Below are 57,671 nucleotides of genomic sequence, written 5' to 3'. Positions count from 1 at the left end.
CCGAGCTGCCGTCGGAAAATTCGGGGACTGCGGTCAGCGGAACCCCGGACGGTTCGCGTATGGAAACACGCCCCGGTGAGTCCCCCGGCAGCCGAGAGATCCTGCGATCGCCGTGGACCGGCCTCACCAGACGCGGTCGCTGGCCGGTGAAGCCATATCTGCGCTGCGAGCCCGCAGGAGTGCTGCTCGAACTCAACTTCCTCGATGTGGTCACCGACCTGCAGACCATCGATATCGACGTCGCAGCCCGCACCGGCACACTCAAGCTCATCGTGCCCGACAGCTGGGGAGTCGACTCCACCGGGCTCGCTCGAAGCCCGATGGCCGTCATCACGTTCAAAGCCAATGAGTCCGCGCAGGAGGGGTACCCCACCATCCGGGTCCGCGGCAGCATCGGATCGGGAGTCTTCATCGCTCGGGGGCCGGGCTTCCGCCAACGACGCAGAATGACAAAGTGATTGATGTCCGCTGCCAGGGCTGATGCCCGGTCGGCCCTCAGCCGGCAGCCACCTGGCTGCGCAACTGGTGTTTGAGCAGTTTCCCCGAGGGGTTGCGGGGGAGCTCCTCGGTGATGATGACCTCCCGCGGAAGCTTGTAGCGGGCCAGCTTGTCGGACAGGAAGTCCCGCAGCTCCTCGACGTCGAAGGCCTCACCATCGGTGGTGGCGATGACGGCGACGACCTGCTCGCCCCACTGCGGATCAGGCTTGGCCACGACCGCGACATCGGCGACACGGTCATGGGCGATGACCGCCTCTTCGACCTCGAGGGAGAACACGTTCTCCCCGCCGACGATGATGACGTCCTTCGACCGGTCGACGATGTACAGGTAGCCGTCCTCGTCGAGGCGGGCGAGATCCCCGGTCTTGTACCACTCACCGTCGAAGGCCGCCTCGGTCGCCTGCGGATTGCCGAGGTACTCGCGCATCCGGGTGTCGCCGGCGAACCAGATCTCACCGGTGTCGCCCGGCCCCGCCTCGGCCCCGTCGGCTCTGACCACCCGCATCGCATTGCCGATCATCGCCGTCCTGCCCACGGAGCCGGCCTTGCGCAGCTGGTCCTCGGGGCCGAGCAGGCATCCGGTCGGACCCATCTCGGACATGCCGAACAGGTTGTAGAACTGGTTCGTGCCGTAGGTGTCGATGAGCATTCCCGCCGTCGACCGGTCGATCGGGGACCCTCCGTAGTTCCACCTGCGGATGGATGAGAAGTCATAGTCGGAGAAGTCGATGCCGAGCTTCTTCGCGGTCATGATCGGCGCGACATAGGCGACGGTGGGGCCGAAGAACGTCGTGATCCCCTCCTCGGCGATGATCTTCATCGAGTCCACCGGGTGGTAAGCCCGCTGCAGGACGACGGTGCCGCCGGTCTGGAGGGTCGGGACGAGGCTGATGTTCAGGGGTGCCGAATGCCAGATCGGCATGCAGATGAGGTAGCGGTCATCGGCTCGGTAGCCCATGTTGAGATTGATCAGCGTCGCCACCTGGGAGATGCTGCGGTGGGTGTGCACGCAGCCCTTCGGGGAGCTCGTCGTGCCCGAGGTGTAGAGGATCTGCGCGACCTGCTCATCGGTGAAGTCACCGGGCACGGCCTCCTCGGCGGCATCGAGTTGGGTGTCGAAGCTGCCCGGGGCGCTGGGCTCGGTCTCGAGCCAGGTGATGTCCGGGCCTCCGGCACGGGCTGTCTCGGCGAGTTCGGTGCTGACGATGCCGAGCTTCGCGCCCGAATGCTCGACCGTGTACTTGACCTCCGGGGCCTGGAACTTGTGATTGATCGGCACGACGGTGGCGCCGAGGTACCAGGCGCCGAACGCGGCGAAGACGAACCCGGGAACGTTGAACGTCATGATGCCAACGACGTCTCCGGGGCGGATTCCGTTGGCAGCGAGCACCTGAGCGGCCTTGAGCGCCCGGTGGCGCAGCTCGGTGTAGGTGAAGCGCTGATGCTCATAGGCCAGAGCCTCTTTGTCCGGATGACGCAGAACGGTGGTGTCGAGCATGGTTCCGAGCTTCATTGCTTCTCCCTGTGACGAGTGTCATACTTAAAACAATTGAACCACGATTCATTCCTTTGGGGAAGTGAGTGCTCGAGAGGGCGACACCGTCGGCGAACTTCGACGGTGTCGGTCGGTCTCGTCGAACCGAGGTGAGTATGGCCTATCGCGAAACGACGCGCACCCGCGCCAATGCGCAAGCGCGTCGGGCCGCTATCGAACGCGCCGCTCGGCATGTCATCGCCCGCGGGGGATTCGCCTCGGCGAGCGTGGCCGCTGTCGCCGGTGAGGCCGACTGCAGCGCCGGCTCGATCTACACGTACTTCACCAACCGCGAGGAGCTCCTGCGGCTCGTCTTCGCCCAGGCTGCCGGTCACGAACTGGCCGTCATCGAAGACACGGTGGCCGCGGCTTCCACCGTCGCCGAGGTCGCGGAGTCGACCGTCGAGGTCTTCGTCCGCCGCGCCGTCGCCGGGCGCCGGCTCGCCTACGCCCTGCTCCTCGAAGAGGTGCCTGAGCCGGTGCAGAGCGAACGACTTCGGCTGCGGCGAGGCTACGTCACCGCCATCGCCGCCGGACTCGAGCAGGCGCGCAGAGCCGAGACCGTTGCCGCGGCCATCCCCGCCGAGGTGGCTGCCCGGTCCATCGTCGGCAGCATCGGAGAGAACCTCGTCGACATTCTCGACCCGGCCTCCCCGAATCCCCGCCCCGAAGAGATCACGGCGCTCATCACCGCATTGACTGCCTTCACCCGATCCGCACTAGGAGAACCATGACCACCACCGCAGACCCCAGCCCAACCCGGGCCACCGCAGACCCCACCACGCCGCGGACGACGCATACTGTGTTCAACCAGGCGCCGCCTCGGCGAGACATCAACGAATTCACGCTCAACCGGGCCCTCGTCGATGCGCTCGCCCATTATGCGCCGAACGCTGCGACAGATGATCTCGAGCGCATCGGCGCGCTCGTCGGCAGCGCGGACTTCATCAACGATGCTCGCCTGGCCAACGTGCACGGACCCGCGCTGCACACCCACGACGACTGGGGCAACCGCATCGACGAGATCGAATTCCACCCCGCCTACCACCGGATCATCGGCGATGCCCTCGACGCGGAAGCCCACTCGTATGCGTGGACGCATCCCGGGCCGGGCGCCAACGTCGAACGAGCCGTGCGATTCATGCTCTTCTCCCAGATCGAACCCGGCCACGCCTGCCCGGTGTCGATGACGCATGCCGTCGTGCCGAGCCTGCGCGCCGATTCCGCCCTCGCCGAGTTCTGGGAACCGCGCGCGACAGCATCCGGCTACGACCCGCGCCGAATCGACCCGGCGACGAAATCCGCCGTGATCTTCGGGATGGCGATGACGGAGAAGCAGGGAGGATCGGACATCCGCGCGAACACCACCTATGCGGTGCCCTCCGGCGACCACCACCTCATCACAGGCCACAAATGGTTCTGCTCAGCCCCGCAATCCGACGCATTCCTCGTCATCGCCCAGTTGGATGAGGGCCCGAGCTGCTTCGTCGTGCCCCGCGTCCTGCCCGGGGGAGCGCTCAACACCGTGCGCATCCAAAGGCTCAAGGACAAGCTCGGCAACAAGTCCAATGCCTCGTCCGAAATCGAGTTCGACGCCACCGACGGATGGCTGCTCGGCGAGGCCGGCAAGGGCGTGCGCACGATCATCGAAATGGTGGCTCAGACCCGACTCGACTGCGTGCTCGGGTCGGCCGCGGGCATGCGCCAATGCGTCGCCGAGGCGGTCTGGCATGCTCGCGGACGCGCGGCCTTCGGTGCCACGCTCATCGACCAGCCGCTCATGCGCGCCGTCATCGCCGACCTCCAGCTCGAAGCCGAAGCGGCGACCTACACGGCGCTGCACCTGGCCGCCGCGTACGACGATGACAGCGCCGAGGCGGCTGACTTCCGCCGACTGGCGACGGCCGTCGGCAAATACTGGATCTGCAAACGCGGACCCGAACATGCCTATGAGTCTCTCGAGTGCCTCGGCGGCAACGGCTACACCGAGTCCTTCCCGCTGGCCCGCCGCTACCGGGAACAGCCGGTGATGGCGGTGTGGGAAGGCTCCGGCAACGTCATCGTCCTCGACGTGCTGCGCGCACTGGCCCGCGAACCGCGGAGCGCGAAGACCTTCCTCGGCTTCCTCGAAACCGGGCTCGGCAAGCACGCGGACTTCGATGCGGCCTATGAGTCGCTGGCCCGGTCGCTGCAGACCGCGGTGCAGGACCTTGAGAGCGGAGAGGCATCCGCCCAGGCGGCGCTGCAGGCGCGCGGCCGGGTGCTCGTGGAGAAGATGGCGCTGCTCATGCAGGCGGCGATCCTCTTCGAATCCGCTCCCGCCGAGGTGGCATCAAGCTTTGCGGCCGCCCGCCTCGGTGCCGAGCGGGGCCGCGAATACGGTGCTCTGCCGGACGGCGTCGACATCGACTTCCTTATCCAGCGGGCATAAGCACCGCAGGCTTCGTGTACGAGCGGTTCGGTCGGTCTCAGCTGCGACGGTGGGCGGAGACGCAGCGGCGACGATCGATGCGCATGACCCGACCCTGATAGCGGCGACGACGCTGAGTGCACTCCGAGGGACCGAGGAAGTTCGGTCGGGGAGTGCGGGTCACCGCATTCGGGGTGCGTCGGGTGTTGAACGTGTCCGACTCCGAGGTGCGATGCGCACCGAATTCGGACCGCTCGATGAAGGCTTTGAACTCTTCGACGAGCCGCTGCTGCATCTCGAAGACACTCTCCGTGTTTCCCGGATAGTCGAGGACGACTTCGACGGCCTCCCCGCAGACGACGACTCTGGCAATGACGATCCGATCGTCGTCCACGTCGTTCTCCAATGCGACACTCTCCCATTCGTCGTCGGCGAATATGCCGAGAACGACCGGAGTGACGACTCTATCCCTCAAGAACTTCTCCGTCAGTTCGGTGTGGTCCATGCCTCCCACCATAGGGGGTGTCCCGCGAAGAATCGGAAGCCGCCTCGGAGATTTGCGGGAATCGTCGGAAGAAGTGCGCGCCGCAGCCAAAGAATGCGGGTGCGACCGAGGCTGCAGTCGGGCCATCCTCCGAACGCCTAGACTGGGCCCATGCCCCGCAGTCCGCTTCCGCCTCGAGACGGCATCTCGGCGACCGCACTGCGCGCCCCGGGTGGGAAGGCCACCCACGCGAAGAATCACCTGCCCGTTCCCGACACGATCGGGCAGTGGCTCGAGACCGAATTCCCCGAGGCGGCCCCCGAATCCCGCCGCACCCTGCTGACCGATGGAGACATGCGCGACGAGGCGGGGCTGCCGGTGGGCTGGGACGACCCAGTCATCCCCGGCGGGTTCTACTTCTTCCACCGCCCGGTTCCGCCCGAAGAGCGAATCCCCTTCGAAGTCGGCACCGTCTTCGAGGACGAGGACCTCCTCGTCGTCGACAAACCCCACTTCCTCGCGAGCACCCCGAACGGACGCTTTGTCCGCGAGTGCGTCGTCACCCGCCTGCGCGTCGACCTCGACCAACCCGACCTCGTGGCCATCCACCGTCTTGACCGCATCACCGCCGGTCTCCTCGTCCTGTCCAAACGGCCGGAGACCCGCGGCCGCTACCAACGCCTGTTCCAAGATCGCACGGTGCGCAAGACCTACCGCGCCCTGGCCCCGGCACCGCCAGCGGAGTTGGAATTTCCTCTTGAGAGGAGATCCCGCCTGGTCAAGCCCGTCGGCGCCAGGCAGGTTCTCGAAACCGAGGGGGAGGCGAACGCACTCAGCCGCATCCGGCTGGTCCGAACCACGTGCTCACCGGACCTGCCTGCCCACGACCCGGAACCCCAACGGTCAACGGATAGTGCACGGCCGCCTCGGCGAGGGGAAGCGATCGCCGAGTACGAACTCGAGCCGTTCACGGGCAAGACCCACCAGCTGCGGGTGCACATGAACGCGCTCGGGCTGCCCATCCTCGGTGATCCGGTCTATCCGGTCGACCTCGCGCCGGACCCCTATGACTTCAGTTCACCGCTGCAGCTGCTGGCCGCGGAGCTCGCGTTCGCGGATCCGCTCACCGGGCGTCCACGTCATTTCACCACCGATCTCGAACTCGATCCCGCCGCATTCCGCTCCGAATCCGGCTGAACACGGTAGCCTGGTGCCATGAGTCCACATGCCCCCGGCTGCACTTCAGAGGCCATCGTCGCCCTTGTCCGGACCCGCATCACCAATGGCGAATACCCGGCCGGAAGCCCGGTCCGCGATGGTGCCCTGGCCAAGGAATTCAACGTTTCGCGCAACACCGCGCGCGAATCTCTGAGCCTGCTGCGCCACGCCGGACTGCTCACCCAGGAGCCCAACCGCGGATTCTTCGTCTCCACCTTCGGCATCGACGAGCTCAAAGACCTCTACCGTGCCCGCCGAGTCTTCGAGATCCGTGCCGTCCAGGAATCCCAGGACGCCACCGATGAGGCGATGGCCGCCGTCGAAGCCTCCGTCATCCGCGCCGAGACCGCGCCGAAGAACGAGACCTGGGCCGATGCACAAGAGCATTCGGCCTCGTTTCACCGCGCGATCGTCGGCCTGCTCGGATCCCCGCTGCTCGACGAGTTCTACCTCAACCTCATGGCCCGGCTGTCGACGACGTTCTCGCGCTCGCCGGAGCCGGGGAAGTACCACTCACACTGGGCCAACCCGCACCGCGATATCTTCGAGAAGATGAAGTCCGGAGACCGGCAGGGTGCCGAAGGGCTGCTGCGCATCCACCTCGACGACTCCGAAGCCTCGACGCTCGACCTCGCACGGTCCGTGGGCGAGGGGCGCTAGTGCATCAGCGCGCCTCGACGGTGATGCCGTACTGGGCGACCTCATCTGCCAGACGTCGCTTCGCTTCGGCCTCGGCCAGTTCCCACACTCGCATATTCTCGTTCGTGTCCCACCCTGTTGCTGTCGGAGTCGTCCAGCAGCTGGTGTCATGGCGCTCCCAGAAGTCATAGAGCGCCCGGAGGTCCAGAATCAGCTCATCTGAGAGATCGAGGTCAGACGGCTCGAGGCACAGTTCGTCATGCAGCACATCGCCCCACAGCGGCCAGCGGTGTCCGTGGTCGGGAAACATGCGGATCTCACGAGTCTTGATCATGACTCCAGGCTACAGAGGCGTTGGCCGGTGAGCGCGGACAACCGCTGCCGGTCGTGTAGTCAGTCTCACAGTGCTCGGTGTTTGCACCCGTGGCGGGCACCTGTCGGGCTCCGATACCATTGAGCCACCGTATCTTCGCGTCGAAAGGCTGTCTTCATGGGAAATCCTGAGCAGGAATCACAGGCCGCAAACGATCCGTTCTCCCTCACGGGACTCACCTACGACGATGTCCTCCTCCTGCCAGGCGACACCGATGTCATCCCCTCAGAAGCCTCCACCGCCACCCGGCTGACCAAGGAGATCGAGCTCAACATCCCGCTCGTCTCCGCGGCCATGGACACCGTGACCGAATCCCGTATGGCCATCGCCATGGCCCGCATCGGCGGACTGGGCATCATCCACCGCAACCTCTCGGCCGAGGATCAGGCCAAGCAGGTCGACTACGTCAAGCGCTCCGAATCGGGCATGATCAACGACCCGCTGACGATCACCGCGGACAAGACTCTGGAAGAGCTCGACGAGATCTGCGGCCGCTACCGCATCTCCGGCCTGCCCGTCGTCGATGAGAACAACGTGCTCGTCGGCATCGTGACCAACCGCGACCTGCGCTTCGTCACCCGCAGCGAATTCCCCACCCGCACCGTCGCCGAGACGATGACGAAGATGCCGCTGGTCACCGCACCCGTCGGCGTCTCCGCCGAGAAGGCCTTCGAACTGCTGGCCGAGCACAAGGTCGAGAAGCTGCCCTTGGTCGATGACGACAATGTCATCCAGGGCCTCATCACCGTCAAGGACTTCGTCAAGACCGAGGAATACCCGCTGGCCACGAAGGACGACGAAGGTCGCCTGCGCGTGGGTGCCGCCGTCGGGTTCTACGGCGACGCCTACGAGCGCGCCGGAATGCTCGCCGAGGCGGGAGTCGACGTTCTCGTCGTCGACACCGCGAACGGTCACGCCCGGGGTGTCACGGACATGATCAAGACGATCAAGTCCGATCCGGCCTTCGCAAACGTCCAGATCATCGGCGGAAATGTCGCCACGAAGGACGGCGCGCAGGCACTCATCGATGCCGGTGTCGACGCCGTCAAGGTCGGAGTCGGACCCGGCTCGATCTGCACCACCCGTGTCGTCGCCGGAGTCGGCGTCCCACAGGTCACCGCCATCCACATGGCAGCCCAGGCCGCTCGCGCCGCAGGTGTCCCGGTCATCGGCGACGGCGGACTCCAGTACTCCGGAGACATCGGCAAGGCTATGGTCGCCGGCGCCGACACCGTCATGCTCGGATCCCTGCTGGCCGGCTGCAACGAGTCGCCCGGCGAGCTCATCTTCATCAACGGCAAGCAGTACAAGGCTTACCGGGGCATGGGGTCGCTGGGCGCGATGGCTCCGCGCCACGGCAAGTCGTACTCGAAAGACCGCTACTTCCAGGCCGATATCGCCACCGACACCGACCTCATCCCCGAGGGCATCGAGGGCCGTGTCGCCTACCGCGGACTGCTCAAGCAGGTCGCCCACCAGCTCACCGGAGGCCTGCGCCAGACGATGTTCTACGTCGGTGCACGCACCATCGACGAGCTCAAGTCCAAGGGCAAGTTCGTCCGGCTGACCACTGCGGGCCTGAAGGAAAGCCACCCGCACGACATCCAGATGACCGTGGAGGCCCCGAACTACGTCGTGAAGTGACGTAGGCAGGCACCTCTGACGGAGGGGTCTCTGGTCGATGAGAAGCCGCAGCTTCCGCGTTTGCGCGGAGGCTGCGGCTTCTTGCGTGTGCGGTCGCGAGCGGCAAATCTAGGTCAGCATCGGATACTTTCCGGCGACAGGAGTATCCGATAGCGACCTATTTTTGGTGGGCAGCGGGTCGCGAGTCGAATCTCGGACGATCCGGGCGGGATTCTGTGCTGAGACTCCCCGCGAGGCGTCCGGAACTCAGGAGCTGCATCCGCCTCGAATGTCTCACAATGCTGGATGACACACCCCGATGTGACGAATGCCACTCGCTCATTATCCGGCCGATGCACCCGTAGTGCGGACGGGTTCCTTGCCGCGTGAATTCAGGGGAGGGTGCCCTCATGCGAGATGAGCAAGCGACGCCCGTAGTTGTCATCCCAGGTCACAGGCTCTTCGGAAACGCAGACAGTTAGGGTAGGTTTCCCTAATGCGAGCCGCGATCCGCTGTTCGTTCATCGAAGGAGGAAACCTCACAGTGACGACTTCTCTGCTCTCCGAGACCGAATCGGCACCCGCCGCAGCACCCCTTCATACCCCCGACAATCCCCGCACCGACGCCCTGCTCGGTGCCCACAGTGCAGACGAGTATTCAGCTCTCATGCACAGCGTCATCGACGCACTCGGCGAACGATTCCGCACCACGGCCAGGGCAGTCTCGGCGAAAGATCGATCGGGGCTGCAGGCCGCCGTCGACGCCGTCGACCTCGACACGGCCGGAGTCGGCAACGCCGAGGCGCTGCGCGAGGCCGACGCGCTCTATGCCGACAATGCCGTGTGGTTCCACCACCCCAACTACGTCGCCCACCTCAACTGCCCGGTCGCTGTGCCCGCCGTCGCCGCCGAAGCGATGCTCGCGGCCATCAACACCTCGGTCGACACCTACGACCAGTCCGAGGTCGCGACCCTCATGGAGCGGCGCCTCATCGACTGGACCTGCAGCCACCTCGGGTTCGCCAGCGGTGACGGAATCTTCACCTCCGGAGGTACCCAATCGAACCTCCACGCGCTGTTCCTCGCCCGCGAAAACGTCCTGGCCGGGCTGACCGCTCACGCCGACGCGTCCGACCGCGGCGAATCCGATGACGCCGAAACCCGCCGAGGCGGCTCCTCCCCGTCGACCCGCCTGGAACTGCTCTCCCGTCTGCGGATCCTCGCCACCGACCAGGCTCACTTCTCCGTCTCCCGTGCAGCCTTCCTCCTCGGACTCGACGCCGAGGCGGTCGTCACCGTCCCGACCGACGCGACCGGGCGCATGGACGCCGAAGCGCTCAATGCGAGCCTGCTGTCGATCGACGCGAACGACGCGATCCCGATGGCCGTCGTCGCCACCGCAGGCACCACCGACCTCGGCGTCATCGACCCCCTGAAGTCCATCGCCGAGGTGTGCGAATCGGCGAATGTGTGGCTGCACGTCGACGCCGCATACGGCGGCGGCCTGCTCTGGGCCCCGCGCCGAGCACACCTGCTCGAGGGGATCGGCAGGGCCGCCTCGGTGACCATCGATTTCCACAAGACGTTCTTCCAGCCGGTGTCGTCCTCGGCGCTGCTGGTCAGGGATGCGGCCCTGTTCGCGCCGACGATCCACCACCACGACTACCTCAATCCCGAAGCCGAAGCACAGGCCGACGATGCGGAACCGAATCAGGTCGACAAGTCTCTGCAGACCACCCGCCGCTTCGATGCGCTCAAGCTCTGGACGACGCTGCGTGCCCGCGGAGCAGACGAGATCGGGACGATGATCGACACCGTCTGCGACCTCGCGACCGAAGTCAGGCAGCTGCTCGAGACTCAAGCCGATTTCGAGGTGCTCGGCGACTCCGACCTGTCCACCGTGCTCTTCCGCTTCACCCCGTACACCGCGGACCAGCACACGGCCGACGAACTCGTCCCGCTCATCCGCCGCGTCCTCTTCCGCTCCGGCCGTGCCGCCGTCGCCCGCACGACGATCGACGGCAGACCCTGGCTCAAAGTCACCCTGCTCAACCCCGACACCAGCATCGATGACATCACCGCGGTCCTCGACCTCGTCCGCGCCACCGGGCACGGAATCCTCGCCGGACGGCACATCACCACCGAAGGAGGCGCAGCATGAGTGCACAGTCCCAGGACATCCACGACACCCACAGGATCTACGACATCCTCGGCGTCGGCATCGGGCCCTTCGGACTCGGACTCGCCGCACTTGCCGAACCGCTCGACGACGTCGACGCGGTGTTCGTCGACCAACGGCCCGAGTTCCGCTGGCACCCGGGCATGATGATCGAAGGCTCGACCATCCAGGTGCCGTTCCTCGCCGACCTCGTCACCATGGCCGACCCGACCTCGCCGTACTCGTTCCTCAACTTCCTCAAGGAGCGCCGGCGGCTCTACCCCTTCTACATCCGCGAATCCTTCTACCCCCTGCGGGCCGAGTTCGACGAATACTGCCGCTGGGTCGCCGCCCAGCTGGATTCGCTGCAGTGGAACCGCCGTGTCGTGTCCGTGACCAGGGAGGATGGTGTGTTCACCGCCCTCGCCGAGGTGACCGACGACTCCGGTGAGATCGTGACGACCGAAACCTACCGCGCCCGGCACCTCGTCCTCGGGGTGGGCACCCAGCCGGTGCTGCCGCCGGCCCTGCGGGGACTGGCGGAAGAGGACGATTCCGCATCGACCGGGCCCCTCATCCACACCGCCGAGTACCTCGACAACCGAGAGGCGCTGCTTCAATCGGGTGCCATCACGATCGTCGGCAGCGGACAGTCGGCCGCCGAGATCTACCGCGACCTCATCGACGACGCCGAAGACCGAGGCGTGCGCCTGGACTGGGTGACCCGCTCGCCGAGGTTCTTCCCCATGGAGTACACGAAGCTCACCCTCGAGATGACCTCCCCGGAATACACCGACCACTTCCGCGCCCTGCCCGATGAGCTGCGTGAACGCGTCGGTCGAGAGCAGCGCACCCTGTACAAGGGCATCTCGGCCGACCTCGTCGACGACATCCACGACACCCTCTACCGGCTCAGCCGCGGAGGACGCGAACTGCTCACGAACCTCATCTGCGAAGCCGAGCTCGAAACCGCTGAGATCGACCCGATGAGCGGAGAATACCTCCTCGGTTTCCGGAATACGGCACTGGACAAGACCTTCACCCGACGATCCCGTGCAGTGGTTGCGGCCACCGGATACAAATCGCAGGTGCCGGGCTTCCTGGCACCGCTCGGGGCAGAGGTGCGGCTGGACTCGCGGGGCCGCCTCGACGTCAGCCGCCACTACACGATCAACGACGAGGGCACCATCCACGTCGTAGGCGGCGAAGAGCACACCCACGGAGTCACCGCTCCCGACCTCGGGTTCGGGCCATGGCGGGCCTCGGTGGTGCTGGCTGCGGTCACCGGTCGAGAACCCTATCCGATCGAGAACCGCATCGCCTTCCAGACCTTCGGGGTCCCCGCGGACGAATCCGATGCCGTGCCCGCTGCCGCTTTCGCCTTCGACGACTCCAAGGAGATGTCACACGCATGACCACCGAACTCATCACTGCCCCGACTCCGACCGCCGAGGACGCGAACACGACCGCAGATGCGACCTCGACCGCGACCGCTGAGGATGCGACCGCGACCGAGGACTCGACCGTGAAGCTCACGGCCGCCTCGGCGAGGGTGACCATCCGAGCGCTCGACGTCGACCGGGACACCGCGCAGCTCTGCGAATGGCTCACTCATCCGCGTGCCCAGTACTGGATGATGACCGACCTCGACGAGGCGGGAGTCCGGACCTACCTGGAAGGAATCCGCGACTCCGCGGAGGACAACGGCTGGGTCGGCTCCGTCGACGGCAGCGACTGCTTCTACATCGAGACCTACACCCCGGACAGCCTCATCCCGCAGAAGGTCCTGGCCACCGGGCCCGGTGATATCGGGATGCACCTGCTCGTCGCACCACCGGCAGGATCGGCCGTGCACGGACTCACCGACCGCATCATGGCCGAGGTCATCGACTTCTGCCTGCGCCCGGTCGATGCCGGCGGACGCGGAGGCACCCGCGTGGTCGTCGAACCCGATGCACGGAACGCCGCGATCATCGAGAAGAACCGGGCCGCCGGATTCACCCCGGTGACCGAGGCGACGATCATGATGGGCGAGATCGAGAAACGAGCCCTCGTGAGTGCGTGCACCCGCGCCGACTTCGACGCCAGTGCGCTCGCCCCGCTCGTCGGCGAACACTCGGGCGCGCATGCCGGTCGGAATCTCGGAGAATCCCCTCGGGACCGGGGCGATGAGACGGCACCGACTACCTACGCCCACCTCAACGCCGACGCGTTCTCCGTCGTGCAGCGCCACCTCGTCGCCAAAGCCCTGTCCGAATTCGCTCACGAACGACTCATCACCCCCGTACAGATCGAAGAGGTGCGGGGCGAAGAGGATCGCCGGTGGGAACTGAACATCGACGGGGCCGCACGCTACACCTTCACCGCCCGCGTGCTCCCGCTCGAACACTGGGCCATCGACGCAGACAGCATCACCCGGTGGCACGGCGAGACCGAGGTTCCGCTCGACGCGCAGGAACTCGTCGTCGAACTCCAGGACGCACTCTCCATCCCCGAGGACCTCATCTCGACCTACCTCGAAGAACTCGCCTCGACCCTGGCCGGGGCCGCCTACAAGCTCGAGGACGCGCGGGCCGGACGTCGGCCCAATGCCCGTGCCCTCGTCGATTCGGACTTCCAGATCACCGAGGCGGCCATGACCGAAGGTCACCCCGGATTCCTTGCGAACAACGGTCGCATCGGCTTCGGACTCAGCGACTTCCGGAAGTGGGCGCCGGAGAACGGGGAACTCAACCACATCGAATGGGTGGCCGTGAGACGCGATCACAGCCACCTCTCCCTCGGTGAAGGACTCGACGAGGCGGGCCACCTCGGCGAGGCGCTCAGCGAGACCGAACAGGAACGCTTCGACTCCCGCATCCGGGCGACCGGGCAGGATCCGGCGGACTTCCACCTCATGCCGATCCACCCCTGGCAGGCCGATCACCGGCTGGCGATCACCTTCGCCGCGGACATCGCCCGCGGAGACCTGCTGCCGCTCGGCGACGGTGACGATGAGCACCAGGCACAGCAGTCCCTGCGGACCTTCTTCAACCATTCGCGCGCCGACGCCCCGTATGTGAAAGTCGCGCTCGCCGTACAGAACATGGGGTTCCTGCGCGGACTGTCGCCGAAGTACATGCGTGACACCCCGGCCATCAATGACTGGGTCGCCACCCTCATCGGCTCCGACGACACCTTCGCGAAGACCGGATTCCGAGTGCTGCGGGAACGCGCCGCGCTCGGCTACACGGGGGACGTCTACCACCAGACGAAGGAGACGAACCCGCACCGGAAGATGCTCGCCGCTCTCTGGCGAGAGAACCCCGTCGCCCAGATCGCCCCAGGCCAGAAGCTCATCACCATGGCCGCTCTGCTCCACCGCGACCACGAGGGCCGTTCCTTCGCCGGCGAGCTCATCCGCGCCTCGGGGCAGGAACCCGCCGACTGGGTACGCAGCTACCTGCGGGCGTACCTGTATCCGCTCGTCCATGCACTGCTCGCTCACGACCTCGTCTTCATGCCGCACGGGGAGAATCTCATCCTCGGCCTCGACGAGCACACGGTCACCGGGGCGTTCATGAAGGACATCGGCGAGGAAGTCGCCGTGCTCGGCCACCGAGAACTGCCCGCCGATGTCGAACGCATTCGCGCCCTCGTGCCGGGGGAGGAGAAGGCACTGTCGGTGTTCACCGACATGTTCGACGGAGTCCTGCGCCACCTGTCGGGGATCCTCCACACCGACGGTCTGCTCAGTGCCGAACGGTTCTGGACGGTGGTCGCCGAGGTGCTCGACGGCTACGAATCCGATCACCCGGAGCATGCCCGCGGGGTCAGCGGGGACGTCGATCTGCGTGCTGAACGCTTCGCCCACTCCTGCCTCAACCGCCTGCAGCTGCGGAACACGAAGCTGATGGTCGACATCGGCAACCAAGCCGAATCCCTGCTCTACGCCGGCACCATGCCCAACCCTGTGGCACGCTGAGCAGGACGACCACCAAGCTCGCCGAGGTGGGGCACCGTGACCGGGCCCGCCTCGGCGAGTCTTTGCCTTTGAAAACAGTCTGAGAAGCCAGCCATTGACCCAACTGGTCGTGATCACGGCTCGGCGCACCACGCTCAATTGCCTGCTCACATCTTCGTACGATCGGTACGTACGGCTATCATCAGTCCAGCGGCTGCTGGACTCGGCCGCGGTCCAAGTACTGAAGCAACTGGTCGACTCAAAGGTGTGGTCATGGCGAAGCGGAACGATCGGCCGACCCTGGCCACAGTCGCTGCGCGCGCCGGTGTGAGCATCAAGACCGCCTCCCGTGTCCTCAACGGGGAGAAGCATGTCGCTCAGGCGACCGCGGAGAAAGTCGAAGAGGCTGCCGCGGAACTCGGATTCCGCCTCAACCCCACGGCCCGCAGGCTGCGCGCCGGCGGGCGCTCACCCTATGTCGGTGTCGTCCTCTCCAGCGCCGACGACCCGTATCAGGCGAGGGTCTTCGCAGCGCTCGAGGCGGAACTCTCGGCCATCGATCTGCGCCCGGTGGTGACCGTGACCGGCGACGATCCCGACCGTGAGGAAACCTTCCTCGACGAGAGCCTCGCCAGCGACCTGTCCGGCCTCATCGTCGTGCGGTCCCATCCTGAAGCGACCGGAATCTACACCCGCGCCGCGTCCACCTCCGGCACACGGATCGTGTCTTTCGACCCCGGGGTCCGCGGCGAGGGGATCGGCATCGTCGCCGGTGACGAGATCGCCGCCGGATTCCGGGCCGCCCAACAGCTGCTCGACCACGGGCACATCGCCCTCGGGGTCATCGGTGATCACTCGACGAGCATCATCACCACCCGCCGGCTCGAAGGAATCCGCTCCGCATTCGCCGGCCGCCACGACGTCGGTTGGCGGGCCTACGTGCGCGAAGACGCCCATGACGAAGCGAGCGCGAAGAACGTCGTCGCCGCCTGGCTCGGCTCCCGCAGCGCCCCGAGCGCGCTCATCACCCTCTCGGGCACACTCACCCAAGGAGCCATCGACGCCTGCCGCCGACTCGACGAATGGCCGGCACTCGTCGGCATCGACGATTTCCCCACCGCCGAACTCCTCGACGTCACGGTCGTCGACCGTGATGTCGAGGCGATGGCCGCCGAGGCGGTCCGACGACTGCGGGGTGCGCACGGGAAGGACGACGGCCGCCTCGGCGACCGTGCCGGTGTACGTGGCGGCCGCCTCGGTGACGGGGGAGAAAAGGGACAAGATGTCTTTCCGGTCCAGGTCATCGCACGTGGCAGCGGTGAGGAACGACCTGAGGCGCGAGGAAGAATTCTGCCGCGAAACAGTTGACACCGGGGTCCGATCAGCGAATCATATTCATCAGCCTGACAACGTTGTCAGAATGATTGAAAGGTTCACAATGAGGCACAACCTTAAGTCCCACAGGAAGCTGGCCCTCTTCGGTGCCTCGGTCGCGATCGGCGCCCTCGCGCTCAGCGGCTGCGGCAATCAGAAGGGCCAGGGCAACGACGAAGCCGACAGCGGTTCCGGAGGCGACGGGGACGTCACCATCGCGCTCCTGCTGCCGGAGTCGAAGACCACTCGGTATGAGTCGCTTGACAAACCGAACTTCGAGAAGTACGTCGTCGAAGCCAACCCTGATGCCAAGGTCGAATACCGCAACGCCAACCAGGATGCGACTCAGCAGCAACAGCAGGTCGAAGCCGCGGTGACCGAAGGCGTCGACGCCATCGTCCTCGACCCCGTCGACGCCTCGGCTGTGGCCTCGGCGCTGTCGAAGGCTGAAGCGAAGAAGATTCCGGTCATCGCCTATGACCGCTTCTTCGACGGAGCCGACTACTGCACCTCCTTCGACAACAAGAAGATCGGCAACCTGCAGGGACAGGCCGTCCTCGACGGACTCAAGGATGCCGGCGTCGATCCGAAGTCGGGACCGGTGTGGATGGTCAACGGCGACCCGAAGGACCCGAACGCCGCGGACTTCAAGGCCGGTGCCGAAGAGACCCTCAAGGGCGCGGGCGTCGACATCGCGGCCAGCCACGACACCCTCGACTGGAACCCCGACGACGCTCGCCAGTGGGTCGAGGGCCAGCTGCAGGGCAAGGGTGAGGAACCGATCGCGATCTACTCGGCCAACGACGGCACCGCCGGCGGCGTCATCGCCGCGACGAAGAAGGCAAAGGTCGATCCGGTGATCACCGGCCAGGATGCCGAGGTCGACGGACTGCAGAACATCCTCAAGGGTGACCAGTACGCCACGATCTACAAGTCGATCCCACCGCAGGCCGAATTCGCCGCTGAAGCCGCGATCGCTCTGGCCGGCGGTGAGGATGTCGATGCGGGCACGACGTACAAGGACACCCCGACGGACTTCGTCGAGGCGAAGGTTGTCACCAAGGACAACATCAAGGACATCGTCGGTGATCAGATCAAGGCCTCCGACATCTGCTCCGGAAACGTCGAGAAGCTCTGCGACGAAGCAGGCGTGAAATAACCCGTGCGCAAAGCCGCGCGCAAGGCCCGACCTCGTGCCGGCGACCACCTCGGTCGCCGGCCGGCGAGGTCATCGACAGCGACAAGTAGGAACAGATGACATCTGAGACACCCGAACCGGCTCCCGCAGAAGCGTGGGCGCCGGGAAGCGGAACGGACACCGTGCTCGAACTGCGCGGAATCAACAAGCGGTTCGGCGCCGTCCAGGCTCTGACCGATATCCATCTCACCGTCGGCCGCGGCGAAGTCGTCGGACTCGTCGGCGACAACGGTGCCGGCAAATCGACCTTGATCAAGGTCATTGCCGGAGTCCACGGTGCTGATGAGGGCGAACTCCTCATCAATGGGGCGGCGCAGAAGTTCTCCTCGCCGAAGGATGCGCAGAAGGCCGGAGTGGCCACCGTGTTCCAGGACCTCTCCCTGTGCGAGAACCTCGACGTCGTGGCCAACCTCTTCCTGGGGCACGAGAAGACCCGCAGCGGAGTCCTCGACGAGGTGTCCATGGAAGCGAAGTCCTGGGAGCTGCTGCGCAGCCTGTCGGCGAAGATCCCGAGCGTGCGCGTACCGATCGCCGCCCTCTCCGGCGGTCAGCGGCAGACGGTCGCGATCGCCCGGTCCCTCCTCGGCGAACCTTCGCTGGTCATGCTCGATGAGCCGACTGCGGCGCTCGGTGTGGCGCAGACCGCCGAGGTGCTCAACCTCATCGAACGGCTCAAGGAACGCGACCTCGGGGTGCTGCTCGTCAGCCACAACATGGCCGATGTGCAGGCGGTGTGCGACCGGGTGCACGTGCTGCGTCTGGGCAAAGACGCTGGCGACTTCCCGGGAGACGAACGCACCGATGTGCTCGTGGCAGCGATCACCGGAGCCAGCGACAACGTTGTGACCAAACGCGCAGCACGAAGGGGTGAGCGTCGATGACCCGCAATTCCTTCATCACCGATGAGCGGATCTCGTCCGAAGGCATCGTCAGCACATTCATCCGCCGCGTCAAAGAGGGCCAGCTCGGGTCATTCCCGGTCATCCTCGCCCTCGTCGTCATCGTCATCGTCTTCCAGACCGCCGACAGCAATTTCATCTCCCCGGCCAACCTCGTCAACCTCTCGACGCAGGTCGCATTCCTCGCGATCCTGGCACTGGGCATCAACCTCATCCTGCTGCTCGGCGAGATCGACCTCTCGCTTGCGCAGCTCGGCGGCCTGGCCGCCTCCCTGCTCGGTGTGCTCGTGGTCAGGCAGGGTGTGCCGCCGGCGATCGCGCTGATCATCATGCTGCTGCTCGGCCTCGTCGTCGGTGCGATCCAGGGATGGTTCTTCGCCGTCGTCGGCATCCCAGCCTTCGTCGTGACCTTGGCCGGCCTGCTCGCCTTCACCGGTCTGACGCTGACGACCCTGGGTACACAGAAGAACCTGTCGATGTCGGACACCTTCGCCTTCGATTTCGCCAGCTACTACTTCCCGGCGGTCTGGGCCTATGTGTTCGGGGCGATCGCGATCATCGGCTTCGGAGCAGGCATCATCTACTCGAAACTGCGCCGTCACCGCGAGGGACTCAATGCACCGAGCTGGACCTCGGTGATCGTGCGCATCGTGCTGCTGACCGCGATCGTGTTCGGGTTCCTCGTCCTCGTCAACCAGGACTTCGGCCTGGCGATGCCGTTCTTCCTCATGATGGTCATCGCCATCGGCATCGATCTCGTGCTGCGCAAGACCCGTTACGGCCGTTCGATCTACGCCGTCGGCGGCAAGGTCGAGGCGGCCCGACGCGCCGGCATCCGAGTGACCTGGGTGCGCATCAGCGTATTCATGGCCGCCGGCGTGCTCGCAGCGCTCTTCGGCTTCGTCAAAACCGGTGTGACGACGAACGCCGGATCGACGCTGGTGAGCACGCAGGACCTGCTCAACGCGATCGCCGCAGCCGTCATCGGCGGCACCTCGCTCTTCGGCGGCCGCGGAACCGCGTGGGCGGCCGTGCTCGGTGCGCTGGTCGTCGGCGCCATCAACAACGGCCTCTACCTCATCGGCTTCAACTCCGATGCGCAGCAGATCATCACCGCGCTCGTCCTGCTCACCGCCGTCGTCATCGACGCACTCAGCCGCCGCGGCCAGAGGTACGTCGGCCGCGGTTAGCCGAGAGCCGTCCGTCCTCGGGTATGGTCCGGCGGTCAGGCGTCGGAGAGCAGACTCGCTTCGACTGCCGGAGTGATCGGGTCTCCCGCGCCCGTGGTGATGAGCCGGTGAAGGCTGTCGTGGGCATTGCGCGTCCACCCCTGTGCGCAGCCCTCATGGCAGGCCAGCATCGGGGTCAGCCCCACATGGGTGAAGGTCAGCTGGGCACCGGAGCCGGCCGGTTCGATGTCGAAGCGCACGGTCGTCCCGGCCCATTCATCGACGTCCTCACCCGCTCCGAAACGATTGTCGAGGATCCTCCAAACGACGCGTTCGCCGGGGACGAGTTCGGTGACCTGCACGCGAGTGGTGTGGATCTGCGGCACCGTATAGACGAATTCGCCGAGGCGGTCGGTCGCGCCGTCGATGCGCTGCGACCACCAGCCCCGCACATTCGTCACGGCGGCGTAGACCTCCTGCGGTGACTGCGGCACCTCATAGGTGAAGGTGAAATCCGACGATGACATTGCGTCGGGCGTAGATGTGGGATGTGCTGTGGTCATGGCGAGGCTCCTTTGCCGTTGTCTGCCGATCGCAACTTGTATCAAACAAGTTGGTGAAGTGATGATCCCACGCCTGATTTCATCATGCAAGTATCAAGGTAGAATCATTCTCATGCTGGGCAGAACGTATGACAACGAAGTGTGTTCCATTGCGCGCTCGCTCGAGATCGTCGGCGAACGGTGGAGCCTGCTGATCATCAGGAATGCGCTGTTCGCGGGAGTCACCCGCTTCGGTGACTTCCAGAAACGGCTCGGAGTGGCGACCAATGTGCTCACGACCAGGCTCGATGGCTTCGTCGAGGCGGGGATCATGTCCCGGGACTCGGGGTCCGGCGGGGTCGAATACCATCTCACCGACAAGGGGCGTGATCTGCGCGGAGTGCTCATCGCGTTCACCGACTGGGGCGATCGTTGGCAAGCCCCTGCCGGGCGGCCGATCATCTACCGGCACGATGACTGCTCGGGTGAGGTGCATAGTTCGATCCGCTGCGATGCCTGTGGTGAGGAACCTGACGCCGTCACCGCCTCGAAGGGTCCGGGCATGCCGGAGGAGAAGTGGTCGCACCGAACTGACTGACACAGGCACCCGATACGAATGGGTGCTGGCAGGTGCCGGGGTGGAGCTGAGGGGTCGCCCGTGTCCGACGGGGCTGATAGAGTCGAAGCCAATGACATGGGGTGCCTCATGACGTTCCGCTCGGGCCGAGAAGTCCACGCGGAGTTCGGCGAGGCTGAGAGAACACCCATCGAACCTGATCTGGGCCATACTAGCGAAGGGATCGTCATGGTTGACTTCGACCTGCGTTCTGCCAATGCGCGACTGCGTGCAAGCAATCCACTCATCCAATGCATCACGAACACCGTCGTGCAGCAATTCAGCGCCAACGTGCTCCTGGCCATCGGTGCCTCCCCGGCGATGCTCGACCACGAAGCCGACGCCGGGCAGTTCGCCGGCATCGCCAGCGGCGTCCTCATCAACTTCGGCACCGCCTCGAACCACCAGCTGCTCGCCGCCGATGCCGCCATCGACGTCGCCAACGCGGCCAGCAAGCCCTGGGTCCTCGATCCGGTGAGCGTCGGGGCCGTCGACTTCCGCACTTCCCGCATCCGTCGTGCCGCCGCCGACCACCCGACCGCCATCCGCGGCAATGCCTCCGAGATCGCCGCGCTGGCCGGAGTCGGCCTCGGCGGACGCGGAGTCGACTCCACCGATGACGTCGATGCGGTCCTTCCCGCCGCCGCGAAGCTGGCCCGAGAAACCGGGGCGATCGTCGCAGTCTCCGGACCCACGGACGCGATCGTCGCCCACATCGACGGCGCCGACCATGTCGCCCGCATCGCCGGCGGCCACGAATACATGCCGCTGGTCATCGGCACCGGCTGCTCGCTCGGAGCCGTCACCGCCGCCTACCTCGCCGCCGCCCGCGGTGGACTCGCCGATCCCGACGCCGACGCCTCGGCGGTGAACGCATCGGAACACACCACGAGCGGTGAGGCCGCCTCGGCGAGGTTCGAAGCCGTCGTCGCCGCCCACGCCCACTTCGCGGTCGCCGGCGAAGACGCCGCCGAGGGAGCCAAAGGACCGGGCAGCTACTCGGTGAACTTCCTCGACGCACTCCACAGCGTCGACGGCGACCGGCTCGCACATGCCAGGGTCAGCCTCGACGCACTCGCCGCGGACGAAGGCGCGCGGGCATGACCGCCGGATCCGCGCACATCACCGACGATCTGTGCAACGCGGCTGACACCGACCGCTTCGTCGGCATCGACACCCGCCTCTACCTCGTCACCGACTCCGCCCAGTGTGAGGCGGCCGGTCGCACCGTTGCCGAGACGGTCCAGGCCGCGGTCTCCGGGGGAGTCGGCATCGTCCAGGTCCGCGACAAAGACATCGATGACGGCGAGTTCTACTCGCTCGCCCGTCAGGTCATCGCCGCCGTCGACACCGCCACCCGCGGCACCGACCGCATCGTGCCCGTCGTCCTCAACGATCGCGTCGAGGTGGCCCGCCGCCTCATCGACGAGGGCGAGACCATCCACATCCACGTCGGCCAGACCGACACCACCGTCACCGAGGTGCGCGCCGCTGTGGGGGAGGCGCCGCTCATCGGTCTCTCGGCCGCCACCAGCGCCGAATTCGCCGCCGCCCGGGCCACCGGCGTCGTCGACCTCGTCGGCATCGGTCCGGTCTATGACACCACGACGAAGGCCGACGCACCCGACGGCATCGGACCCGACCGCCTCGGCGAACTGGTCGCAGAGGCCGGCATCCCCGCCGTGGCGATCGGCGGAATCACCGCCGACCGAGCTCCTGACCTGAGCGGACGCGGGCTGATCGGGATCTGCGTGGTCTCGGCGATCTGCCTGGCCGATGATCCGAAGGCCGCCGCCGAAGACCTGCTGTCTGCATTCGCGGGACGCGATCACGACGGCCGCGCGGACAGCGCAGGCAGCACCGCCGGCGGCCAGGCATGAGCACGCGCCCGCCGATCACCCTGACCATCGCCGGCACCGACCCCAGCGGGGGAGCCGGAATCCACGCCGACCTCAAGACCTTCACCGCGCGCAAGACCCTGGGCACGAGCGTCATCACCGCCCTCCTCGCCCAGAACACGCACGGGGTGTCTCGGGTCTACCCGATCGACGATGACTTCGTCGCCGACCAGTTCGACTCCGTGCTCGAAGACATGCCCGTCGACGCCGCGAAGTCCGGGATGCTCGGCGGCCGATCCCTCGTCGACCTCGTCGTCGCCCGCGCCGCCGAAGGCCTGCTGGGCTTCTACACCGTCGATCCGGTAATGATCGCGACCTCGGGCCATCGCCTCCTCGAGTCTGACGCCGTCGACGCGGTCCGCACCCACCTGCTGCCCGTGGCCGACCTCATCACTCCCAACCTCCCCGAGGCGGCCCTGCTCCTGTCCGAGGACGAACCCGAAGCGCAGACCCCCGACCAGATGCGTGACCAGGCGCTTCGCCTGCTCGAACGTGGGCCCGGCGCCGTCCTCCTCAAGGGCGGGCACGGCAGCGACGGAGACGTCACCGACATCCTCGCCACCCGGGACGGTTCGGTCCGCGAGTTCACCCACCCCCGCGTGGCTACCGCGAACACGCACGGAACCGGGTGCACCCTCTCGGCCGCAATCACCGCCGAGGTGGCCGTCCTCGGCCGTGAACGCGCAGCATCGGCGAACGGGGGCGCGGGAGCGGCCGTGACCGGCACCCCCGAGATCGGGTCCGAGCTCCTCGGCGATGCTGTCAGCAATGCCCTGGATTTCCTCGCCCGGGCTCTCAGCTCGGCCGCGGGCTGGCAGGTCAGCCTCGACTCGGATGGGGCACACGGACCCGTCGACCATCAGGTCGACATCGTCCGCGGGCAGCCTTCCTGACCGACCGCTCACCGCACGGTCGGGCACCCCATCTGACCAACACGAATCACAACCGCACGTCACACGAGTACATAGGAGTTCCCATGACCGTCGATTTCTCTGCCGGACCCCAGACCGCTCAGCTCTGGGACCGTGTCCGCCCCATCATCGAACAGATCGAAGACCTGCCGTTCCTCGCCCAGCTCGCCGACGGCAGCCTCGACGTCACGGCGTTCACGAACTACATCATCCAGGACGGCATCTACCTCAACGGCTACGCGAAGGCGATGTCCTTCCTCGCCGCAAAGACCGTCGACCGCGACGAGTCACGCTTCTGGGCCGGCTCGGCAGCCGAGGCGATCACGGTCGAGGAAGGCATGCACGAAGAGCTGCTCGCCGATTCGCGACTGGCGGCCGCACATGCTGAACTCACCGGCGGCAGCGCGGGCGCCAAGGCCTCACCGACGGCGCTCGGCTACGTCTCGTTCCTCATCGCCACGGCCGCCAGCCGCTCCTACGGCGAAGGCGTCGCCGGAGTGCTGCCGTGCTTCTGGGTGTACGCCCACATGGGCAAGGTGCTCGTCGAGCAGGCCGGTCAGATGGCCGATGACCACCCGTACCGGACCTGGGTGCAGACCTATGACTCACCGGAGTTCGACGAATCGACCCGTCATGCCGTGGTCATCCTCGAACAGGAACTCGCGAAGGCCCCGGACGAGGAGGCGGCACGGATGCGGGCGGCGTTCGAACAGGCATGTGTCTACGAACTGCACTTCTGGGCCTCGGCACACGCGATGCAGAACTGGGACGCCTCCGTCTTCCTGCCGCAGGGCGGGCTCACCTCGGCGGGCTGAGCCGGCGGACGAGGTTGATGAGAGCCGCGGCGGTGATGATGAGGAAGACGCCTGTGGGAATGAACGTCATCCCCGTCGGCATCGTCGCCCCGCGCCCTTCGCGCATGATCATCACAAGCACCGACGTCAGCAGCAGTGCCAGGGCGCCGCCGGTGATGCGCATGAACTGCATGAGGCAGTCATAGAGGTAGGTGTGCTCGCCGCTGTTCAGCCAGTAGTCCTTGAACGGGATGTTGATGATGGAACTCGGAAGCTTCTCCCAGATCCAGCGGCTCGAGAAGAGCAGGGGAAGACCGACGCCGATCGGCACGAGCCAGCCCAGCGTGCCCGCCTTCGACGACCAGTCGTCGGGCTGTCCCGAGGAATCGAAGTGGCTCGCGACGGTGTCCGGAGCCTGAACCCAGAACCAGACGGCGAAACCGATGAACACGAGGACCGAGACGACCGCGAACACGAGCGCAGCGAACTCGCCCATCGGGGACCGGCGCGGATTCGGAGAGGAGGACGTCACCCTGTCACTCTAACAACAGGGACAGTCCTGTCGATCAGCGGCAGGCGCGAGCGACAACTCAGGCGCGAGCCGAACCCGAAGGATCCTCAGGGTAATGGGTGATCGGTCCGAACGACCCGAGCGCATGCCATCCGCGGCGCAGCGTGGTCCACAGGAGCACGTGGTCGACCTCCATGAGAGGGACGCGATCATGTCTCGGGCAGGCGTATCGCCCGATGAAGAACACGATCGTCGAGAACATCACGGCAATCATGAATAGAATCAGCAGATCCATGGTGGCCCCCTCACACCCGGTACGAATGCGTGATCCTATTTTCTCCCCGACGAGCAGATAATGATAGGGGCGTCTCGCCTGGTGAGTGTGAGAGTGGACACAATCACGTGTAGCTGACGGCGAGGCTCTCGGCGGCTTCTGCGACAGCCAGGGCAGCGGCCCGACCCTGGTCCGCTGTGATGGTCGATGGGAAGGTGAAGCGGACGCTGGTCTGCGCGACGTCGGCCTCGATGCCCAGCGCAGTGAGCACATGCGAGGCCTCATCGGACCCGACCGCGCAGGCCGATCCGCTCGATGCCGTGACACCGAGGCGCTCGAGTTCGAGGAGGACGGCCTCCCCGGAGGTGTTCGAGAAGCAGAACGACGCGTGGTTCGGTGTCCGTGCGTCCGGACTGCCGGTGAGGAAGGCGCCCGGAACCGCTGCCAGGATCGCGGCGATGAACTCATCGCGGATGGCTCGGACACGGGCGGCGGCTTCGGTCCGCTCCGCCTCGGCGAGTTCGAAGGCGGTGGCGAAGGCGACGGCAAGGGCCACGTTCTCCGTGCCCGAACGGCGTCCCGCCTCCTGCCCGCCGCCGTGGATGAGCGGTTCGACGGGAACGCGGGCGCGGATCGCGGCCACTCCGATGCCCTTCGGCGCCCCGACCTTGTGCCCGGCCAGCGTGAGCGCATCGACGCCGAGTCCGGACAGCGGCAGCCACCCGGCGGCCTGCACCGCATCCGTGTGGAAACGGGCACCCGCCTCGTGCGCGGCCGCGGCGAGAGCCGGGATGTCAGCGACCGTTCCGATCTCGTTGTTCGCGTAGCCGAGGCTCACCAGCGTGGTGTCCGGACGGATGGACTCGGCCAGGGCCTCGGGCGTCACGGTCCCATCGGGGTGCAGGTCCACCTCGGTGATGGTGAAGCCGTGGACGCGAGAGAGGAACTCCGCCGAGGCGAGCACCGCCTCGTGCTCGATCGCCGAGGTGACGATATGTCGCCGAGGCGGCCGTGGGGTCCCGTCCGACTGGCCCTGCGTCTGTGCGCCGAGGGCGATGCCGAGGATCGCGAGATTGTCCGCTTCCGTGCCGCCGCTGGTGAAGGTGATGTCGGTGGCCCGCATCCCCAGGACCGCGGCGACGCGGGACCGGGCATCGGCGAGGGCCTCGGCGGGCCCGCGCCCGAATTCGTGGTGGCTCGACGGGTTGCCGAAGGCACCGGCCAGGTACGGCCAGGCTGCCTCGAGGGCCTCCCGCCGCACGGGAGCCGCGGCCGCGGTGTCGAGGTAGAGGCGTCGGCTCATCTCAGTTCCCCGCAGGATTCGTCAGCACGAGGTCGAGACCGAGATCGATCGAGCGGACACTGTGCGTCAGCGCCCCGGATGAGATGACGTCGACCCCGGTGGCGGCGATCTCAGGGATCGTGTCGAGAGTGACGTTGCCGCTGGCCTCGACGACGGCGCGACCGCTGATGAGTTCGACTCCCTCGCGCAGCTGGGCCGGGGTGAAGTTGTCGAGCATGATGATGTCCGCCTCACCTTCGAGCACCGCGGGCACCTGGTCGAGGCGGTCGACCTCGACCTCGATCCTCGTCGTGTGCGGCAGGCGGGTGCGGGCCTGTCGAATCGCCTCGGCGACGCTGAGTCCCTCGCCGGTGAGGACGGCGAGATGATTGTCCTTGGCCATGACCGCATCGGAGAGCCCGAACCGGTGGTTGTGCCCGCCGCCGCAGACCACCGCATGCTTCTCGAAAGCCCGCAGGCCTGGAGTGGTCTTGCGGGTGTCGACGATCCGCGCCCGACCATCGGCGGCATCGACGAAGCGCCTGGTGACAGACGCGATTCCGCTCATCCGTTGGCAGAAGTTCAGGGCGATCCGCTCGGCCTGCAGCACCGCTCTGGCGGGGCCGGAGACCGTGGCGAGCACCTCACCGGCCGTGAAGGCGTCACCATCGGCGGCGTGCAGCTCGATGGCGACGGACGGATCGACGAGGGTGAAGGCGCGGGCGAAGACGTCGATGCCGGCGAGCACCCCGTCCTCGCGTGCCCGCAGATCGGCCCGCGCCGCGGCGCCGGCCGGGATGAAGGCCTCCCCGGTGATGTCGCCCCAGGGGGCGTCCTCATTCAGGGCGAGGCGGAGCGCGGAATCGATGGTCGCGGCGGTCAGCATGCGGCGGCCTCCTCAAGCAGGCGGGGCGGGGTCGGGTCTGTGGCGGCACCGGTGGGCCGGGTGCCTTCGGGTGGCGGGCTCGAGAGCGGGGCATCGGTGCGAGTATGCGCCCCGAGGCTGCGGTCACGGGCCAGCGCATGATGAGCCATGTGCTCGGCGATGAGAGTGAGATTCGTGGTTTCGATGCGCTCGACGATCGTGGTGTGCCGGCGCGGATCGGCGGTGATCTCCGCTCCGGGGGCGACCACTTCGTGCTCGCGGTCCACCGTGCCGGCCCGGTCCGGAGAGACCTCGCCGAGGCGGCCGAGCAGGGTGCGCAGACCGGCCGCGGTGCGCTCCACTCCCAGATGATCCCAGGTCAGAGCCTGCAACTCGGGGCGGGTGAGGCCGGCGAGGCGGGGGAGGCCGGGCCGGTGTTCTGCGGACCCGACGGCGTTCGGGCGATCCGTGTCGATCGCATCGGCCGTGCGAGCGCCGAAGACCGCACCTTCGAGCAGCGAGTTCGAGGCCAGGCGGTTCGCGCCGTGGACCCCGGTGCAGGCGACCTCGCCCACGGCGAAGAGGCCCGCGATGGTCGTTCGTCCCTCGAGATCGGCGCTCACCCCGCCCATGAAGTAGTGAGCGGCCGGGGTGACCGGAATGAGGTCTCGGGACAGATCGAGACCATGAGCGGCGAGGCCGGCGGTGATGCTCGGGAACCGGGCGGCCGCCTCGGAGACGGCCCGGGCATCGAGGACGCAGGGCCGACCGTGCTGAGCGGCCGACCGTCGGTGCAGGGCGAGGGCGACGACATCACGGGAGGCGAGCTCGGCCCGCTTGTCGATCTCCGGCATGAACCGGCGGGCCTGCTCGTCGAGGAGGAGGGCACCGGCGCCGCGGACGGCTTCGGAGATGAGGAACCCGGGACCGGCCAGAGCGGTGGGATGGAACTGGAAGAACTCGAGGTCACGGGCCTCGGCGCCGGCACGGAGGGCTGCGGCCAGGCCGTCACCGGTCGCCGCATCCGGGTTCGTCGTGTGGGCGAAGAGCTGCCCGGCACCGCCGGTGGCGAGTACGACGGCATCGGCGCTCAGTCGTTCGAGACGTCCGTCCCGAAGCACGGTGATTCCGGAGGCGCGGATGGGGCAGCCCTCGCGCTCGCCGGTCGTGGAGATGTCGACGAGCATGGTGTCTTCGAGCAGGCGGAGCCGCCCGGCGGCCGCCTCGGCGCGGGTGGCGGCCGTGAGCGCGGAGGCGATCTCACGGCCGGTGGCGTCCCCGCCGGCGTGGAAGATGCGGGCGAAGGAATGGGCGCCTTCCATGCCGCGCGCCCAGGCTCCGGTCTCGTCCCGGTCGAACTCGACACCGGCGGCCGCGAGAGTGAACAGCGCATCGGCACCGGAGGAGCACAGCACCTCGACGGCCTCGTCGATGCAGTGCCCGGCACCGGCGGTGAGCGTATCGGCCACATGGGAGGTGACGGTGTCATCGGGGCCGACGACCCCGGCGATCCCGCCCTGCGCCCACGCGGTGTTCGACTCACCGAGGCTGCCCTTCGTGACCACGGTGACCTCGTGGCGGCCGGCCAGACGCAGGGCGCAGGTGAGACCGGCGATCCCGGAGCCGGCGATGATGACGCGGCTCATCAGATCCGCGGCTTCGCGGCGAGCATCCGTTCCAGGGACACACGGGCGGGATCGGCCACCTCGGCGTCGACGGAGATCTGGTTGACGACCCGTCCGGCGATGAGCGATTCGAGCACCCAGGCGATGTAGCCGGGGTGGATGCGATACATCGTCGAGCACGGGCAGATGACGGGATCGAGGCAGAAGATCGTATGCTGCGGGTGCTCGGCGGCCAGCCGCTGGACGAGGTTGATCTCGGTGCCGATGGCGAATGTCGTCGGTTCGGTCGCCTCGGCGATGGCCCTCGTGATGTACGCGGTCGACCCGGACTCATCGGCGGCGGCCACGGTCTCGCGCGGGCATTCGGGGTGGACGATGACGCGGACATCCGGGTGCTCGTTCCGAGCCTTGTCGATCTGGGCGGGAGTGAAGCGCTTGTGCACGGAGCAGAAGCCCTGCCAGAGGATGACGCGGGCGTCGGTGAGCGTCTGCTCGTCATTGTTGCCCAGCGGACGGGCCGGATTCCACAGCGGCATCTCATCAAGACCGATGCCCATGTTCACGGCGGTGTTGCGGCCGAGGTGCTGGTCGGGGAAGAACAGGACGCGCTGCCCGCGTTCGAACGCCCACTCGAGCACCACCTCGGCGTTCGACGAGGTGCACACGATGCCGCCGTTGCGGCCGCAGAAACCTTTGATCGCGGCCGAGGAATTCATGTAGGTGACGGGGACGACCGGGACGCGGCCGTGCTCATCGGGTTCGGTGCCGAAGACCTCGGCGAGCTGTTCCCAGCAGTCCTCGACCTGATCGATCGAGGCCATGTCCGCCATCGAGCAGCCGGCGGCGAGGTTGGGCAGGATGACCGACTGGTTCGGCTGCGAGAGCAGGTCGGCGGTCTCGGCCATGAAGTGGACGCCGCAGAAGACGATCGCCTCGGCCTCCGGATGGTTCTGCGCGGCCCGGGCGAGCATGAACGAGTCGCCGATGTAGTCGGCGTGCTCGACGACCTCGACCCGCTGATAGTGGTGGCCGAGCAGAACGACGCGATCGCCGAGGCTCTCCTTGGCCCTGCGGATGCGGTCATCGAGCTCTTCGGCGGAGGCCTGCTTGTATTCCTCGGGGATCTCACCCTGACGTGGGGCGGCGGCCGGGATCGTGTCGGCCAGCGAGGCGCCGGGACCGTAGCCGGGGCGTTCGTCGACGTCCCACGGGGCATCGAGCAGCTCCGTCGAACACATGTCGTCGTTGGCCCCCGTGGCGGAGATGTCCTTGAGGGTGAGTTCGATCGAGGCTGTCGTAGTCATCATCGTCCTTCGCTGTGGTGGGCTGCGGGTGCGCGAGGAGCGCGAGACACCGCCCGACATGTTTTGCGCACTTGTGCGTTTAATTGTTTGCGCAGATTTGAGCTTAATCCCGTCGCTGGTCAATGCACAACTCCGTGCCGGTCGTGTCGCGGGCGGCGGAGCGGGCCGAGTTCTGCGTGGAGGTGCTGTTGCCGGGGGCTTGTGATAGCCGTGGGGCAGGGGATGGCCTAGGCTGTGGTCTGGCTCGCAATCCGAGCCGATGTGCACTGCGGTGGTCGCCCCGTGAGAGTGACCGAGGCTCCTCACCGGAGCTTCGGGCTCGACCCGCCCGCGCCCGCACCGACGACATCGCATATCCGAAGGATCCTCATGCCCGACGCGGCACACCCGAACCAGCAATCGTCCACATCATCCGCCGAGGAACCGGCTCCGTACGGAGGTCAGTCGACCCCGTCGGGAACCGGGCGAAGCGGCGCTCCCGCGGCCCCGCCTCGGCGAATCCGCACTCTCGATCTCATCAGAGCCAAGTCCGCGGGCCGGCGGTGGGCGATGCTGACCAGTTACGACCAGTACACGGCTGCATTGTTCGAGCAGGCCGGCGTCGAGGCGCTGCTGGTCGGCGATTCCGCGGCGAACAACGTCTACGGCCACGCCACGACCCTGCCGGTGACCGTCGACGAGCTCATTCCCCTGGCTCGTGCAGTCGCCTCGGCGACGACGCGCGCACTCATCGTCGCCGACCTGCCCTTCGGCAGCTATGAGATCTCCGACGAACAGGCCGTGGCCACGGCTGTGCGGTTCATGAAGGAAGCCGGAGTCCACGCGGTCAAACTCGAAGGCGGGGCGCGCATGGCCTCGCGGATCGCGGCGATCACGGCGGCGGGCATCCCTGTCATGGCGCACATCGGCTTCACCCCGCAGGCCGAGCACAACCTCGGCGGATACAAGGTCCAAGGTCGCGGGGAGGCGGGCTCGGCGCTTCTCGACGACTCCCGCGCGGTCGCCGCTGCCGGAGCGTTCTCCGTGGTCATGGAGATGGTCCCGTCCGCCCTGGCCGGGCAGGTCACCGCCGAACTCACGATCCCGACCATCGGCATCGGAGCGGGCGCCGACTGCGACGCGCAGGTGCTCGTGTGGCAGGACATGGCCGGGCTGAGTACGGGGCGGGCCCCGCGCTTCGTCAAGCGCTATGCCGACCTGCATTCCGTGCTCACCGAGGCGGTCGGAACCTATGTCGACGAAGTCCGGTCCGGGATCTTCCCCGAACCGGAGAGGGGCTTCGACTGATGGAGGTCGGAGGCATCCAGGCGCTGCGTCGGTGGCGGTCCGAGCAGACCGGGCGCATCGGCCTCGTGCCGACGATGGGCGCCCTCCACTCGGGTCATCAGGCGCTCATGGCCCGCGCCCGGGCCGAATCCGACCTGGTCGTGACCTCGATCTTCGTCAATCCGCTGCAGTTCGGCGCCGATGAGGACTTCGTCCAGTACCCGCGCCCGATTGAGGCCGATCTGAGCAAGTGCGAGGAGGCCGGGGTCGACTTCGTCTTCGCTCCTGCCCTGGCCGAGATGTATCCTTCCGCGCCCGAAGTCCGCGTCGTCGCCGGGCGCATGGGCGCGGTGTTCGAAGGTGAGGCCAGGCCCGGTCACTTCGACGGAGTGCTCACGGTCGTGGCGAAGCTGTTCAACCTCATCGACCCCGATGTCACGGTGTTCGGGCTCAAGGACATCCAGCAGTTCGTGCTGGTCAAGAGGATGATCGCCGACCTCGACTTCGATATCGAGCTCATCGGTCTGCCCGTCATCCGCGACGATGACGGGCTGGCGATGTCGAGTCGCAACGAATACCTCTCCGGGGTCGACCGCGACCGTGCCCTGGCGATTCCGCGGGCCCTCGACACCGCCGCCGAGGTGGCGGCGGGTTCGTCGACGGGTGCTGGGGGACTGCCCGGCGCCGTCGAATCGGCGGCCCGTGCCGTCCTCGAATCGGCGACCGAGCGCGGGATGCTCGAGATCATCTACCTCAGCCTCGTCGAGGCGGCGACACTGCGGCCCTGCCCCGACGACTTTCGGGGATCGGCCCTGCTGCTCGTGTCGGTGGATGTCGGCGGCACGCACCTCATCGACAATCTGCCCCTGGAATTCTGAGCCGGGCCGCAGGGAATGCGCCGTTCCGACGACCGGGGATGGCCACTCAGATCGGGATTGCGATGACAGCGATGCCGATGACGAACAGGATGAGGGTCGAGGCCGCCTCGATGAAGAAGTCGGCGCTGCGGTGCGCCATCGCCGAGGCGGCCAGGCTCGCCATGCACGCGAGCACGAGCTGATAGGCCAGCAGCACGCCGACGATGAGGGCGATGAGCACCGCATAGTCGACTCCGCTCGGCGACGCGGGCACGAGGGTGGGCAGGATCGCGAGGAAGAACAGGCCGACCTTCGGGTTGCTCAGCGAGGAGATGATGCCGCGGCGATAGGACACGAACGAGCGCAGGTGACCCCAGGCGGTCGACTCCACGGCGGTGGCGATCTCGCTGACCGGGCCGTCGAGGGGCGATTCGGGTGGGTCCGTCTGGTCGGCTGTGGACTCGGAGGTCGCCGAGTCCGCATGCAGTTCGCGACGCAGGCGCAGCGCCTGCCGGCCGGCGAGGAATCCGAGGAAGCAGAGGTAGAGCCCGCCGCCGATCTTGAGCACCTGGACCGCGGCGGGGTAGACGGTGAGCAGGGCGGAGACTCCGGTCAGCGCGAGGGCCATCCAGATCACGGTTCCCGTGGCCGTGCCGAGGGCATAGACCAGTCCGGCCTTCCGCCGCAGGGACGACAGGCGGATCGTGAGGATCGTCTCGGGTCCGGGCGTGACCGCCAACGCGGCGGCGGCGCCGGTGATGGTGAGGATCTCGGGTCCGGTCACGGCTGTCCTCCTGATGCAGTGGGGTGAAGCGAGCCCCGCGGGTGGGGAGACGCATCTCCTGGGGCACGTCTCCATTGTCGGGGGTGCCAACAATCGGGAAAAGCAATTGATCGTGAACGAACATCAGGCGATACCGAATGGTTTCCGGCTACGATGCACGTATGTGGGATCTCAACCGGCTCCGGATCTGGCGCGCGGTCGTGGCCACCGGGTCTGTGGTCGCGGCCGCGAAGAACCTCAACTACACGCCGGCGACGGTCAGCCAGCACATCACGACCCTGCAGAAGTCCGTCGTCGCACCCCTGTATCGGCGGTCGGGCCGCGGCATCGAGATCACCGAGTTCGGTCGGCGGCTGGCCGAGGAGTCCGGGGAGGTGTTCACCTCGGTGGCCAGACTGGACGACCTCGTCGAGAATTTCCGCAACGTCAGCCGTCCCCGACTGCGGATCGCCGCATTCACCTCGTTCAATGCTCGGCTGCTGCCTGGGATCATCGAATCCGTCGCCCGCGACCACCCGAACCTGCGCTTCGACATCCAGCTCAACGAACCGGCGAAGAATCGGCGCAGTCACTGCCTCATCGAGATCCGGGCCGAGGTCCCGCAGGGCGGGGAGACCCGGCTGCCGGAGATGACGCGGATTCCGCTCTTCGACGATGACTACCGGGTTGTGGTCTCCGAGCGGCACGAATTCGCGGAACTGGCGACCGTGCCGTTCAAGGATCTCGAGGACCAGCATTGGGTCGACTACGACATGTGGGCGGGCCCGTCGAGCAAGGTCGTCGACCATGCGTGCGCGGCGGCCGGTTTCGAGCGCAAGAGCTTCGCGGCCTGCGAGGACGACTTCGCCGCGCTCGCCCTCGTTGCCTCGAATCTGGCGATCACCGTGCTGCCGGGACTCTCGACCCTGCAGCTGCCGCCCGGACTCGTCGCCGTCGACCTCACCGATCCCGTGCCGATGCGTCGGGTCGTCATGCATGTGCGCGAACGGGAGGCGCACCTGCCGCATGTGCGCGCCTTCGTCGCGGCCGCCAAGGACGTCGTCGCCGCCCACCTCCCTCCCAGAACTACCTGACGACGGCCCAGCAACCTCGCGCGAGGTTGCTGGGCCGTCGTCAGGTAATTCTGGGAGGGGAGACGTTGCGTTCCTCATAGTGGGCTGAGACCTGGGCCAGAGGGTGGTGGGATAGGCTGTTGGCGTGAGTTCTGAAATCGAAATCGGCAAAGGCAAGCGCGGCCGTCGCGCCTATTCGCTCGACGACATCGCCATCGTCCCCGCTCGGCGCACCCGCGACCCCGAAGACGTGTCTCTGAGCTGGCAGATCGATGCCTACCAGTTCGACCTGCCCTTCATCGGCGCCCCCATGGATTCGGCGATGTCGCCGGAGACCGTCATCGCCCTGGGCAAGTTCGGCGGACTCGGTGTGCTCGACCTCGAGGGACTGTGGACCCGGTACGAGGACCCCACCCCGCTGCTGGCCGAGATCGCCCAGCTGCCCAGCGAAATGGCGACCTCTCGGATGCAGGAGCTCTACTCCGCACCCATCCAGGCCGAACTCATCACCGCTCGCCTCGAGCAGATCCGCGAGGCCGGAGTCACCGTCGCCGGAGCGCTCACCCCGCAGCGGACGCAGGAGTTCTACAAGACCGTCGTCGATGCCGGTGTCGACATCTTCGTCATCCGCGGCACCACGGTGTCGGCCGAGCACGTCTCGACCCACACCGAACCGCTCAACCTCAAGCAGTTCATCTACGAACTCGATGTGCCCGTCATCGTCGGCGGTGCCGCCACCTACACCGCGGCTCTGCACCTCATGCGCACCGGTGCCGCCGGCGTCCTCGTCGGTTTCGGCGGGGGAGCGGCGGCCACGACCCGCAAGACCCTGGGCATCCACGCCCCGATGGCCACCGCCGTCGCCGACATCCACGCCGCCCGCCGCGACTACATGGACGAATCCGGCGGACGCTACGTCCACGTCATCGCCGATGGTGGGCTGGGCACCAGCGGTGAGATCGTCAAGGCCTTCGGCGTCGGCGCCGATGCCGTCATGCTCGGCACCGCTCTGGCCCGAGCCACCGAGGCTCCTGGGCGCGGCATGCACTGGGGTGCCGAAGCCCACCACCCGGACCTGCCGCGCGGTCACCGGGTCGAACTCGGCACCGTCGGCAGCCTCGAGCAGGTGCTCTTCGGGCCCGGCCGCACCGCGATCGGCGAACTCAACCTCGCCGGTGCCCTGCGCCGCGCTCTGGCCACCACCGGCTACCTCGACCTCAAGGAATTCCAGCGCGTCGACGTCACCGTCTCGCCCTACCAGACTGGCTCGGTGGTCTGAACTGTTCCGCCTGGCTCTGACCCCCAAATGGTTGGGGTCCCTGCTCCTCGTCCTGGTGCTCGTCACCTGCTTCGTCGGTCTCTCCGCATGGCAGGTCGACCGGGCCCAGCACAAGAACGAGGTCGCGGACTCCGCCGGCATCGACGAGGTCAAGGACTTCAACGAGGTGATGGATGCCCAGGCCCCGATGCCCGGCATCCTCGCCGACCAGCGGGTCAGCCTGACCGGCCACTGGATCCCCGACGCCCAGGTCGTCGTCCCCGGCCGCATGCAGGACGATGAGTCCGGGTACTGGGTGGTCACGATGTTCGCCCCCGACGACGCCCACCTCGGCGAGGGCGTCAGCGCCGCAGGCGCCGATGAGAAGACGATCGCGATTCCGGTCGTCCGCGGATTCACCACCGACGAGGATGCCGCCATGTCCTCGCGTGCGAAGCCGGGCGATGTCGAACTCACCGCCCGGATCGGTCCGATCGAAGGGCCGGAACCCGGCAACGACCTGCCCGAGGGGCAGGTGCGCACGGTCTCGACCTCACAGATCATCAACATGTTCCCCGATCTGCTCACCTATTCCGGCTTCCTCATTCCCGAGAAGGCCGACGGGGCGGCCGCCTCGGTGGGCACCGATGGGCTCGCCCAGGTCCCGACCACGACGACCCGCGATGAGGGCGGATTCGATCTGCAGTCGGCGGTGTACGCCATCGAATGGATCATCTTCGCCGCCATGGCCCTCTACATGTGGTTCCAGCTGCTGCGCGACGACTTCGTCCGGCGCCGCCTCGGCGAGGATTCTCAGGATCCGGAGAACCGGGTCGAGTATGTTGTCGTCAAGCCCGCCGGCTCCTCGGCCATCGACCCCGAGGTGATGTCGGGCCTGACCGGACTGCCGGCCCACCGCCACGGCGGGAAGAAGCCCGGGAAGAAACCGGGGAAGAAGCCGGGGAAGAAGCCCGGATCGGCCACCGATACGAGCACGACCGCAGACACCAGCAACACCGATACCCGCACGACCGGAGGAAACTGAGCGTGAGCGAAGAACACGAGTCCTTGGACTCCCGCCCCGACTTCGATGAGTCGAACGTGTGGAGCGTCAAACGCTTCACCTCGGCGCGCAATGCGCTGAAGTTCTACCGGGTGATGGCATTCATCACCGGTACGATGCTGCTCATCCTCACGGTCGAGATGATCTACAAGTACCTCATCGCCGCGGACTCGGCCACGGCCCTGAACTTCGGCGGCTTCAACCTCGCCGCGGCCATCGCGATCTGCCACGGCTGGTGCTACGTCGTCTACCTCATCGGCTGCTTCTGGCTCAACCAGCAGATGCGCTGGAGCCTCGGCCGTTACCTCATCCTCGCGCTCGCCGGCGTCGTGCCCGTGATGTCGTTCATCCTCGAACGTCGTATCCACCGCCAGGTCGACGCGGAACTCGAAGCCGCCGTCGTCGTCGCTCCCAAGAGCTGAAGGGCGCGCGAAACCCCGAATTCGGGTGTCGCCTCGCCGGCGCTTAGAATTGGAGCATGACGCAAACCCAGAGCACGCAGGTGCCCCCTGTCCTCGTCGTCGATTTCGGTGCCCAGTATGCCCAGCTCATCGCGCGCCGCATCCGCGAAGCGGGCCTGTACTCAGAGATCATCGCCCATGACGCTCCGGCGTCCGAGTTCGCCGCGAAGAACCCTTTGGCCATCGTGCTCTCCGGGGGACCGTCGAGCGTCAACGATGAAGGTGCCCCGAGCTTCGACACCTCGGTGTTCGACCTCGGCATCCCGACCATGGGCATCTGCTACGGGTTCCAGCTCATGTCGACCAGCCTCGGCGGTCGCGTGGCGAAGACCGATAAGCGCGAATACGGCTCGACCCCACTGTCGGTGACCGACACGGGGTCGCTGCTGGCCGAGACTCCGGGCTCCTACAAGGTCTGGATGTCCCATGGGGACTCCGTCGCCGAGGCGCCTGCCGGCTTCGACGTGCTCGCGTCCACCCCGGACACCCCCGTGGCCGCCTTCGAGTGCCCGGAGAAGCGGTTCGCCGGTGTGCAGTGGCACCCCGAGGTCCTCCATTCGGAGAACGGGCAGAAGATCCTCGAGAACTTCCTCTTCAACGTCGCCGGTCTCGAAGCCGACTGGACGAACGCCTCGGTCATCGACGAACAGGTCGAACTCATCCGCGCCCGCGTCGGCGACAAGAAGGTCATCTGCGGTCTGTCCGGAGGCGTCGACTCCTCCGTGGCCGCCGCCCTCGTCCACAAGGCCATCGGCGACCAGCTCACCTGCGTCTTCGTCGACCACGGTCTGCTGCGTGAGGACGAGAGGAAACAGGTCGAGCAGGACTACGTCGACTCGATCGGCGTCCGCCTGGTCACCGTCGATGCGCGTGAGCAGTTCCTCTCCCAGCTCGCCGGAGTCACCGACCCGGAGGAGAAGCGCAAGATCATCGGCCGCGAGTTCATCCGCACGTTCGAGAACGCCGCCGCGGACCTCGTGCTCGAAGCCCAGGAGGGTGAGGGTGAGGACATCGCCTTCCTCGTCCAGGGCACCCTCTACCCCGACGTCGTCGAGTCCGGCGGCGGATCGGGGACCGCGAACATCAAGAGCCACCACAATGTCGGCGGCCTGCCCGACGACATCCAGTTCCAGCTCATCGAACCCCTGCGTGCCCTGTTCAAGGACGAGGTGCGCGCCATCGGCCGCGAACTCGGCGTGCCCGAGGTCATCGTCTCTCGCCAGCCCTTCCCCGGACCGGGCCTGGGCATCCGCATCATCGGCGAAGTCACCGAGGAGCGTCTGGCCATCCTCCGCAGGGCCGATGCCATCGCCCGCGCCGAGCTGACGAAGGCGGGCCTTGACGGGGAGATCTGGCAGTGCCCGGTCGTCCTCCTGGCCGATGTCCGCTCCGTCGGCGTCCAGGGAGACGGCCGCACTTACGGCCACCCCGTCGTGCTGCGCCCGGTCTCGAGCGAGGACGCGATGACCGCGGACTGGACGCGCATCCCCTACGATGTGCTCTCCGTGATCTCCAACCGCATCACCAACGAGGTCGACGACATCAACCGCGTCGTCCTCGACGTCACCTCGAAGCCCCCGGGCACCATCGAATGGGAATGATCGTCGGCCCACCGATCGTGTGATCGTCGCAGGGAAGCCTGGGACCTGAACAGGGGATCACGCGAACGGTGGAGGCATCGCCGAGGCAACCTTGAGGACCCCCGGATTCCGCCCCTGAACACTGTTCAGTTACAGTGGTGGGGAACCTGGGGTCGCCTCGGGTATTTCCGGATGCAGACCCGCTGCGCTCCGGGTGGAACACGAACAACGGAGTACTCATGTCTCAGGCCCACAGCACCGCCTCGGCGGGCATCACCCGTCCTCGTTCGGCCGGTCGTGCCGGCAACATCGCGCTCATCGCCGTCTTCGCCGCTATGCTCGCGGCCTTTGCGATGATGCCCCCGGTCCCGGTCGGGCCCGCCGGTGTGCCGATCACGCTGCAGACCTTCGCCATCGCCCTGTGCGGAATGGTGCTCGGACCCTGGCGGGGAGCGGCCGCGACCCTGCTCTATGTGGTCCTCGGCCTGCTCGGGCTGCCGATCTTCTCCGGCATGAACGGCGGCATCGGTGTGCTCGCCGGACCGAGCGCCGGCTACATCCTCTCCTTCACTCTCTACGCCCTGGCCGCCGGGCTCGTCGCCCGCTGGGCCGTGCGTCGCTTCCGGGGGATGAGGCTCGGCATCGCCCTGTTCCTCGGCGGATTCGCCGCCAGCCTCCTGCTCAACCACCCGCTGGGCATCCTCGGCATGTCGATCAACGCGGATCTGCCGCTTCGCGTCGCCGCCGTCGCCGACCTCGCCTACTGGCCCGGTGACATCATCAAGAACATCCTCGCCGCCTCGGTGGCCGTCCTCATCCATCGGGCATTCCCCGATGTGCTGCGCCGTCGCGGCGTGAGCATGGATTCGCTCGTCGGTGCGGGCGTCGACTCAGCCGCGGGTGCGCACCTCAACGGTGCGGCCGCCTCGGCGGCGGAGCGGGAACCGGGCGTCAAGTGACCCGGGAGATCAGCTTCAGCGATGTCGGCGTCGGGGTCCTCGACGAGGGCCCCGACGGCGACGTCGTGCGACCGATCCTCCAGAACGTCAGCTTCACCCTCACCGAGGATGTCGTGGCCGTGATCGGAGCGAACGGTTCGGGGAAGTCGACTCTGCTGCAGCTGGTCAATGGTCTGGTCACCGCGAATGCGGGGCAGGTCCTCATCGACGGAATCGACCCGTATCGGCATCCGGCGAAGGTGCGATCGCGGGTGGGGTTCGTCTTCACCGACCCGGCCGCGCAGCTCGTCATGCCGACCCCGATCGAAGACATCGAACTCTCCCTGCGCAAGTCCGTGCCGAAGGGCAGGCGGCGGGACGCGGCCCTGGCCGTGCTCGGCGAACTCGGCATCGCCGACCTCGCCGAGCGCAGCGTCTATGAACTCTCCGGCGGACAGCGGCAACTCGTGGCCTTGGCCGCGGTGCTCGCCGTCGACCCGCAGATCCTCGTGCTCGACGAACCCACGACCCTGCTCGACCTGCGCAACAGGGAGAAGCTGCGCGTGCATCTGCAGGACCTCGTCGCCCGTCGCGGGGTGCGCATCATCCTCACCACCCACGACCTCGAGTTCGCGCAGATCGCCCAACGTGCCCTCGTCGTCGAGGACGGCCGCATCGCCGCCGATGCCGCCCCCGCCGAGGCGGTCGCCGCCTACCGTCAGATGATCATGAGCGATACGCCATGAATGAGGTCCCCCAGGCGGGTGCGCACGCCGACGACGCCCGCACCGGTGCCGACGGTGCCTGTACGACCTGGCGGAAGAATGCCGGCATCAGACCACGTCCGCAGCTCTTCGGCAGAGTTGCGGCGACCCGAGGGTGGCTGCATGCGGTGCCGACCGGGGTGAAGCTCTCACTCATTGCGGTCATCGGCATCGTGGCGCTGATCTTCCGTGATCCGATCATCAACTGGTCGATGTTCGCAGTCCTCGTCTTCGTCGGGTTCACCGCTCGTCTGCGGCTGACGTACTTCCTGCGCACCTGGCTCTATGTCGCCGTGCTCGTGACGATCGTCATGGGGCTGCAGTATCTCTTCGGGTCGCTGCAGTCGGGTCTGGCCGTCGGCGGCACGGTGTTCTCCTGTGTGCAGGCCGCCCTGCTGCTGACGCTGACGACTTCGGTCGCGCAGCTGCTCGACACCTTCGCCGTCATCGTCGCTCCGCTGCGGTTCTTCGGTGCGAACACCGAGGCGATCGCTCTGACCGCGAGTCTCATGGTGCGGGCGATCTCGCACATCTCCGGGCTGCTCGGAGAGGCCGAACGGGCAGCCCGCGCCAGGGGATTGGACTCGAGCATCAAGGCGCGAGTGGTGCCGGCGATCCTGCGGTCGGTCAAATACGCGCAGGACACCGGGAGGGCCCTCGACGCCCGCGGCATCGTCGACTGAGACCACTCGGACTGTCCGCGCTCGAACTCAGCGGACCATCGGGGGTGTGGAGTAGCCTCGGCGGAGGGAAGCCTACGATCCCCTCGAACCGAAGGAGACATGATGACCGGCACCGATGACACCGTCCTCGTGGCGATGGATTTTCAGAACGGCATCGCCGGAGACGACGCCTTCGCCTCCACCGGTGTCCTCGAACGCGCTCGTGATGCCGTAGCGGCGGCCCGTGAGCACGGCATCCCCGTCGTGTGGGTGCGGGTGGCTTTGCGGGACGGGCACCCGGAGCTGGCGGCGACGTCCTCGTTCGCACAGATCGCCGCTCACGGCGACGTCGTCGAAACGCATGCTTCGACGAGCATCCACGAAACCCTCGGCCGTCACCAGGGCGAGCCGATCGTGACGAAGCGCCGCATCAGCGCCTTCACCGGCAGCGACCTCGAGGTGCTGCTGCGCGGGTACGGGGCCAGGTCGCTCGTGCTGGCCGGAGTGGCGACCAGCGGGGTCGTGCTCTCGACGGTGCGTCAGGCCGCCGACCTCGACTTCGAACTCACCGTGCTCTCCGATGCCTGTGCCGACCGTGACCCGGAAGTCCACCGGGTGCTCACCGAGAAGGTGTTCCCGAAACAGGCGCGCGTGCTCACCGTCGACGATTGGACCGCGAGCCTCGCGGATCAACGGTAGTCGCGGCGGCAGATGTCGCGCGTCGGGTGCTCAGCAGCAGAGCTCTCCTAGTTGGGGAGAGGATTCGCGAGGCCGGTGCCGACCATCGAACTGAACCCGCGGCCGAGCACCTGCGGAGCCGGATTCTCGATCGCCCGCGAGTAGTGGCCCACGAGCTGCGAGCACACACTCTTCCAACTGCGTGAGAGCACCTGCTCACGCCCGGCCGCCCCGAAGGCCCGACGTTTCGCCTCGTCGCCGAGCAGGTCGACGACATGCCCGCGCATGGCACCAAGATCCTTCGGCGTGTAGAGCCAGCCGGTGCGCGACGAGTCGACGAGGTCGAGCGGGCCGCCTCGGGCCGGGGCGATGACGGGAACCTCCGAGGCCATGGCCTCCTGGATCGTCTGGCAGAAGGTCTCGAGCTCACCCGGGGCGACCATGAGATCGAAGCTCGCGACCGCCTGTGCCAGGGCCTCCCCGCCGAGGAAGCCGGTGAAGTGAGCTCGCGGCAGTGACCGCTCCAGCCGGGTCCGCCACGGTCCATCACCGACGATGACGAGCTTGGCACCGGGCACATCGGTGAGCACGGCAAGATCTTCGACCTGCTTCTCCGCAGCCAACCGGCCGACGAACCCGATGATCTTCTCTCCGTTCGGGGCGAAGGATCGTCGCCACGCCTCTGATCGGTGACCGGGGTCGAAGCGGGAGGAATCGACCCCACGAGCCCACAGGGCCACCTCGGCGACACCGAGGTCCTCCAACTGGTCGATCGTGTAACTCGACGGCGCGAGCGTGAGAGAGGAATGCTGATGGATGTTGCGGACATGGTTCCACAGCATGGCTTCGATGCCGTGCATGCCGTAGCGCGCGGCGTACGCGGGGACCTCGGTCTGGTAGATCGCAACGGTCGGGAGGTTGAGCGCCTGCGCGGCGAGGACTCCGCGCCAGCCGAGGACGAACGGGCTGGCCAGATGGACGACGTCGGGGGAGAAGCGCTGGAGCAGGCGGCGGATGCGGGTGACGCCGCCGGGCGCGACGCGGACGCGTCGGTACTTCGGCAAGGCGATCGAGGGGACCCGGACGATGCGGGCGCCGGCGACCTCCTTCGGGCCATCCCTGCGGGTGCCCGGGGCGATGACGAGGACCTCGTCGCCGCGGTCGGCCAGATGGTCGAGGACCCGCAGGAGTGAGTGGGTGACCCCATTCATGTTGGGGAGGAAGGACTCTGCAATGATCGCTACTCTCACGGCTTCCAGCTAAGGCCCGCTCGGTGACGAATACGTGACCCGAAAGCGACAAGGCGGCGACATCTGGTCGAAATCGTGCGCATCCGCACTCGGCCGGAGGCGCTGCGGGGTCCAGGGGGTGGCCTGTTCGCGACGAATCTGAACCGCGCGTAAACTGAGGCCTCGGACAGATGTGACGCGGTGTGCGCCGGCGTGCGGGCACAGGTTGAGGGACAGACGAGAGGAGCGGCCGTGATCTGGTTCATCGTCGGCGGCTGCCTCATCGCCGCTCTCGTCATCGCCTTCGTCGTCCTCACGGTTCTGCGTTTCAACCAGCTGTCGATGGCTCGGTCGGTCTGCGATGAAGCCAAACGGCAGCTCGGCGGTGAAATCCGCTCCCGCCACGCACTCGTGCCCGCGTATATCGGCACCCTCCAGCAGATCGCCGGACACGACCTGGCCACCCTCGAACTCGCGCTCGCCTCCGCGGAACGCGCCCCCTTCGACCACCGCGGTGCCGCCGCCGAGAACGCCCTCACCGAGGCGATCAACGAGGCCGCGCTCATCCCCACCGCGCTCACGGAGAGGTCGCTGACCTCGGACTTCGCCCGATCCCAGCAGGCGGTGGCGAACGAGGAGATCGATACGACGATCCAACTCCTGCATGATCAGCTGCAGGTGCTCACCGAACGGATCCTCACGGCTTCCCGCTTCTACAACACGAATGTCGAGCGCTATCACCAGCAGCGCCGGCGCCCGATCTCCCGCCTGTTCAACAACGTCTTCAAAGCCCGCGAACCCTTCACCGAGGCGGCCGTCGACGACGGCGGCTCCACCTCGGCGAACTCATCGTCGGTGGGCAGGCGATCGTGACGCGCTTCCGCATCGATCTGGGCTACCGCGGCACAGATTTCCACGGGTGGGCGAAGCAGCCGGGGCTGCGCACCGTCCAGGCCGCGGTCGAATCCGGGCTCGAACGCGTCACCGGCACCGAGGTCGCCACCGTCGTTGCCGGCCGCACCGACGCCGGTGTTCACGCCCGGCGGCAGGTCGTCCACATCGACCTGGGCGAGGACGCGATCGCCAAGCTCGTCGGTCGGTCGAACCGCTCCGCCGCGGCGGCTCTGCTCTCCCGATTGCGTGGAGTCCTCGCCGCGGGTGAGTTCTTCGATATCGTGATCCACGCCGTGGCCGAGGTACCCGAGGCCTTCGACGCCCGATTCTCCGCGCTGTGGCGCTCCTACCAGTACCGACTCGCCGATCACAGGTCCTTCATCGACCCGCTGCTGACCATGGTGACGCCTCGGCACAAGGGCGAACTCGACGCCGAAGCCATGGCCGAGGCCGCGCGTGAGGTCCACGGCCTCCACGACTTCCTGCCCTTCTGCAAACCGCGCGAGGGCGCGACGACGATCCGCACCCTCCATGAACTCAGGGTGGTCCGCGATCAGGATGCGGTGATCACCATCGACCTGTGCGCCGATGCCTTCTGTCACCACATGGTCCGGGCGCTCGTCGGCGGGCTGATCAAGGTCGGTTCCGGCAGCTGGGACGTGACCCGTCCCGCGGAACTCATCGCCGAGGCGGACGCGGGGCTGACCCCGGATGTGCCGATGTTCGTCACGCCCGCCGAAGGACTCGTCCTCACCGAAGTCGGGTACCCCGCCCCGGAGGACTACGCGGCCCGCGCCGCGCAGACCATGGCCCGCCGCGACCGAGAATAGGCCCGCCGGGGCCGGGAATAGGCCCGCACTGCGACCGGGAGCCGGCATCGCGGACCGGATTCGCTGACCGGGAATGGGTCGACTTTTATACCGCAAACCGCGTCGAATCTCATGACACGTGTCGTGATTATGAGAGAAACCCTCTTCCCAGTTGTGAGAATCCTGTGTAGATTTGCCTCAAGGTAACCTCACGTTCGCATCGGCACTGCAGGATGGGCATGTCTCCCACCGCGGCACCGTTGATGTGCGCCCGATGAAACTCATAAGGAACTGAATACATGTCCACACTTGTGTCAAAGGTCTTGGCTGCAGGCGCGGCGGTGTCGATGCTGACGCTGCCCGGCCTGTCTCCGGCCGCCGCCGCACCCGGCCTCGGCGAGGGGCAGCCCTCCTCGGCCGCGTCTTCCCCGGCCGACGAGTCCCAGCAGAACCCGACCGGTCCCGCCGCAGACGGTGGGAAAGCCGCGAACGATGAGGCGAGATCCGCCGCCGAGCCGACGTCGACCGACGATACCGCCTCGGCGCAGGAGGCAGAGGCCGGCACCCAGGTGCAGCTGCTCAACATCACCGATTTCCACGGACGCATCTCCGACGCCGGAACCCAGGTCGCGTCGGTCGTCGAGGAGCAGCGCGCTGCTTTCGACTCCAAGGGCGGCACCGGCATGCTCTCGGCCGGTGACAACATCGGTGCCTCCCCGTACAACTCGTCTTCGGCCAAGGACAAGCCCACGCTCGATGTCCTCAACGCGATCGGCGTGCAGGCATCGGCGGTGGGCAATCACGAGTTCGACCGCGGAGTCGAAGACCTCACCGGACGCGTCGTCGAGGGAGCGGACTTCCCCTACCTCGGCGCGAACGTCTACGCCAAGGGCACCGAGGACGTCGTCGACGGACTCGACGAATACTCGATCGTCGACGTCGACGGGGTCAAGGTGGCCGTCATCGGCGTCGTCACGCAGGAGACAGCAACGCTCGTCTCGCCCGGGGGCATCGAAGCCATCGAATTCGGCGATCCCACGGACGCAGTCAATCGGGTCGCCGACGACATCGAAGACCTGCCGGCCGATGAACAGCCGGATATGACGGTCGTCGAGGCCCACCTCGGCGCGTCGTCGACGGAGAGCCTCGAGGATGCGAAGGCCTCGAACGCGGAGTTCAAGAAGCTCGTGACCGAGGCTGATGCGTCGATCGACGTGCTGTTCACCGGCCACACTCATCTGCCCTACAGCTTCGAAGCTCCGGTTCCCGGCGACGCCGACCGGACCCGCCCGGTCCTCGAGGCCGGCAACTACGGCACTCACGTCGGGCAGGTCCAGCTCACCTCCGACGGCGAGGGCGACTGGTCGACGGATGCGGTCAACCTCATCGAGACCGAGGACCAGAGCTATGACTCCCCGGTCGTGGACGAGGTTGAGAAGATTGTCGCCGAGGCGGACGAAGCGGCCAAGGTTCCGGGATCTGTCGTCCACGGCAAGATCACCGAAGACATCACTCGTGCCTTCTCCGACGGCAACGAGAACCGCGGCGGCGAGTCGACGCTGGGCAACCTCGTTGCCGATGCGCTCAAGGACGGTGTGGAGGATTCGCAGCTGGACGAGGCGGATTTCGGAATCACGAATCCGGGCGGTCTGCGCACCGATCTGCTCTGCGATCACATCTACAACACCGAAGAGAAGTGCGAAGTCACGGCCGCCGAACTCAACGAAGTGCTGCCGTTCGCCAACGACCACGGCGTCGTGACGATGAAGGGTGCCGATGTCATCGGGCTCTTCGAAGAGCAGTGGCAGCCCGAGGGTGCGCGCAACTCCTTCCTCCACCTGGGCATCTCCGATGAGCTCGACGTCGTTTACGACTCCGAAGCCGACCGCGGTCAGCATGTGAAGTCGGTCAAGGTCAACGGCGAGGCGATCGATGAGGAGAAGGACTACCGGGTTGCGACGCTGAGCTTCCTCGCCGCCGGTGGTGACAATTTCACCTCCTTCGCCGAGGGCACGTTCGAGCAGTCGGGCCTCACCGACTTCGACACCTGGGTGAACTACTTCGAGAAGAACACGCCGGTCTCACCCGACAAGAACGAACGCCAGGCCGATGCGGCCGATGACGTCATCGACAGCGGTGATCTCACCGCTGAGCTGACCGGTCCGAAGACCATCGCGCCCGGAGCCAGCGCCGACTTCGTCCTGAAGACTGACGCGAAGTCCGAGGTCGCCGGTCCGATCGACGTCACCATCGACCTGCCGAAGGGATACACCGCCGAGGTGGCCCCGAAGTTCTCCGCTGAGTCGGCATCCGCGAAGGACTCCGAGGCCAAGGCGCCCGAAGTCAAGGCCGACGCGAATGCCGCGAAGACGATCACGCTCAAGTCGATCCCGGCGGGGGAGTCGCAGACTCCGGTGACCGTAACCGCTCCGCGGGATGCTTCGGGGGATGTGACAGTCAAGCTCAGCCTGCAGGCGAACGCTGAAGGCCCGTGGTGGGATGACAACCCGCTGCCGCTGGCACATGAGTACGAGGCCACCGCTGCGGTGTCCGATGATGCGAATGCCTCGGCCGGTGACGACGGTTCGGCCGACGGCGGTGCTGACGGAGGCGCGGCCGACGGTGGCGCAGCTGACGGCGGCGGTGCTGACGGCGGCGACAGTGCGGCCGGCGGCTCGGACGGTTCGTCTTCTGCCGACGGTGCCGATGCGAACGCCGGTGGTGCGAATGCCTCATCCGACGGCGGTTCGTCTGACGGATCCGGTTCGGATGCGAACGGTTCGAAGGACGGCGGCGATCTTCCGCGCACCGGCTTCGAGACGTTCAACATCGTCGCTGCGGCTCTCGCGCTCATCGTCGCCGGTGGCGCCGCGGTCACAGTGGTTCGCCGCCGCAAGATCACCAGCTGACCCGAAGCCCACGCTGAAGCAGATGCCGGGCTGAGCCGAGGTCCACGCTGAAGCGGGCACTGGGCTGAGCCGAGGCTCATGCCGAAGCGAGGTCCACGCTGAAGCATGCACGAGGCCGCGGGGCCGGAGAGAACTTCTCTCCGGCCCCGCAGTCTTTAGTTCGCAAGGTTCTGGCGGCCGTCGGGCCTCCAGTTCGCAGGGTTCTGGCAGCCGTCGGGCCTCCAGCCTGCAAGACTCCGGCGGGTCGTTCGCCTTCAATCATGCAAGGCTCCGCCCAACGGCCGGTCTTCCATCCTGCAGTCCGTGTTGCCGCGCTAATCGCCAGCGTTCAGCGAGTATCCCTCCCTGTTAGCTTCAATACTGCCTGGTAGCGGCAGGGTGCACCGTTGCTTCGGGATGTTTTGTCGCTTCGGCGTCGTATGCGGCGAGTTGGAGGAGCTGCCGCTGACGGTGAGAGATGCTGTGAACGGTGAGGGCTGCTGCGGGTGGCGCGGCGATCGAGGACTGTGGTGGCGGCGTTTACGGCGAGGGCTGAGCGAGCATCCCTCACCGTTAGCTTCAATACTGCCCGGTGGCGGCAGGGTGCACCGTTGCTTCGGGGTGTTTTGTCGCTTCGGCGTCGTATTGCGGCGAGTTGGAGGAGTTGCCGCTGACGGTGAGGGATGCGACCGGCTTCAGCTGCGAGAACCCGACTCGGGCTCGGACGCGTCGGGCTCGGCCGCGGCGCCGGCCACGGCGTCTGCGCCGGCGTCAGTCGCGGCGCCTGCGTCCGCAGCGTCAGCGTCGGCATCGACGACTGCGGCACCCGACTCCACGGGGTGCTCCACGGTGCCCGTGCCGGTCGGCGTCGGCGGCAGGCTCGCTCGGAACGTCTCGAGGTGGGTGAGGACCGGGACGAGGAAGAGGATGCCGACGGCCGGAACCACGATGCCCGAGTCGTTGATGAGGGTGCCGACCCCCAGCAGGATCGCCAGGCTGATCATCGCCGCACGCAGCAGCGGGACCCGCAGATAAGTGTTGTGGAGTCCGCGCAGGCCGAAGCGCAGAGGATCGAGCGCCATCCAGAACACGCCGATGATGATGAGCGGCAGCACCAGCGTCATCCATGACTGCGTGAGGATGTCGATGTTCATCCCGATCTTGCGGGCGAGCACGCTCAGCGCCTGACCGCTGATGATCGAGTCGAAGAACCGGCCGAAGTGAGTGCGCTGATCGGCCGGGCGCAGCCAATCGAGGAAGAGCACAGCGAGCATGACGACCCCGGCGATGCTCACGGTCAGCCCGAGTCGTTTGAGGGAGAACCGAATGCTCGCCGCCGCCAGCACGAGGTAGGCGACGCCGATGATGAGCGTCGGCACGGAACCGAACTTCGTGCCCAAGCCCGGGGCGGCGAGGATCACGCACGAGGCGAGTACGGGAAGCGTGACGATGAGGATGCGGTGCAGCGGCTTCGTCACCAGAGAGGCGAAACCGGCGACCGCCAACAGCAGCGCACAGCAGTAGAGGGCCAGCGCCGAATTCCCGATCCCGTAGAACCGAGAGGCGATGAGAAGCGGCTCACCCAACAGTGTCGACATCTGCAATTGCGAACCCGTGACGACGTCATAGGCGAGGACGCAGACGGTGACGACCGAGACGAAGAGGACCGGCCCGAACTTGTGGTTTCGCCATGGTCCGAGCAGCGCCAAACCGCCGAGCAGCAGCGCCCAACCGACCAGTGCCCCGAGCATCGCGATGTCCGGGTTCGTCGCCCGCTCCCAGGGGACCGCGTTGACCAGATACGTCGAGATCGGCATCGCCGCGAACACGACGCCGAGGCGGTACGCCGCGGAATGGACGAGTTCGCGATGGTTCTTCCGCAGGAACCAAGCGCAGGTCAGCAGCCCGACCATGAGGACCGCGACGACGGGGAAGAACCACGTCGAGAGATCATTCTGCGTCTTCACCGCCACCTGCCGGTCGAGCACGGCCTGAAAGCGCGCCTTCCAATCTGACCCGGTCGACCCGACCGTCATTGGCGCACCGGCTGCGTTGTCCATCTCCTCGGCACCGGAGAGCGATACGAGGGTGGGCGCAAGATCGGGCACCTGCACGAGCCCCGGCTGCCTGGTCGAAGACGAGGTGAGCAGTCCGGCCGACTGGCCGGGTCGCAGCATCATCGTCGCCTGCATCGACGAACCCTCGTGCGTGCCATCGGCGATCGAGGAGAACACAACGGGAACCGTCCCCTCGCCGAGGCGGTTCGGACGGTCCGCACTCATCCAACCGGTCGCCTCGAGGATGTCCCCAACCTGGGCATCGAGCTTCTTCAGCGAGTATCCGTCGGCGGCGGTGTTGCCGAGGTCGACGAGGGTGAGCTCGCCATCTCCGGCGGACTTCGCCACGTCCGCGCCGAGGTTCGATCCGACGGGCGACCAGTTCTCGACATGGCCGGTAGGGGTGGCCGCGGCGATCGCGGCACCGGCGCCGAAGGAGCGGATGTCGGGCACCGCCTCGGCGAGGGCGCCGAGGGAGGCATCGTAGTTGTCACTGCGTGCGACCTGCGCGTACACGTCCCAATCGGCGACCCAGCCGTCGAGCGGTGGGGCCGGTTCGCGACACTGATCGCGGGGTTCGTCGGCGGCCCGTCGCCCGGAGCCGAGCCCGAGCCACCCGTCGACCGGGCAGCTCGTCGATCGCACGCTGCGGGGCGTGATCGTTCCGATCTGCCCGCCCTTCATCATCACCCACAGGTGCGGGGTGGTGCGCGGGTCAAGGTCCTCGAAGCTGAAACCGGAGACGCTGATCGACACGGCACCCGGATCCGCCGAGGCGGCCTTATCGTCTGGTGACACCGATCGTTGCGTGCCCGCCCCGCCCGACTTCTGCGGGGCCTGGCTGGCCTGATCGGCTCGATCGCCCTGACCGGACTGACTGGCCTGGCCGGCCTGTGCGGCCTCGGGGAGGGCGAGGAAGATGAATGCGATCGCGAGAATGCCGAGGAGGACTCGGCCGGCGACCGAGGGCACGGTGAACCTCATCGGTGGGCCTCCTCGGTGCTGGTGTCATCACCGATTCGCGGCGGCGGGCCGCCTGATGTGGTCCCGGGAGTCGTTGCCACGGTGTCCTCGGCGTGTTCGGCGCTGAGCGCGAGCAGGTAGGGCAGGAGCACCATGGCTCCGGTCGAGGGCACGGCGACTCCGGAATCGGTGAGCACGAGTCCGACGCCGAGCCCGGTGGCGGCGGCGAGGAGCCCGAAGTGAAGGTCGGAGTCGGCGAACACCTGCGGCAGTTTGCCCCGCCACTTGTTCACCAGCCGCGCAGTCCGACCATTGCGGCCGCCGCTGCCGCCGAGGCCACTGCTGTGTGCGGTGAACCGCGGGAAGTGGAGCAGGTAGCGGAGGAAGAACAGGACGGCGATGACCGCGAGCGGGGTGACGATGGCCAGGGCGGGATTGACCTGGATGATGTGGAGGTTCGCGCCGAGCTTCCGGCCGATGACCTGCAGGGCCTCGCCCGAGACGATCTGGCCGAAGAAGTTGCCGAAATGCGACCGTGATCCCGCCGGGCGCAGCCAATCGAGGAAGGCGATGCCGATGAGCACGGCCAGGGATGCGACACCGATGAGTCCGAGGCGGACCAGGGACAGACGGATCTTCGTCAGCAGCGCCAACAGCACCATGAGCCCGGCGAGGATGGCGATCGTGCCGCCGAACTTCGCGCCCCAGGAGGGATTGCCGGAGACGAACACGGCGATCAGACCGATGACGATCGGGACGACGACGAGTAAGCGTCGGTGACCGCGGGCGCGCAGCCAGGACACGGTCAGGCCCAAGAAGATGAAGAGACTGACGATGAAGATCGCGGCACCCTGATTGCCCAGACCGTAATAGCGACCGCCGACGATCGGGTTGTAGCCGAGCAGCGAATTCGCCTGGAGATGCGAACCCGTCGCCAGGTCGATGGCGATGATGAGCAGATTCGCCCCGGTCAGTGCCCCGACCCGGCCCCGCCAGGTCCGACCCCACGGCGGGATGAGTGCCAGCACGAACAGTGCGGCGGCGGTGCCGAGGACCGACAGCAGCAGTCCGAGGTCCGGCTGGGCCATCCGCGACCACGGCAGCAGCCCGGCGAGGAACGCTCCCATGGGCAGGGCCGCGACACCGAGGGAGACCCAGCCGAGTCCGCGGTGGACGAGTGGTGCCAGGGTGGCGCCGCCTCGGCGAGCGAGGACCGACCGGCTCAGCAGCAGACCGCAGAGGAGGAACAGGGAGTAGAAGACGATGTCGAGGGTGAGTGAGAACGTCGCCAGGTGCTGGTGGATCGTCGTCGACTTCTGCGCCTCGGCGACGAGAGCGTCGATGCGTTGCTGCGGGTCGTCGTCGCTGGGCGTCTGTGTGAAGCCGACGGCGGCGGGGGAGTCGACGCCGAGGATGTCGAGGATGGCCGGGGCCAGGTCCGTGATCTGCAGCAGCCCAGGGGTGCGGGTCGTCGACGAGGACAGAGACCCCGGCGCGAAGCCGGGCCCGGAGGCGATGAAGGCCCGCAGCTGCGGAAGTCCGGAGCTGTCGCCGAGGCCGGCGACGATGATCGTCGGATCGGCCGCGCCCTCTTTCGCATTCTCCCGGATCTCCTTGAGTCGCACCCCGAGGCGGCGATCCGCCTCGGCGACGCGGGTCTCCCGGTCGAAGTCGGGCGGCACGGTGTACGAGTAGTTCGGGATCGGGTCGAACAGCCAGGACCGGATGCCGATCGCGCCGAGATCGACGAGGTCGAGGCGGCAGTCGGTGGCGTTCGCGTTCTCCGCGAAGTCCGTCACCACTCCGTTCTCGTCGGCGGCGGCATAGGCGGCACCGGGGCCCTCGGCGGCGACGCAGGGTTCGAGGACGGCATCCTCATGGCCGGCGGGAGTGCCCTCGGGCGCACCCTTGCCCTGTTCGGCGACGATGCGGGCGAGCATCCCGTAGTCGACGGTGTAACCGGAGCCGATGTTCGGCTCCTTGACCGCGTCGAAGCCCTCGATCTGTGCCGTGGTCGCCCCGGCCACCGACTTCTGCCCATGAGTTTCGTCACTCTTCGCGGACTCCTCGTCCGGTTCGTCGCCCTCGCGGACGGGGTCGGCGGCCCCGTCGTCGGAGTCGACGGAATCGTGATCGAAGTTCGTGCTGGGGCCGATCATCGTCGGGCAGCGGGCCGAGTCCTCGTCGTCGACCTCCTCGGCGTCGGGGGCGGGCCCGGCCTGCGCTCGGGCACCGGCACCGAAGGACAGCCACCCGGAGGCGGGGCATGTGGCTGCGCCGATCGTGCGCACGTTGAGGTTGGCCGCCGCCCCCTTGGACAGCAGGCGGTAGAGGTTCGGGGTGCGCTCGCGGTCGATATCGTTGATGGTCAGGCCCGGTATGCCGAAGACGATCGTCTTCCCGTCCGGGGCCGTCGTCGCGTCATCGGCCGCGGTGGGGGAGGCGGTCGAGGCCCGCGCCGAGGCGGTCCCGCTCTCCGAGGATGTGGCCCCGCTGCGGGTGGTGCTCCCCGTCGCGGCCTGCGCCTGGCCGGAGCCGATTCCGAATCCGGCCGTGAGGAGCCCGACTGCCAGGAGCCCGATCAGCAGACCCAGCATGAGGATTCTCAATGCGGGAAGTCGGGAGAGCAGGCTGGAGTGAGTCGGCACAGATCAATACTATCGGCTCAGGTTTCGGGCGGGTCTGAGACCGCTCTGAGCGTTTGCTCCCCGGGCCTGCGGCCATGTATATTTGATTGTCGTTGTGTGTGCTTGTCGCACTCCCTTACATAGCCTCATGCGTTGCAGGCCCGTAGGTGAGGGGAATGCGTCGATAGGTTCACCCGATTGAAGACAACCAGCGCTTGGGACCCAGTTGGACTCACGACCCGATGAGGATTCGGCGCTGCACTGACAAGATACGAAAAGAAGGCTACTTTTGCGTACGTACACAGCTAAGTCCGGTGACATTGAGCACCAGTGGCACGTCATCGACGCCACTGACCAGGTGCTCGGTCGCCTTGCTTCGCAGGTTGCACGCCTCCTGCGCGGCAAGCACAAGACCACGTTCACCCCGAACACCGACACCGGTGACTTCGTCATCATCATCAACGCCGACAAGGTCGCGCTGACAGGTGCGAAGCTCGAGAAGAAGCGCGCTTATCGCCACTCCGGATACCCCGGTGGCCTCAAGAGCGTGAACTACGCCGAGCTCCTCGCCACTCATCCTGAGCGTGCAGTCGAAAAGGCTGTCGCCGGTATGGTCCCGAAGACTCGTCTCGGACGTGCCCAGATGCAGAAGCTGAAGGTCTATGCAGGTGCTGAGCACCCGCACGCCTCCCAGAATCCGCAGCCGTACGAACTCAGCCAGGTCGCGCAGTAAGCGCCTGAGCTCTAGACATCCCGAGGAGAACCGTGGCTGATACCACCAACGCGACAGAAACTGTCGAAGAAGAGATCACCGAATACACTTCCGAGACTCCCGAATCTGCCGGCCTGGGCGAAAGCACCGCTGGTGGACGTGGACAGTCCCTGACCGCTCCCGGCAACGGAGTCGGCCGCCGCAAGCAGGCAATTGCTCGCGTGCGCCTCGTTCCGGGCACCGGTGAGTGGACGATCAACGGACGTACTCTCGAAGAGTACTTCCCGAACAAGCTGCACCAGCAGCTCGTCAACGAGCCCTTCACCCTGCTGGACCTCAATGGTCGTTTCGACGTCATCGTGCGCATCTCCGGCGGTGGGCCCTCCGGTCAGGCCGGTGCCGTCCGCCTGGGCGTGGCTCGCTCGCTCAATCAGATCGATGCGGAGTCCAACCGCGCCGAGCTGAAGAAGGCCGGTTACCTGAGCCGCGACGCTCGCGTCCCCGAGCGCAAGAAGGCCGGACTCAAGAAGGCCCGCAAGGCACCTCAGTTCTCGAAGCGCTGATCGACCTGTTCGAGAAGCTGCGACTGGTCTGCCACTGAGTCGCAGTCATCGACAGTTCAGTTCGACGAACGTGAGAATGCGGCCCCGAACCTGGTTCGGGGCCGCATTCTCATATCCGGGCGCGGAAACCTGCGTTCGATGCGATCACGTCCCATACCCTCGATCCCAGCGGTGACACCGGTCGTGATCGGCCGCCTCGGCGAGGGGATCGACTAAGATCGACTCCGACATTGACGAAAGGACCCCCACATGTCTCGACTCTTCGGCACCGATGGAGTGCGCGGACTGGCCAACCGTGACATTTCGGCCAAACTCGCGCTGCAGCTCTCGGTTGCAGGATCACGCGTGCTCAGCCGCGGCTGGACGGGTGAGAAGCGCCCCTTCGCTGTGGTCGGGCGGGATACGCGCGTGTCCGGCGAATTCCTCTCCGCCGCACTGAGCGCAGGCATCGCCTCGACCGGGGTCGACGTTCTCGATGCGGGCATGTTGCCGACGCCCGGCATCGCCCAAGTCGTCAAGGACACAGGTGCGGCTTTCGGCGTCGTCATCTCCGCCTCCCACAACCCCATGCCCGACAACGGGATCAAGTTCTTCGCCGCCGGCGGAACCAAGCTCGACGACGCGGTCGAGGACGAGATCCTCGCGATCTTCGACGAGGAGTGGGACCGCCCGACCGGTGCCGCTGTCGGTCGCATCTCCCGGTACCCGGCCGCCGCCGACGAATACACCGAGCACCTCGTGCGCTGCGTTGACGCCGGGAACGTGCGTCCGCTGTCGGGACTCAAAGTCGTCGTCGACTGCGCCCACGGCGCCGCCTCCATCGTCGGACCCGCCGCACTGCGCCAGGCCGGCGCCGAAGTCATCGTCTCCGCCGCCGAACCCGATGGCTTCAACATCAATGACGGCGTCGGCTCCACCCATCTCGAACCGCTGCAGCGACTCGTCGTTGAAACCCAGTCCGACCTCGGTGTGGCCTTCGACGGCGACGCCGACCGCTGCCTGGCCGTGGACTCCCTGGGCCGTGTCGTCAACGGCGACCAGGTCATGGGCATCCTCGCGATCGGGCTCAAGGAACTCGGTGAGCTGCGCGGAAATACGTTGGTCACCACCGTCATGTCGAACCTCGGGCTGAAGCAGGCGATGGACAAGTACGGCATCGCCACCGTGCAGACCTCCGTCGGTGACCGTTATGTGCTCGAGCGGATGCTCGCCGACGGCTACTCTCTCGGCGGAGAGCAGTCCGGGCATGTGCTTATGCTCGATCACGGTACGACCGGCGACGGAGTGCAGACGGCGCTGCACCTGATGAAGCGCATGGCGGACGCCAAACGCACTCTGGCCGACCTGGCCGCGGAGATCCCGCAGCTGCCGCAGGCCCTCGTCAACGTCAAGGGCGTGGACAAACACGGGTTCGACCATCCGCAGGTCGCCGCCGAGGTGGCCGCTGTCGAGGCCGAACTCGCCGACACCGGCCGCGTGCTGCTGCGTGCTTCGGGAACCGAGCCACTCATCCGCGTCATGGTCGAAGCCGCCACCGAAGACACCGCCACCGAACAGGCCGAACGCCTCGCTGCCACCGTCAAGGAGCATCTGGCGCTCTGACTCGCGCTGCCGCTCCGCCGCCCGGTCAAGGGGTCGCTCGGTTGCCGCCGCCCGGACTTTTCAGCCTTCCGTGGTGCTCAACATCGCTCAAGTAGCGCGGAGCTCGAAAAGGTCGTCGCCAGTGACGACTTTTTCGAGTTTCGTGCTGCTTGAGCCTGTGGATTCGAGTGGGCGGTTATCCACAGGCCCTGGAACCAACCTTGTGGTGGGTCACTCAGCTCCGGAATGCTGGGTGGATGTTCGCCTGCCTGACTTCTGCAGAACTCAGCGCCGCTGGGCTCAGTTCCTACCAACTGCGGCTGGCTGAGTGCTGTTGTGTGAGGAGAGTCCGTCGCGGCGTCTATGTGGTGACGGCGGTCTGCGACGATCCGGCGCACCGATTCATCGCGAGTGTTGGGGCTGCATCGGGTATCAGCCTGCCGAAGGAGTCGGCAGGATCCCTGAAGCGGAATGAGGATCTGCGCATCCTCGTGCGGTCGTATGTCGATGATGTTCCTGCCGGAGCGGTCTTCTCTCACCAGAGCGCCCTGATCGTCCACGGCCTGTCGATCCCGTACTTCGAGGACGGTGCACCCACCCGTGTGGAATTCTCCCACCCGGAGTTCGGGGTCCTGCGTTCCTTCGTTCGCGTCTGGAAGAGGCCGCTGGAGGCGAAGACTGAGATCGTCAGGGGCTGCCGGGTCACTTCATTGCCTCAGACCCTGCTGGACGTGTCCCGTGATTGCCCACTGGCGTTCTCTGTCGCTGTGGTGGACGAGGCGATCCGTCGAAAGCTCATCTCAGCTCGAGAGTTCGCAGACTACTGCGCTCGTAACCCTGTGAGAACCCGACAAGGACGCATCGATGCCGTAGCCGCGAACGTCGACGCCCGGCGGGAGTCGGTGGCCGAATCGATCACGGCGGTCCGGTTCGTCGAATACTCAGTGCCAGGCTTCGAACCGCAAGTGGTCATTCTCGATGAGAACGGTGAATTCGTTGCGCGGACAGACTTCGCCAATCCAAAGGCTCACGTCATCGCAGAATTCGACGGAGCAGGAAAGTACTACCTCGACGGTGCCGACCCGAAGCAGGCCTTCGAGCATGAGCGTCGCAGGGAGTATTCGCTTCGCAATCTTGGCTTTCAGGTCTTCAGAATCACTTGGAAAGACCTTTTCAAAGGCGACCTCTTCCTGCGCATCAAAGACAGCGTCGAACGGCGCAGCGCGCAGACAGCCTAACGCGCGAATACTGCGGCCGATCGTGCGAGCAGACGGCACACTGACCGCACGAGAGTCCTGCCTTTCGGCCGGCTGTGCCGCAGGTGGTGCCGCTCAGGTCACGCGAATCTCGAAAAGGTCGCCGCCAGTGACGACCTTTTCGAGGTTCGCGTGACCTGAGCACAGGGTTGGGCTGTTCGCGTGGCTTGAGCAGAGGGCGGGGCTGTTCGCGTGACTTGAGCTGAGGATTGGGCTGTTCGCGTGACTTGAGTAGCGGGTTGGGCTGTTCGCGGGACTTGAGCTGAGGGGTGGGCCATTCGCGGCCTCCGGAGGGGTGCCCCTATGTTTTAAGTCAAGGGGCAGATACGAGTTTCTTCAAGAATATCTGGTGGGCCCGAAACGGCAGGGATGATCGGTCCGGGAACCGTCTCCCGAACTGTTGGCGGCCATGGAAAACTGCCCATAGGCGGACAGTAGAAATGCCCGTTCCTGGCCATAAGAACTGCCCAGTGGCGGCCACGATTTCTGCCCATCCGAGCATGTAGAACCTCTCATTGAGACACGACCCCGAACCACTTCCGGGAGATGATGACGGTGTCTAATCGATCAACATCCACCACGAGA

At 66.7% G+C, this 57,671-nt stretch carries 50 protein-coding genes and 1 riboswitch (1 of these 51 running past the window's edge); of the genes, 36 read left to right on the top strand and 14 right to left on the bottom strand.

The features are described 5' to 3' along the window. Positions 1-458, top strand: the 3' portion of a protein-coding gene (locus ACPUD7_RS14010; RefSeq protein WP_167854432.1) for a DUF1707 SHOCT-like domain-containing protein. The gene continues 211 nt to the left of window position 1, outside the view; only the last 458 of its 669 coding nucleotides appear in the window; its start codon lies beyond the left edge, outside the window; its stop codon occupies positions 456-458. A 37-nt stretch (positions 459-495) separates the two neighbouring features. Here the strand turns inward: ACPUD7_RS14010 and ACPUD7_RS14005 are convergent, their stop codons facing one another. Next, positions 496-2,013, bottom strand: coding sequence for a class I adenylate-forming enzyme family protein (locus ACPUD7_RS14005; RefSeq protein WP_425120248.1), 1,518 nt, complete (start codon positions 2,011-2,013; stop codon positions 496-498). A gap of 137 nt (positions 2,014-2,150) precedes the next feature. On the opposite strand from ACPUD7_RS14005, the gene ACPUD7_RS14000 reads away from it, so the two are divergent. Further along, positions 2,151-2,768, top strand: coding sequence for a TetR family transcriptional regulator (locus ACPUD7_RS14000; RefSeq protein WP_425120247.1), 618 nt, complete (start codon positions 2,151-2,153; stop codon positions 2,766-2,768). Then, a complete protein-coding gene (locus ACPUD7_RS13995) occupies positions 2,765-4,465 on the top strand; it encodes an acyl-CoA dehydrogenase family protein (RefSeq protein ID WP_425120246.1) in 1,701 nt (566 codons plus the stop codon). Before ACPUD7_RS14000 ends, ACPUD7_RS13995 begins: the two co-directional genes overlap by 4 nt. Before the next feature lie 37 nt (positions 4,466-4,502). Here the strand turns inward: ACPUD7_RS13995 and ACPUD7_RS13990 are convergent, their stop codons facing one another. Next, entirely contained in the window at positions 4,503-4,949 is a 447-nt protein-coding gene (locus ACPUD7_RS13990) for a hypothetical protein (RefSeq protein WP_135540329.1), read from the bottom strand. A gap of 150 nt (positions 4,950-5,099) precedes the next feature. On the opposite strand from ACPUD7_RS13990, the gene ACPUD7_RS13985 reads away from it, so the two are divergent. Continuing rightward, positions 5,100-6,125 carry a pseudouridine synthase gene (locus ACPUD7_RS13985; protein ID WP_135540327.1) on the top strand — a complete coding sequence of 342 codons (1,026 nt, stop codon included), beginning with the start codon at positions 5,100-5,102 and terminating at the stop codon, positions 6,123-6,125. An 18-nt stretch (positions 6,126-6,143) separates the two neighbouring features. Further along, positions 6,144-6,806, top strand: coding sequence for a GntR family transcriptional regulator (locus ACPUD7_RS13980; RefSeq protein WP_135540324.1), 663 nt, complete (start codon positions 6,144-6,146; stop codon positions 6,804-6,806). A gap of 4 nt (positions 6,807-6,810) precedes the next feature. Here ACPUD7_RS13980 and ACPUD7_RS13975 read toward each other — a convergent pair whose 3' ends face one another. Then, positions 6,811-7,119, bottom strand: a complete 309-nt coding sequence (locus ACPUD7_RS13975) for a hypothetical protein (protein WP_135540320.1) — start codon at positions 7,117-7,119, stop codon at positions 6,811-6,813. A 156-nt stretch (positions 7,120-7,275) separates the two neighbouring features. Here ACPUD7_RS13975 and guaB point away from each other — a divergent pair, with 156 nt between their 5' ends. The 8 genes from guaB to ACPUD7_RS13935 all read left to right on the top strand — a co-directional run bounded on the left by guaB (position 7,276) and on the right by ACPUD7_RS13935 (position 19,543). After that, positions 7,276-8,802 carry an IMP dehydrogenase gene (gene guaB, locus ACPUD7_RS13970; protein ID WP_135540318.1) on the top strand — a complete coding sequence of 509 codons (1,527 nt, stop codon included), beginning with the start codon at positions 7,276-7,278 and terminating at the stop codon, positions 8,800-8,802. Between the two features lie 523 nt (positions 8,803-9,325). After that, positions 9,326-10,942, top strand: coding sequence for a pyridoxal phosphate-dependent decarboxylase family protein (locus ACPUD7_RS13965; protein WP_425120245.1), 1,617 nt, complete (start codon positions 9,326-9,328; stop codon positions 10,940-10,942). Next, the gene (locus ACPUD7_RS13960; RefSeq protein WP_425120244.1) at positions 10,939-12,354 is read left to right on the top strand and encodes a lysine N(6)-hydroxylase/L-ornithine N(5)-oxygenase family protein; all 1,416 of its coding nucleotides are present in this window, start codon (positions 10,939-10,941) and stop codon (positions 12,352-12,354) included. Before ACPUD7_RS13965 ends, ACPUD7_RS13960 begins: the two co-directional genes overlap by 4 nt. Then, positions 12,351-14,903 (top strand): GNAT family N-acetyltransferase, encoded by a 2,553-nt coding sequence (locus ACPUD7_RS13955; RefSeq protein WP_425120243.1) that lies wholly within the window; start codon positions 12,351-12,353, stop codon positions 14,901-14,903. Before ACPUD7_RS13960 ends, ACPUD7_RS13955 begins: the two co-directional genes overlap by 4 nt. Before the next feature lie 252 nt (positions 14,904-15,155). Further along, a complete protein-coding gene (locus tag ACPUD7_RS13950) occupies positions 15,156-16,250 on the top strand; it encodes a LacI family DNA-binding transcriptional regulator (RefSeq protein ID WP_135540310.1) in 1,095 nt (364 codons plus the stop codon). A 70-nt stretch (positions 16,251-16,320) separates the two neighbouring features. Next, complete coding sequence (locus tag ACPUD7_RS13945; protein WP_425120242.1) at positions 16,321-17,415, top strand: substrate-binding domain-containing protein; 1,095 nt, start codon at positions 16,321-16,323, stop codon at positions 17,413-17,415. A gap of 95 nt (positions 17,416-17,510) precedes the next feature. Further along, positions 17,511-18,335 (top strand): ATP-binding cassette domain-containing protein, encoded by an 825-nt coding sequence (locus tag ACPUD7_RS13940; protein WP_135540305.1) that lies wholly within the window; start codon positions 17,511-17,513, stop codon positions 18,333-18,335. Continuing rightward, complete coding sequence (locus ACPUD7_RS13935; RefSeq protein WP_135540302.1) at positions 18,332-19,543, top strand: sugar ABC transporter permease; 1,212 nt, start codon at positions 18,332-18,334, stop codon at positions 19,541-19,543. Before ACPUD7_RS13940 ends, ACPUD7_RS13935 begins: the two co-directional genes overlap by 4 nt. 35 nt (positions 19,544-19,578) lie before the next feature. Here the strand turns inward: ACPUD7_RS13935 and ACPUD7_RS13930 are convergent, their stop codons facing one another. Further along, positions 19,579-20,085 carry an SRPBCC family protein gene (locus ACPUD7_RS13930; RefSeq protein WP_135540300.1) on the bottom strand — a complete coding sequence of 169 codons (507 nt, stop codon included), beginning with the start codon at positions 20,083-20,085 and terminating at the stop codon, positions 19,579-19,581. A gap of 112 nt (positions 20,086-20,197) precedes the next feature. Here ACPUD7_RS13930 and ACPUD7_RS13925 point away from each other — a divergent pair, with 112 nt between their 5' ends. The 5 genes from ACPUD7_RS13925 (at position 20,198) to ACPUD7_RS13905 (ending at position 24,304) form a co-directional block, all read left to right on the top strand. Beyond that, complete coding sequence (locus ACPUD7_RS13925; protein WP_135540298.1) at positions 20,198-20,662, top strand: winged helix-turn-helix transcriptional regulator; 465 nt, start codon at positions 20,198-20,200, stop codon at positions 20,660-20,662. 87 nt (positions 20,663-20,749) lie between these two features. Beyond that, positions 20,750-20,882, top strand: a riboswitch (TPP riboswitch). After that, entirely contained in the window at positions 20,870-21,784 is a 915-nt protein-coding gene (thiM, locus tag ACPUD7_RS13920) for a hydroxyethylthiazole kinase (protein WP_135540295.1), read from the top strand. Its footprint overlaps the riboswitch before it by 13 nt. Beyond that, positions 21,781-22,560 (top strand): thiamine phosphate synthase, encoded by a 780-nt coding sequence (gene thiE, locus ACPUD7_RS13915; protein WP_135540292.1) that lies wholly within the window; start codon positions 21,781-21,783, stop codon positions 22,558-22,560. The genes thiM and thiE overlap by 4 nt, the downstream gene beginning before the upstream one ends. Beyond that, entirely contained in the window at positions 22,557-23,471 is a 915-nt protein-coding gene (thiD, locus tag ACPUD7_RS13910) for a bifunctional hydroxymethylpyrimidine kinase/phosphomethylpyrimidine kinase (RefSeq protein ID WP_425120241.1), read from the top strand. The genes thiE and thiD overlap by 4 nt, the downstream gene beginning before the upstream one ends. 83 nt (positions 23,472-23,554) lie before the next feature. Continuing rightward, positions 23,555-24,304: a TenA family protein gene (locus ACPUD7_RS13905; RefSeq protein WP_135540288.1), complete on the top strand. Its 750-nt coding sequence runs from the start codon at positions 23,555-23,557 to the stop codon at positions 24,302-24,304. On the opposite strand, the gene ACPUD7_RS13900 is transcribed toward ACPUD7_RS13905, so the two are convergent. From ACPUD7_RS13900 to nadA, 6 genes are all read right to left on the bottom strand, one after another. Beyond that, a complete protein-coding gene (locus ACPUD7_RS13900) occupies positions 24,288-24,815 on the bottom strand; it encodes a DUF1648 domain-containing protein (protein WP_240689867.1) in 528 nt (175 codons plus the stop codon). The genes ACPUD7_RS13905 and ACPUD7_RS13900 overlap by 17 nt on opposite strands. Before the next feature lie 58 nt (positions 24,816-24,873). Next, on the bottom strand, positions 24,874-25,089 hold the full coding sequence (locus ACPUD7_RS13895; protein ID WP_135540285.1) for a hypothetical protein: 216 nt from the start codon (positions 25,087-25,089) through the stop codon (positions 24,874-24,876). 103 nt (positions 25,090-25,192) lie between these two features. Further along, positions 25,193-26,371: a cysteine desulfurase family protein gene (locus tag ACPUD7_RS13890; protein WP_135540283.1), complete on the bottom strand. Its 1,179-nt coding sequence runs from the start codon at positions 26,369-26,371 to the stop codon at positions 25,193-25,195. Position 26,372: 1 nt separating this feature from the next. Next, the gene (gene nadC, locus ACPUD7_RS13885) at positions 26,373-27,236 is read right to left on the bottom strand and encodes a carboxylating nicotinate-nucleotide diphosphorylase (protein ID WP_425120240.1); all 864 of its coding nucleotides are present in this window, start codon (positions 27,234-27,236) and stop codon (positions 26,373-26,375) included. After that, positions 27,230-28,861: an L-aspartate oxidase gene (gene nadB / locus ACPUD7_RS13880; RefSeq protein ID WP_425120239.1), complete on the bottom strand. Its 1,632-nt coding sequence runs from the start codon at positions 28,859-28,861 to the stop codon at positions 27,230-27,232. Before nadB ends, nadC begins: the two co-directional genes overlap by 7 nt. After that, entirely contained in the window at positions 28,861-30,144 is a 1,284-nt protein-coding gene (gene nadA, locus ACPUD7_RS13875) for a quinolinate synthase NadA (RefSeq protein WP_425120238.1), read from the bottom strand. Before nadA ends, nadB begins: the two co-directional genes overlap by 1 nt. A 369-nt stretch (positions 30,145-30,513) precedes the next feature. Here nadA and panB point away from each other — a divergent pair, with 369 nt between their 5' ends. Together panB and panC are read left to right on the top strand one after the other, a co-directional pair. After that, complete coding sequence (gene panB, locus ACPUD7_RS13870) at positions 30,514-31,431, top strand: 3-methyl-2-oxobutanoate hydroxymethyltransferase (protein ID WP_135540274.1); 918 nt, start codon at positions 30,514-30,516, stop codon at positions 31,429-31,431. Next, on the top strand, positions 31,431-32,288 hold the full coding sequence (panC, locus tag ACPUD7_RS13865) for a pantoate--beta-alanine ligase (RefSeq protein ID WP_135540272.1): 858 nt from the start codon (positions 31,431-31,433) through the stop codon (positions 32,286-32,288). The genes panB and panC overlap by 1 nt, the downstream gene beginning before the upstream one ends. A 46-nt stretch (positions 32,289-32,334) precedes the next feature. Here panC and ACPUD7_RS13860 read toward each other — a convergent pair whose 3' ends face one another. Next, positions 32,335-33,051, bottom strand: a complete 717-nt coding sequence (locus ACPUD7_RS13860; RefSeq protein ID WP_240689864.1) for a LysE family translocator — start codon at positions 33,049-33,051, stop codon at positions 32,335-32,337. Positions 33,052-33,212: 161 nt separating this feature from the next. Here ACPUD7_RS13860 and ACPUD7_RS13855 point away from each other — a divergent pair, with 161 nt between their 5' ends. The 9 genes from ACPUD7_RS13855 to ACPUD7_RS13815 all read left to right on the top strand — a co-directional run bounded on the left by ACPUD7_RS13855 (position 33,213) and on the right by ACPUD7_RS13815 (position 41,528). Beyond that, complete coding sequence (locus ACPUD7_RS13855) at positions 33,213-34,124, top strand: LysR family transcriptional regulator (protein WP_425120237.1); 912 nt, start codon at positions 33,213-33,215, stop codon at positions 34,122-34,124. Positions 34,125-34,248: 124 nt separating this feature from the next. Next, positions 34,249-35,382 carry a GuaB3 family IMP dehydrogenase-related protein gene (locus ACPUD7_RS13850; protein WP_425120236.1) on the top strand — a complete coding sequence of 378 codons (1,134 nt, stop codon included), beginning with the start codon at positions 34,249-34,251 and terminating at the stop codon, positions 35,380-35,382. Positions 35,383-35,413: 31 nt separating this feature from the next. Then, the gene (locus ACPUD7_RS13845) at positions 35,414-36,406 is read left to right on the top strand and encodes an SURF1 family protein (RefSeq protein WP_135540261.1); all 993 of its coding nucleotides are present in this window, start codon (positions 35,414-35,416) and stop codon (positions 36,404-36,406) included. Between the two features lie 2 nt (positions 36,407-36,408). Next, the gene (locus ACPUD7_RS13840) at positions 36,409-36,846 is read left to right on the top strand and encodes a DUF3817 domain-containing protein (RefSeq protein ID WP_135540259.1); all 438 of its coding nucleotides are present in this window, start codon (positions 36,409-36,411) and stop codon (positions 36,844-36,846) included. Between the two features lie 56 nt (positions 36,847-36,902). Continuing rightward, a complete protein-coding gene (gene guaA, locus ACPUD7_RS13835; protein WP_135540257.1) occupies positions 36,903-38,486 on the top strand; it encodes a glutamine-hydrolyzing GMP synthase in 1,584 nt (527 codons plus the stop codon). 218 nt (positions 38,487-38,704) lie between these two features. Beyond that, positions 38,705-39,424: a biotin transporter BioY gene (locus ACPUD7_RS13830; protein ID WP_135540256.1), complete on the top strand. Its 720-nt coding sequence runs from the start codon at positions 38,705-38,707 to the stop codon at positions 39,422-39,424. Then, positions 39,421-40,149 (top strand): energy-coupling factor ABC transporter ATP-binding protein, encoded by a 729-nt coding sequence (locus ACPUD7_RS13825; RefSeq protein ID WP_135540254.1) that lies wholly within the window; start codon positions 39,421-39,423, stop codon positions 40,147-40,149. The genes ACPUD7_RS13830 and ACPUD7_RS13825 overlap by 4 nt, the downstream gene beginning before the upstream one ends. After that, positions 40,146-40,850, top strand: coding sequence for an energy-coupling factor transporter transmembrane component T family protein (locus tag ACPUD7_RS13820; RefSeq protein ID WP_240689863.1), 705 nt, complete (start codon positions 40,146-40,148; stop codon positions 40,848-40,850). The genes ACPUD7_RS13825 and ACPUD7_RS13820 overlap by 4 nt, the downstream gene beginning before the upstream one ends. Positions 40,851-40,949: 99 nt before the next feature. Beyond that, complete coding sequence (locus tag ACPUD7_RS13815) at positions 40,950-41,528, top strand: cysteine hydrolase family protein (RefSeq protein ID WP_240689861.1); 579 nt, start codon at positions 40,950-40,952, stop codon at positions 41,526-41,528. 47 nt (positions 41,529-41,575) lie between these two features. Here the strand turns inward: ACPUD7_RS13815 and ACPUD7_RS13810 are convergent, their stop codons facing one another. Further along, complete coding sequence (locus ACPUD7_RS13810) at positions 41,576-42,757, bottom strand: glycosyltransferase family 4 protein (protein WP_425120235.1); 1,182 nt, start codon at positions 42,755-42,757, stop codon at positions 41,576-41,578. A 231-nt stretch (positions 42,758-42,988) separates the two neighbouring features. On the opposite strand from ACPUD7_RS13810, the gene ACPUD7_RS13805 reads away from it, so the two are divergent. From ACPUD7_RS13805 to ACPUD7_RS13795, 3 genes are all read left to right on the top strand, one after another. Next, a complete protein-coding gene (locus tag ACPUD7_RS13805) occupies positions 42,989-43,609 on the top strand; it encodes a LemA family protein (RefSeq protein WP_425120234.1) in 621 nt (206 codons plus the stop codon). After that, positions 43,606-44,460 (top strand): tRNA pseudouridine(38-40) synthase TruA, encoded by an 855-nt coding sequence (truA, locus tag ACPUD7_RS13800; protein ID WP_425120233.1) that lies wholly within the window; start codon positions 43,606-43,608, stop codon positions 44,458-44,460. Before ACPUD7_RS13805 ends, truA begins: the two co-directional genes overlap by 4 nt. Positions 44,461-44,738: 278 nt before the next feature. Then, on the top strand, positions 44,739-47,348 hold the full coding sequence (locus ACPUD7_RS13795; RefSeq protein WP_425120232.1) for a bifunctional metallophosphatase/5'-nucleotidase: 2,610 nt from the start codon (positions 44,739-44,741) through the stop codon (positions 47,346-47,348). A 674-nt stretch (positions 47,349-48,022) separates the two neighbouring features. Here ACPUD7_RS13795 and ACPUD7_RS13790 read toward each other — a convergent pair. Both ACPUD7_RS13790 and ACPUD7_RS13785 read right to left on the bottom strand, forming a co-directional pair. Then, complete coding sequence (locus tag ACPUD7_RS13790; protein WP_425120231.1) at positions 48,023-50,368, bottom strand: hypothetical protein; 2,346 nt, start codon at positions 50,366-50,368, stop codon at positions 48,023-48,025. Further along, a complete protein-coding gene (locus ACPUD7_RS13785; RefSeq protein ID WP_425120230.1) occupies positions 50,365-52,995 on the bottom strand; it encodes a hypothetical protein in 2,631 nt (876 codons plus the stop codon). Before ACPUD7_RS13785 ends, ACPUD7_RS13790 begins: the two co-directional genes overlap by 4 nt. A 268-nt stretch (positions 52,996-53,263) precedes the next feature. Here ACPUD7_RS13785 and rplM point away from each other — a divergent pair, with 268 nt between their 5' ends. The 4 genes from rplM (at position 53,264) to ACPUD7_RS13765 (ending at position 57,068) form a co-directional block, all read left to right on the top strand. Beyond that, positions 53,264-53,707 carry a 50S ribosomal protein L13 gene (rplM, locus tag ACPUD7_RS13780; RefSeq protein WP_135540244.1) on the top strand — a complete coding sequence of 148 codons (444 nt, stop codon included), beginning with the start codon at positions 53,264-53,266 and terminating at the stop codon, positions 53,705-53,707. 32 nt (positions 53,708-53,739) lie between these two features. Next, complete coding sequence (gene rpsI, locus ACPUD7_RS13775; RefSeq protein ID WP_425120229.1) at positions 53,740-54,249, top strand: 30S ribosomal protein S9; 510 nt, start codon at positions 53,740-53,742, stop codon at positions 54,247-54,249. Positions 54,250-54,498: 249 nt separating this feature from the next. Next, the gene (gene glmM, locus ACPUD7_RS13770; RefSeq protein ID WP_135540240.1) at positions 54,499-55,851 is read left to right on the top strand and encodes a phosphoglucosamine mutase; all 1,353 of its coding nucleotides are present in this window, start codon (positions 54,499-54,501) and stop codon (positions 55,849-55,851) included. A 317-nt stretch (positions 55,852-56,168) separates the two neighbouring features. After that, a complete protein-coding gene (locus ACPUD7_RS13765; RefSeq protein WP_425120228.1) occupies positions 56,169-57,068 on the top strand; it encodes a hypothetical protein in 900 nt (299 codons plus the stop codon). Positions 57,069-57,671: the final 603 nt, after the last annotated feature.

Source organism: Brevibacterium sp. FAM 24630, from assembly GCF_049804075.1.
Classification (GTDB): Bacteria; Actinomycetota; Actinomycetes; order Actinomycetales; family Brevibacteriaceae; genus Brevibacterium.
The sequence above is the reverse complement of the archived record's forward strand: the minus strand, read 5'-3'. Positions and strand labels throughout refer to the sequence as shown.

Coding starts and splice junctions, on each gene's coding strand:
- ACPUD7_RS14005 (WP_425120248.1), bottom strand. CDS start 2,013: ATGAAGCTCGGAACCATGCTCGACACCACCGTTCTGCGTCATCCGGAC.
- ACPUD7_RS14000 (WP_425120247.1), top strand. CDS start 2,151: ATGGCCTATCGCGAAACGACGCGCACCCGCGCCAATGCGCAAGCGCGT.
- ACPUD7_RS13995 (WP_425120246.1), top strand. CDS start 2,765: ATGACCACCACCGCAGACCCCAGCCCAACCCGGGCCACCGCAGACCCC.
- ACPUD7_RS13990 (WP_135540329.1), bottom strand. CDS start 4,949: ATGGACCACACCGAACTGACGGAGAAGTTCTTGAGGGATAGAGTCGTC.
- ACPUD7_RS13985 (WP_135540327.1), top strand. CDS start 5,100: ATGCCCCGCAGTCCGCTTCCGCCTCGAGACGGCATCTCGGCGACCGCA.
- ACPUD7_RS13980 (WP_135540324.1), top strand. CDS start 6,144: ATGAGTCCACATGCCCCCGGCTGCACTTCAGAGGCCATCGTCGCCCTT.
- ACPUD7_RS13975 (WP_135540320.1), bottom strand. CDS start 7,119: ATGATCAAGACTCGTGAGATCCGCATGTTTCCCGACCACGGACACCGC.
- guaB (WP_135540318.1), top strand. CDS start 7,276: ATGGGAAATCCTGAGCAGGAATCACAGGCCGCAAACGATCCGTTCTCC.
- ACPUD7_RS13960 (WP_425120244.1), top strand. CDS start 10,939: ATGAGTGCACAGTCCCAGGACATCCACGACACCCACAGGATCTACGAC.
- ACPUD7_RS13955 (WP_425120243.1), top strand. CDS start 12,351: ATGACCACCGAACTCATCACTGCCCCGACTCCGACCGCCGAGGACGCG.
- ACPUD7_RS13950 (WP_135540310.1), top strand. CDS start 15,156: ATGGCGAAGCGGAACGATCGGCCGACCCTGGCCACAGTCGCTGCGCGC.
- ACPUD7_RS13945 (WP_425120242.1), top strand. CDS start 16,321: ATGAGGCACAACCTTAAGTCCCACAGGAAGCTGGCCCTCTTCGGTGCC.
- ACPUD7_RS13940 (WP_135540305.1), top strand. CDS start 17,511: ATGACATCTGAGACACCCGAACCGGCTCCCGCAGAAGCGTGGGCGCCG.
- ACPUD7_RS13935 (WP_135540302.1), top strand. CDS start 18,332: ATGACCCGCAATTCCTTCATCACCGATGAGCGGATCTCGTCCGAAGGC.
- ACPUD7_RS13930 (WP_135540300.1), bottom strand. CDS start 20,085: ATGACCACAGCACATCCCACATCTACGCCCGACGCAATGTCATCGTCG.
- ACPUD7_RS13925 (WP_135540298.1), top strand. CDS start 20,198: ATGCTGGGCAGAACGTATGACAACGAAGTGTGTTCCATTGCGCGCTCG.
- thiM (WP_135540295.1), top strand. CDS start 20,870: ATGGTTGACTTCGACCTGCGTTCTGCCAATGCGCGACTGCGTGCAAGC.
- thiE (WP_135540292.1), top strand. CDS start 21,781: ATGACCGCCGGATCCGCGCACATCACCGACGATCTGTGCAACGCGGCT.
- thiD (WP_425120241.1), top strand. CDS start 22,557: ATGAGCACGCGCCCGCCGATCACCCTGACCATCGCCGGCACCGACCCC.
- ACPUD7_RS13905 (WP_135540288.1), top strand. CDS start 23,555: ATGACCGTCGATTTCTCTGCCGGACCCCAGACCGCTCAGCTCTGGGAC.
- ACPUD7_RS13895 (WP_135540285.1), bottom strand. CDS start 25,089: ATGGATCTGCTGATTCTATTCATGATTGCCGTGATGTTCTCGACGATC.
- ACPUD7_RS13890 (WP_135540283.1), bottom strand. CDS start 26,371: ATGAGCCGACGCCTCTACCTCGACACCGCGGCCGCGGCTCCCGTGCGG.
- nadC (WP_425120240.1), bottom strand. CDS start 27,236: ATGCTGACCGCCGCGACCATCGATTCCGCGCTCCGCCTCGCCCTGAAT.
- nadB (WP_425120239.1), bottom strand. CDS start 28,861: ATGAGCCGCGTCATCATCGCCGGCTCCGGGATCGCCGGTCTCACCTGC.
- nadA (WP_425120238.1), bottom strand. CDS start 30,144: ATGACTACGACAGCCTCGATCGAACTCACCCTCAAGGACATCTCCGCC.
- panB (WP_135540274.1), top strand. CDS start 30,514: ATGCCCGACGCGGCACACCCGAACCAGCAATCGTCCACATCATCCGCC.
- panC (WP_135540272.1), top strand. CDS start 31,431: ATGGAGGTCGGAGGCATCCAGGCGCTGCGTCGGTGGCGGTCCGAGCAG.
- ACPUD7_RS13855 (WP_425120237.1), top strand. CDS start 33,213: ATGTGGGATCTCAACCGGCTCCGGATCTGGCGCGCGGTCGTGGCCACC.
- guaA (WP_135540257.1), top strand. CDS start 36,903: ATGACGCAAACCCAGAGCACGCAGGTGCCCCCTGTCCTCGTCGTCGAT.
- ACPUD7_RS13830 (WP_135540256.1), top strand. CDS start 38,705: ATGTCTCAGGCCCACAGCACCGCCTCGGCGGGCATCACCCGTCCTCGT.
- ACPUD7_RS13820 (WP_240689863.1), top strand. CDS start 40,146: ATGAATGAGGTCCCCCAGGCGGGTGCGCACGCCGACGACGCCCGCACC.
- ACPUD7_RS13815 (WP_240689861.1), top strand. CDS start 40,950: ATGATGACCGGCACCGATGACACCGTCCTCGTGGCGATGGATTTTCAG.
- ACPUD7_RS13795 (WP_425120232.1), top strand. CDS start 44,739: ATGTCCACACTTGTGTCAAAGGTCTTGGCTGCAGGCGCGGCGGTGTCG.
- ACPUD7_RS13790 (WP_425120231.1), bottom strand. CDS start 50,368: ATGAGGTTCACCGTGCCCTCGGTCGCCGGCCGAGTCCTCCTCGGCATT.
- glmM (WP_135540240.1), top strand. CDS start 54,499: ATGTCTCGACTCTTCGGCACCGATGGAGTGCGCGGACTGGCCAACCGT.